Consider the following 56,527-nt stretch of genomic DNA (forward strand, 5'->3'; position numbering starts at 1 on the left):
CCGGGTAGGTCTTCCAGCCGCTCAGCGGGCTGACCAATGCGGGACGTTTCAGCAGCATCTGGGTGTGTATCCGCAGATAGGCACAGATTGATAAATCATCGTGACTGTCGAGAAATTGCTGCAAAACTTTTTTCAAAAGTAGCGGGTTCAGGTCCTGCGACTCGAGCATTTCGAGCGCTAGATAAAGTCGTGACATGTGAATGCCACGCGCCTCACCGTCGTCCAGGCTCACACCGGCGTCGGCTGTTGCGGTGTGCCGTTGACCTTGAATAACAATCGGTAGGGCAATGCCGCACATCCCGACCCAATCCAGTGGAACAATTTGTCGGGCGTTTTGTGAAGCAACGTCGGGAAGGGTTAAGGCATTCATAAAGGTCTTCCATCGGGAGGGTGTGTTGAATGTTACAAGATAACAATTACGATGTTTTGTATTGTTATAATGTATCATTATCAGCTGACCCAAATAGGGTCAGCCGGCAAGCGGGCGCTTTGACCTGCCAACCCTGATGAGGAACTCCCATGCGTAAACGTCTACCAGTGACCGTGTTGTCTGGTTTTCTCGGTGCAGGAAAAAGCACCCTGCTGAATTACATTTTGCGTAACCGCGACGATCTGCGTGTGGCGGTGATCGTCAATGACATGAGTGAAATCAACATTGATGGCGGCGAGGTTCAGCGCGACGTCAGCTTGAATCGTGCCGAAGAAAAACTGGTTGAAATGAGCAACGGTTGTATCTGCTGCACCTTGCGCGAAGACCTGTTGGAAGAGGTCAGCAAGCTGGCCAAGGATGGTCGCTTTGATTACTTATTGATCGAATCGACAGGTATTTCGGAGCCGTTGCCTGTGGCTGAAACTTTTACCTTTCGCGACGAATCCGGCCAAAGCCTGGCCGATATCGCACGTCTGGACACCATGGTGACAGTGGTGGATGGTCTGAACTTTCTGCAGGACTACCAGGCCGCTGAAAGCCTGGCGTCACGCGGTGAGACCTTGGGTGAAGACGATGAGCGTTCAATTACGGACCTGCTGATTGAGCAAATCGAGTTCGCTGACGTTATTTTGATCAGCAAAATCGACCTGATTAGCAGCGTCGAACGCCAGGAATTGATCGCCATCCTTGAGCGCTTGAATGCGCAGGCCGAAATCATCCCGATGGTAATGGGTGAAATCCCGCTGAAAAAGATCCTCGACACCGGTCGTTTTGACTTTGAACGCGCCGCTCAGGCGCCGGGCTGGTTGCAAGAATTACGCGGCGAGCACGTACCGGAAACCCAAGAGTACGGGATTGCTTCCACGGCCTACCGCGCGCGCCGCCCGTTTCATCCCGAACGCTTTTTCAACTTTATTGATCGCCCCTGGACCAACGGTAAATTGCTGCGTTCCAAGGGGTTTTTCTGGCTGGCCAGCAAGTACCAGGAAGCGGGCAGTTGGTCGCAGGCAGGCGGGCTGATGCGCTATGGATTTGCCGGTCGCTGGTGGCGTTTTGTCCCTCGTGATCAGTGGCCGCAAGACCCTGACACCAAAGCTGAAATCCTTAAAAAATGGCTGCCCGACACGGCAGATTGCCGTCAGGAACTGGTGTTTATCGGCCAGCACATCGACTTTGCCCAACTCTCTGCTGAGCTGGATGCCTGCCTGCTTACCGACCAGGAAATGGCCCTGGGTGTAGAAGGGTGGCAGCAATTGAATGACCCCTTTGGCGACTGGCATGAAGAGGTGGCGGCATGAGCAACGTTGCACGCCTTACCCGGCCACCGGTTGGACATGTCAGTGGGGCAGCGCCCGACATCATGGCTCGGATACTCGACGATGAGGTCAATCTGGCTATTTGGCAGCGCCAGCTACCGTTGCACATTCGCCAATTTGCAGATGTGTTGCTCGCGCTCGGTGAGCCTCTGGCGGATGCTTTAGTGCTTGAGATGGTCGATGAAAACGCCAAGCCCAACCTCGCTGGCTTGGCTTCTCGGTTTAACGACCTGCAAGGCTACGAGGGCTTCATTGCCGATATTTCCTGGTTGGTCAGTGCCTACGCCTGTTTATTAGGCGCAAAACGCGTAGGCCTGCGCCTCAGGGCCTTGGATAAGGCTATGTGCCCACGGTTTCACGTCGACCATGTACCTGTCAGGCTTATTACCACGTACGCAGGGTTTGGGAGCCAGTGGTTGCAGGAAGGTGTGATGGAGCGTCGTCATCTGGGTCAGGCCGATGCCGAGCCAACCGATGTTTCGTGCATTGAACAGGTCAAAGCCGGTGAGGTGGCGTTGCTCAAGGGAGAAAAATGGCAAGGCAACGAAGGCGCTGGGTTGATTCATCGTTCTCCGGCCTTGGCTGATGGTGAACGGAGACTGATTTTGACCCTGGATTGGTTGGCCTGAGGCATATTGCAGCTTTCGGTCAAAGCAGAAGCTGGCGATGATGTTGCAGAACATTCCTACTCATGTAATTGCCGGCCCATTGGGGGCCGGCAAAACCAGCCTTATTCAACACCTGATGACGCAAAAGCCCGATCACGAGCGATGGGCTGTACTGGTGAATGAGTTTGGCCAAATCGGGCTGGATGCGGCGCTGATGAGCACTGGCAGCGACGCAATTGCTATTGCTGAAGTGGCAGGCGGGTGCGTGTGTTGTGTCAACGGTGCGCCCTTCCAGATCGGCTTGAGCCGGCTTTTACGCAAGGCCCGACCTGATCGATTGTTTATCGAACCCTCGGGGTTGGGCCATCCCGCGCAAATTTTAAAACAGCTCAGTGAAGCGCCCTGGACAGGGGTGCTGGCGTTGCAGCCCTGCGTCATGGTGCTCGATGCGCAAGCGTTGGCCCAAGGAAAAAAGCTCCCCGAAACTCAGCAGGCGGCCCTCAAAAGCGTCGGCTTATTGGTTATGAATAAATCTCATAGTGTGCAAAATGAGCAACGTGAGCAGATTGCATACGGCCTGCCAAAGTGCCCGATTGTGTGGGTCGAACATGGACGAACCCCTTTAAATACACTGCCTTCAGCCGATATGAATGATATTCATACTGTGGATAACTCATTGATTTATAAGAAATTTATTCAAATCGGAAGTGTTTTTAACGACCCTTCTGTGCCGCTTCAGCTGGCCCAGTTACAGCCGCAAGGATGGAGTGCGGGTTGGCGCTGGCATACCTCGCGGCAATTTGATCTGAATCGCCTGCAGCAGTGGCTGAAAAGCCTTGATTGGTGTCGCGCCAAGCTGGTTGTCAGCGCTCCTGAGGGCTGGTTTTCGAGTAATTCTGTGGATAACTCGTTCGAACAGTGGAAACCCAGTGAGTGGCGCCAGGATTCTCGTATCGAATTGATCTTTGAGCATCCGCAAGACATGCATGCGCTCCGCTTAGGGCTGGAAAACTGCCTGATCAATAAGGGTTTGAGGGGGGGAGATTAGGAGGGAGTCGGCTGAAACCCTTTATTTTCGGGGATATTGTGCTGGTAAAATTGTCCTACAATTCAAACTGTTTGTAGGAAATTTAGCCAATAAAAAACCCTTGAGACGTGTCTATCTCAAGGGTTTCAGAGGATTTATCCACAGGCTGAAGGGGTGTCAGTGGCGGGTCTTGCTGTGTTCCTGCCGCCATTGGCTCAGCTCGATCACCTGAGCGCTGTGAACGATTGCCGGCTCCGGTTCTGCCTCGGACTTGACGGGGTAGGGTGGCAAGTCGATTTTGGCGCTGTGCGCGCCAAACTGGGTGATGGTCCCGGTATGGCGTTGATCGCCGGTGACCGTGAATTCGAAGTTATACACACGGGCCAAACGCTTTTGCCCATTGGCATCGGCGATAAAAGCGATTTTTTTCAACGCGACGTTATCATCCAGCAACTCGATATCGAGCTTTTGGCAGTGTTGCTTGACCCGTTCGAGTGCGCGCTCACGCAGGCCGTGGTTGTGCCACAGCCAGGCAGCGCCGGTCGCCAGCAGCATCAGCACAAACATATTTCCCAGGGTCAGCATTCAGTGCGCTCCAACAGATTAGGTTCAGCTTAACTGTGTCTTCAGCCTGTCGTACAGGTCATGTTTAGTCGCATACTGCGTGGCTTGAATCCATCCGCAGTCTGGAATCCGGCATGAAACGTACACCTCACTTACTCGCCATCCAATCCCACGTGGTTTTCGGCCATGCCGGCAACAGCGCAGCTGTGTTCCCCATTCAGCGTGTCGGCGTGAATGTCTGGCCTTTGAACACGGTGCAGTTCTCTAACCACACTCAGTATGGTCAGTGGGCGGGCGAAGTGTTGGCCCCAGAGCAAATTCCTGCACTGGTAGAAGGCATTGCCGCGATCGGCGAGCTGGGGAACTGTGATGCCGTACTTTCTGGCTACTTGGGCAGCGCGGCACAAGGGCGGGCGATTCTACGCGGCGTGGCCCGTATCAAGGCCACTAACCCGCATGCGCTCTACCTTTGCGACCCGGTGATGGGGCACCCGGAGAAGGGCTGCATCGTGCCCCAGGAGGTGAGTGATTTTCTGCTCGACGAAGCGGCCGCCGTCGCTGACTTCTTGTGCCCTAATCAACTGGAGCTGGACAGCTTTTGCGGCCGCCAGCCGCAATCATTGTTTGATTGCCTGGCGATGGCCCGTAGCCTGTTGGCCCGTGGTCCTAAAGCGGTGCTGGTGAAACATTTGTCGTATCCCGGCAAGCCAGCAGAAAGCTTTGAAATGCTACTGGTGACCGCTGAGGGCAGTTGGCACTTGCGACGCCCGCTGCTGGCCTTCCCGCGTCAGCCGGTGGGTGTGGGAGATCTGACATCTGGGTTGTTCCTGGCGCGCGTGTTGCTGGGTGACAGCTTGGTGGCGGCCTTTGAGTTCACGGCCGCAGCGGTGCACGAAGTGCTGCTCGAAACCCAGGCCTGCAGCAGCTACGAGTTGCAACTGGTGCGTGCGCAAGACCGCATTGCCCACCCGCGCGTGCGGTTCGAGGCGGTGCCGATCAGTTTGTAAGCTGCCACTTGCGGCAATGCGTGTAGGAGCGAGCTTGTCTCGCGATCTTTTTGAACGTTTAAAAGATCGCGAGACAAGCTCGCTCCTACAGGATGAACTGCCCCCAAAAAGTTGGACACCCATCCAACTTTTGGGGGGCAGTTCAGAGGTGTGGCGGTGACTTTTACAGTGTTTCGTCTTTCAATTCGCGGTAGCGTTTTTCCAGTTCCTGACGGATCTGGCGACGTTGCTTGCCCTGGATAAAGCGGCGCTTTTCTTCGCTGTTCAATGGCTGCAAAGGTGGCACAGCAGCCGGTTTACGGTCGTCGTCCACGGCCACCATGGTGAAGAAACAGCTGTTGGTGTGGCGCACTGAGCGTTCACGAATGTTTTCGGTGACCACTTTGATCCCGACTTCCATTGAGGTATTGCCGGTGTAGTTTACCGACGCCAGGAAGGTCACCAACTCGCCGACATGAATCGGCTCGCGAAAAATAACCTGGTCGACCGACAGGGTGACCACATAACGCCCCGCATAGCGGCTGGCGCAAGCATAAGCGACCTCGTCGAGGTACTTGAGCAAGGTTCCGCCGTGAACATTGCCAGAAAAGTTGGCCATGTCAGGGGTCATCAAGACCGTCATCGACAATTGAGAGTTTCCGGGTTCCATAGCAGCAGGCTCGCGGTAGTGTTGCAGCGGTGAAATGGGCATCTCTGCGGATACTTTGTGATTTTTTGAAACAGTTAATAACGGGACGCTGCCGCTTTGGCTGTCGTCACGCTCTGATGTATCTGTTTCCATATATTGCACCGCCTTTCAGCCAGAAGTCGCGGTGTAAACGTGCAAAAGTCCTTCGTTCGGACATTTCCTAAATCTAAAGCAACTGACAGGCACCGCTGACTCAGCCGGAGCTGTCGCTGTGTTGCTGGGCAAAAAATATAAAAGGAGCGTCACGCCATGCATGCCATCAGCTTTATCCAGGATTTGGCAGTCATCATGCTGGTCGCAGGCGTGGTGACTATTCTGTTCCACCGGTTCAAGCAACCGGTGGTGCTGGGTTACATCGTGGCCGGTTTCATTATCGGTCCGCACACCCCGCCTTTTGGTCTGATTCACGATGAAGAAACCATCAAAACCCTGGCCGAGCTCGGGGTGATTTTCTTGATGTTTTGCCTGGGGCTGGAATTCAGCCTGCGCAAACTTTTCAAGGTCGGGGCTACAGCGTTTATTGCCGCGTTCATGGAAATTACCCTGATGATCTGGATCGGCTACGAAATTGGCCGCTGGTTCGACTGGAACACCATGGACTCGCTGTTTCTGGGCGCGATCCTGGCGATCTCCTCGACCACGATCATTGTTAAAGCGCTCAACGATCTGAAGATGAAAAACGAGCGTTTCGCGCAGCTTATTTTTGGCGTGCTGATCGTTGAAGACATCCTGGGTATCGGGATTATTGCCTTGCTGTCGAGCCTTGCTGTGAGCGGCAGTGTGAGCCCTGAAGAAGTCTTTTCGACGGTCGGCAAATTGTCATTGTTCATGATCGTGGCTCTGGTCATTGGCATCTTGCTGGTGCCACGAGTGCTAGCGTATGTGGCGCGTTTCGAGAGCAATGAAATGCTGCTCATCACTGTGTTGGGGCTGTGTTTTGGCTTCTGCCTGCTGGTGGTCCGGTTGGAATACAGCATGGTGCTGGGCGCCTTCCTGATCGGTGCGATCATGGCCGAATCACGTCAGTTGCTTAAAATCGAACGCTTGATCGAGCCGGTGCGTGACCTGTTCAGTGCCATCTTTTTTGTCGCCATCGGACTGATGCTCGACCCCGCCATCCTGATGGAATATGCGCTACCGATCATAGTGATCACCGTCGCAGTAGTGCTAGGCAAGATGCTTTCCTGCGGGCTAGGTGCATTTATCGCCGGTAATGACGGACGTACCTCACTGCGTGTAGGGATGGGGCTTTCACAGATTGGAGAGTTTTCTTTCATCATTGCTGCGTTGGGCATGACCTTGCAGGTCACAAGCAGCTTCCTGTATCCCGTAGCGGTCGCTGTATCGGTGCTGACCACGTTGATGACGCCTTACCTGATTCGCGCCGCAGACCCGCTCTCGCTCAAGCTGGCGCAGGTGGTGCCGGATCGTGTTTCACGGGTATTTGGGCTGTATGGCGAATGGTTGCGCAGCATTCAGCCGCAAGGCGAGGGCGCATTGCTCGCGGCGATGATCCGTAAAATATTGCTGCAAGTGGGCGTTAACCTGGCGTTGGTCATCGCCATTTTCTTTGCTGGCGGCTTCTTCGCCCCCACGATCGGGCGTTATCTGCAGGGCTGGATTATGGAGCCGAGCTGGCAAAAGGGGATGATCTGGGGCTTGGCATTGCTGCTGTCGTTGCCGTTCTTGATCGCGGCGTATCGCAAGCTTAAAGCCCTGTCGATGTTGCTGGCCGAGATGGGCGTCAAACCTGAAATGGCGGGGCGCCACACACAGCGCGTGCGTCGGGTGATCGCTGAGGTGATCCCGATTTTGTCATTGCTGGTGATTTTTCTGTTGCTGTCGGCCTTGTCGGCGAGCATCTTGCCGACCAACGAACTGCTGATCGTGATTGGCGTGGTGGCAGCGGGCGTTGCAGCGTTGTTGTGGCGCTGGTTTGTGCGTATCCATACGCGCATGCAGGTGGCGCTGCTGGAGACGCTGGATAACCACAAGGAAAGCAGCCACTGAAAACTGTGTAGGAGCGAGCTTGCCTCGCGATCTTTTGATCTTTTAAAAGATCGCGAGACGAACTCGCTCCTGCAGGAGGGTGTTTATCAGCTCTCCAGCCAGACGTCCCGTGCCCAGTGCCAAACCGACTCCCAGGTTTCTTCGGTGAGCAGTTCTTCTTCACCCGACCACAGCACCACGGTGCCGTCTTCTTCGACGCAGTAGTAGTCGTCACCGTCCTGGCAGATAGGGATCAGGCTGCGATCAACGCCGGCATCCCAGGCGTTTGCCGCTACTTCCGGCAGGTAGGTGTGGGACTGAGGGTCGGTCACCGTGACCGGCTCCAGGCTGCCGTAGACCACATCGCTGACGGTCAGCAAAAACTCTCTGAAGACAAAAGGAATATCGATGAACAATTGTTCTTCGATTTCGACCAGCAGGTCCTCGTCAGGCAGCTCCAGAGGAACAGGTACCGGCTCGTTGGCTTCACGCAATTGTTCGATAATTTCTTCCACGACCTCAATCCTCATGCTCTGTATGGCGCGGTTTTAGTTGACGCGCTTTATACAGTAGCTCGTTACAAGTGCAATCGTGAAATGCAAAACCCCGGACAAGTCCGGGGTTTTGTTTACAGCATGTGATGCCTGAAGGATCAGCCGTTCTGGCGGATACCGGCAACCAGCCAAGGCTGGTTCTCACCTTGTGGGCGTTCCATGTTCCAGCTTTCGCTGAACGCTTCGCCTTGGTCGAAACGCGAGTTTTTCGATACGCCGCTGAAGGTCAGGGTCGCGATCGTCTTGTCGGCGCGATCATCCACACCTTCAAGTTGTACCTGCAGGTTGTCGATGTAGGTCGACTGGAAGCCGTCGCCCAGCTCAGCACGCTCGCGCTTGAGGAACTCGAGCATTTGCGGAGTCACGAACTCGGCGATTTTGTCCATTTCGTTGGCATCCCAGTGTTGTTGCAGGGATTGGAAATGGTTACGCGCAGCTTCAAGGAAGCTCTGTTCGTTGAACCAGGCCGGTGCGTTGATGACCGGACGGGCAGCGGCAGGAGCAGCCGAACCGCCGAAGATCGAGTTCAAGGCTGGCTTTTGCTCGAACACTTCGCGCTGCATCGGCGCGTGGCCAGCTGGCGCCATGTCAGCTTGTTGCTTGCGACGACGGGCGGCAATGAAGCGGAAGATCACAAAGGCGATGACCGCCATGATCAAGATGTCGAAGAATTGCATACCCTGGAAGCCGCCACCCATGAACATGGAGGCGAGTAGCCCGCCAGCCGCGAGGCCAGCCAGAGGGCCGAGCCAGCGAGAAGCACCGCCGGCTTTAGCAGCTGCGCCTGCAGCACCGGCGGCAGCAGGAGCAGCTGCGGCAGGAGCAGCCTGGCGAGTTTGGTGGCTTGGCGCTGAACCGGCGCTTTTGCCGCCGCCGAAGCGTTTGGCGTTCGCGTCGAGGCTCATCGTCAAACCGATGCACAACGCCATGGCGATGCTAAGAAAACGTTTCATAAAGGGAGTTCCCATTTGTGGATGACACGCGCGCCATGTTGCACAGGTGAGGTGTGACTGGCTAGCAGTGAAATGTTTCGGGCTTTTGCCTGATTTGGCGTAGGACAGATCCTGTAGTCACGTAATACATGTATGAGCGAGATTGCCTCGCGATCTTTTTGGCGCTCAAAAGATCGCGAGGCAAGCTCGCTCATACAGGCTCTTTAACATGTCAGACAGCCTCAAGCTTGGCGTAGCCCATCATCAGCCACTTGCTGCCTTCGGGGAAGTTCACCTGCACACGGGCCTGGGCTCCGGCGCCTTCAAAATTGAGGATCACGCCTTCACCAAACACGGCGTGCTTAACCAACTGGCCAAGCTTGAATTCGGTTTCCGGAATGTCCGAACCACCAAAGAGCGTACTGGGGCTTTGCTTCTGGCCGCCGAAAGGACGACTGACGCTGTTGGACAAGCGAACTTCCTGGATCAGCCCCTTTGGTACTTCACGCACGAAACGCGAAACCTTGTTGTAGGTTTCTGCGCCATAGAGGCGTCGGGTTTCTGCGTAGGTCATGACCAGGTTATGCATCGCCCGGGTGATGCCTACGTAGGCCAGGCGGCGTTCCTCTTCCAGGCGGCCGGGCTCTTCCAGGCTCATCTTGTGCGGGAACAAGCCTTCTTCCATGCCCACCAGGAACACGTAAGGGAACTCCAGGCCTTTGGCGCTGTGCAGCGTCATCAGCTGGATACCGTCTTCGTGCTCTTCGGCTTGGGTATCACCGGCTTCCAGTGAGGCATGACCCAGGAAGGCTGCCAGAGGCGATAGCTCTTCGTCTTCATCATTGCTTTCAAAGTTGCGCGCCGCGCTCACCAGTTCCTCAAGGTTTTCTACCCGGGCCTGGCCTTTCTCACCTTTTTCCGCTTCGTGGTAGGCAATCAGCCCACTTTGCTCGATCACGGTCTGGGTCATCAGGTGCAGCGGCATGTCCATGACTTTGGCAGCGAGGTTCTCGATCAACTCCATAAAGCCTGCAATGGCGCCAGAGGCCCGGCCCGGCAGAGCTTTATTGGCGAGCAGCTGGCGCATGGCCTCCCACATCGACACGTTGCTGTGACGAGCGTGTTCGCGGATGGCTTCGACTGTTTTTTCACCGATGCCACGTGCCGGAACGTTGATCACCCGCTCCAGGGCTGCATCGTTGCCGCGGCCTTCAAGCAAACGCAGGTAAGCCATGGCGTTTTTAATTTCGGCGCGTTCAAAGAAGCGCTGGCCGCCATAGATGCGGTACGGAATACGTTCGCGCAACAAGGCTTCTTCAAGCACCCGCGATTGGGCGTTGGAGCGATACAAAATGGCGATGTCGTTGCGCGCCAGACCGGTATTCAATGCGCTCTGGATGGTTTCGACCACATAGCGTGCTTCATCGTGTTCGTTGAAGGCCGCGTACAAATTGATCGCTTCGCCATCACCGCCATCGGTCCACAGCTCTTTGCCCATGCGCCCGCTGTTGTTGGCAATCAGGGCGTTGGCGGCCTTGAGGATGCCGGCCGTGGAGCGATAGTTTTGCTCCAGGCGGATGGTTTCGGCGTCCGGGAAGTCGGTCGAGTACTGGTAGATGTTTTCGATCTTGGCGCCGCGCCAGCCGTAAATCGACTGATCGTCATCGCCCACCACCATCAAGCTGTCGCCACCTTTGGCCAGCAAGCGCAGCCAGGCGTATTGCACGGCGTTGGTGTCTTGGAATTCGTCGACCAAAATGTGCCGGAAGCGTTTTTGATAATGCTCCAGCAAGCCCGGGTGATCGCGCCACAGGTCGAGGGCGCGCAACAGCAGCTCGGAGAAGTCGATGACGCCTGCGCGCTGGCAAGCGGCCTCGTAGGCTTCATAAATGCTGCGCATGGTGCCCAGGAACAAGTCGCCGCTGGTTTGTATGTGCTGCGGGCGCAGACCCTCGTCTTTCTGGCCGTTGATAAACCACTGTGCCTGACGTGCCGGCCAGCGCTGCTCATCCAGACCCAGATCGCGAATCACACGCTTGACCAGGCGTTGCTGGTCATCGCTGTCGAGAATCTGGAAGGTCTGGCTCAAGCCGGCTTCTTGCCAGTGAGCCCGCAGCAGGCGGTGCGCCAGCCCGTGGAAGGTACCAACCCACATGCCGGCCGGATTGATGCCCATGAGCTGCTCGATGCGATGACGCATCTCGGCAGCGGCCTTGTTGGTGAACGTCACCGACAGCACGGAATGCGGGGACGCGTTCTCGACCTGGATCAACCAGGCGATACGGTGCACCAGCACACGGGTTTTGCCGGAGCCAGCACCGGCCAGAACCAACTGACGACCAATGCTGGCCGTGACGGCCTGACGTTGGGCATCGTTGAGGGAATTTAACAAGAGAGAGAGATCTTCGCGCATCGGCGCATTCTAGGGTGCTGGGTCAAACCGGGCAAATACCAATCCAGTTCTGTTTGGCCGTCTGTCGCGGCTTTTGACAAAACGTCAAAAAAGAGTGTCTAGAGGCTGATCGCCCCATTGATTTGGTTAACTGCACTAATTTTGTCTATTTTTTGACGTCTCATCGTTTGGTCGTGGAGGCTGCTTGTGTATGCTCGGGCGACTTTTTGGCTCATCTCCCTTGAATAAGAACGTTGTCGATGAATCAGAGTTTTACCTCCTTGGGTATTTATTCCGGCTTAGGATTTGGGCTTTTTCTGGCCCTGCTGGGTGCATTTATCTGGCGAATCGATCTGATTAATCAGCGTCGCAAAGTACGTAATAAAAACTTCAAAAGCGTGTTCGAAGAACTACAGGACGCCAATTTTCGTAGTGAACAGCTCAACGCTGAGCTCGCTCGCGAGGTCGAGCAGCGTCGGCTGGCGTCGACGGTGTTCGAGGCCGCCAGCGAAGGCATCGTGATTCTTGATCCCACTTATAAAATGCTCACGGTCAACCAGGCGTTCAGCCGGATCAGTGGTTATCCCGTGGCTGAGTTGGTGGGCCACCGGGTTGATGAACTGGCCTGCAGCCGCGATGCGCGACGACATTTTCCGACTATCCAGGCTTCTCTGGCCGAGCACGACAGCTGGCTGGGGGAGCTGGTTGAAACCCGCAAGAACGGCGAGCTCTACCCGCAATGGCTGCAACTCAAAGTGGTGCGTGACAACGCCGAGCAAGTCAGCCATATCGTGGCCTTTATTACCGATCTTTCGGCGCGACGTATTGTTGAGGCGCGCGTACGTCATCTGACGCATTTTGATGAACTGACTGGCCTGGCGAATCGAATGCTCTTCAAGGAGCGTCTGGAGGAGGCCAATCAGCGCATTCGCCAAGGTACGTCGCGAAACCTGGCGTTGCTGCACATCGATCTGGATCGCTTCAAGCTGCTCAATGACAGCCTGGGTCCGGAACTGGCGGATCAGGTGCTGGAAAAAATCGCCGAGCGTCTGATCAAGGCAATGCCCGAAGCTGACACCATTGCGCGTCTCTCCAGCGATGAATTTGCCGTGCTATTCGATGCCTACGCCAGCCTGACAAGCCTGGCGCGGGTTGCCACACGGCTGTTGAGCAAACTGAGCCGACCGTTAGTGATCGACGGCCATGAGTTGGTGATCAGCGCCTCAATGGGGATCAGCCTGTTGCCAGACGGCGCCCGAGATATTGCCCAGTTAGTCAGCCAGGCCAACAAAGCCATGCAGCAGGCCAAACACATGGGTGGCGGGACGTTTCAGTTTTTCAGCCACAGCTTGCAACACAGCACCCTGGAGCGTTTGCAGCTCGAAAACCAACTGCGCAAAGCCATTACCGAGCGCCAGCTCAGCGTTTTTTATCAACCTAAGCTTTGCCTCAAAACCGGCCGTTTGCATGCCGCTGAAGCACTGGTGCGCTGGGACCATCCGCAGCTGGGTAGCGTGGCGCCGAGCGACTTTATTGCTCTGGCAGAAGAAACCGGCCTGATCGTGCTGATCGGTGAGTTTGTGTTGCGTGAGGCTTGCCGTCAGACCGCCGAATGGCAGTCTGCCGGGTTGGCGCCGATACGGGTGTCGGTGAACCTCTCGGGTCATCAACTGCGCCAGGGCAACCTGATTAGCCTGGTGCGCCAGGTACTCGAAGACACCGGGCTGGCACCGCATTGCCTAGAGCTTGAGATTACCGAAAGCCAGTTGCTGGACAATGTTGAATACGTGATTGCCACCTTCCAGCAATTGCATGCGCTGGGCGTAAAGCTGGCCATTGATGACTTTGGTACGGGTTACTCATCGCTCGGCTACCTCAAGCGCTTTGCCGTGGACTACGTCAAAATTGATCAGACGTTTATTCGAGGCGTTGGCGATTGTGCGGAAGACGATGCCATCACCAAGGCGATCATTTCGATGGCCCATAGTCTGGATCTGCAAGTGGTGGCCGAGGGCGTTGAAAACGAAGTGCAACTGGCGTTTCTCAAGGAGCAACGCTGCGACGAGGTGCAGGGTTTCTTAATCAGCAGCCCGACCAACGCTTTGGCCATGGCTGATTTATTGCGTGCAGATCAAGCCATGGCGGCGCGATGAAAATGGCTACATGGACTGAAAAACCTGCATTCTGCGCATAAGACCGATGAGACTACGACGTATTGGTTGGGCAAAAAACGAATTCTTGTAGTATAACTACAAGATTGCTACATCCCCGGCGCCCGCCGCTTCCAGACCGAGTCCTGCCTTTTGAATCTGCTGCAACATATCGCCCAGTCACGCCACTTGTTACGTAAATCGGAACTCAAGGTCGCCGATCACGTGCTGCTTGATCCTGCGGCTGTAATGCACAGTTCCATGGCCGACCTTGCTCACAGTGTCGGTATCAGTGAGCCCACCATCGTGCGTTTTTGCCGGGCAATTGGCTGTTCGGGGTTTCAGGATTTAAAACTCAAGCTGGCGCAAAGCCTGGCGGCCGGTGCCAGTTTTGGTCAATTTGCGATTCATGAAGACGATTCGGTTGCGGACTACAGCCTGAAAATCTTCGATACCACGCTACACACCTTGATGGATGTGCGTGAGAAGCTCGATCCTGTGGCGTTACAACAGGCCGTGACTGCCATGTCGCAGGCGCAGCGGGTTGAGTTCTATGGCTTTGGTGCATCGGGCGCTGTAGCGGCGGATGCCCAGCATAAGTTCTTCCGATTGTTGCTGACGGCGGCAGCGTATTCCGACCCGCATATGCAGGCGATGTCGGCGGTGACTTTAAAGCCGACAGACGTCGCCATTTGTATTTCGCAGTCCGGGCGTTCCAAAGACTTGCTGATCACCGCCAACCTGGTGCGTGAAAGTGGCGCGACGCTGATTACCTTGTGCCCAAGCCAGACACCTTTGGCTGAACTGGCGACGGTAAACCTGGCGATCGACGTGCATGAAGACACCGAAATCTATACCCCGTTGACCTCGCGTATCGCCCACCTGGTGGTGATTGACGTGTTGGCGATGGGCGTTGCCATGGCCCGCGGCCCGAGCTTGGTCAACCACCTCAAGAGTGTTAAGCGCAGCCTTCGCAGCTTGCGTCTGTCGCCCAAATCGCTGAAAAGCCACGAAGATTAAAAGCCCCTCACCCCAACCCTCTCCCGGAGGGAGAGGGGGCTTGACCGTACTGTGTTCAGAAGCACCGTCATTCTTTCAGACCGCCTCAAATCGATAGCATCTCCCAATCAGTTCCCTTTCCCTCAGGAGAGGGAGCTTGATCGTGCTGTGTTCATAAGCACCGCCATTCTTTCAGACCGCATCAAATCGATGGCATCTCCCAATCAGTTCCTTACCCCTTGGGAGGGAGCTTGATTGTGCTGTGTTCATAAGCACCGCCATTCTTTCAGACCGCCTCAAATCGATAGCATCCCCCAATCAGTTCCCTCTCCTTCTGGGAGAGGGAGCTTGATCGTGCTGTTTTCAGAAGCACCGTCATTCTTCCAGACCGCATCAAATCGATAGCATCCCCCAATTGGTTCCCTCTCCCTCCGGGAGAGGGTTAGGGTGAGGGCGTTTTTGGCTCCTCGTTACCGTTCATCGGTCAGTCATCGCACATTCGCCAAGTCGTAACAAAGCGAGTCCATCGTGAAACTCCCGTACACGCCTTGGGAGACTCGAAATGGCCCAGCCTTACGAAGAACGCAACAGCGCCGTCAAAACCCGCCGTCAACAAGAAGACCAGCGTCGCATGGCTTTTCGTCGCGCGATCGAAGACCTTACGGACCAGCGCCAACTGCGCCTGGAAACAGCCGATTACCCTGATCTCGCTGCGCTCAACTACTGGCAGTCCCCGTCGGCAAGTGGCCGTCGAAACGCTCAACCAGCGCGCTGATTTGCTGGCGTTCACTGCGTATGAATGCCAGGAACGCATGCGCCACCGGTGACAGGCGTTTGGCTTTAGCCTGCACCACGCACCAACTGCGATACAGCGGCAATTCTTCGACCGGCAGCTCATGCAGTAGGCCGGTCGCCAGTTCCAGGCTGACGGCGTGGCGCGTTAACAGCGCCACGCCCAACCCGGCCACAGCACACTCGCGTTGCGATTCGTTTGACGACACTTCCAGTGTTTGATTGAAGTGAACGCGCTTCTCTTTGAAATACTCTTCACACGCCAAACGCGTCCCCGAACCTTGCTCGCGCATCAGCAACGGATACGGTTCAAGGTCTTGCAAACGCAGCGGGCCTTGTTCGCACAGCGGGTGTCCGGCGGGGGCGACCGCAACGATGGGGTTATTCAAGAACGGTAAAAATTCCAGCCCCATGTCCAGCGGCACCATCGACATGATCACCAGGTCATCGCGGTTGTCTGAAAGCCGACGCACGGCCTGTGCCCGATTGACCACCGTGAGCTGCAAATTCACCTCTGGGTGCTGGCGCTTGAAGGCGGCAAATAAATGCGGCACGAAATATTTTGCGCTCGATTCAATGGCCAGTTTCAGTTGGCCTTGCAGTGAGCCGAGCATGTCCGAGAGCTGCATATCGAGGTTTTCGAGCCGTCCGAAAATGTCCCGGCTGGCTAGCTTAAGCGCTTCAGCCGCTTCGGTCAGATACAACTTTTTGCCCACATATTCGAACAATGGCTGGCCAATCAGCTCTTCCAACTGACGAATTTGTAGACTTACGGCGGGTTGCGTCAGCGACATTTCTTCTGCCGCACGGCTGTAAGAGCGCAAATCGCACACTTCATTGAACACCTGAAGTTGACGAAAAGTTATACGCATCAATGACTTACGCATTTTATTAATTTTTCTTAGGGCAAGTGACCTTATGACTATAAGTCTTTGCTAATGGTAGACCCAAGAATTATTGATTTTTGTTTATTCATGCGGAGGACTAGTGTGACAACGCAACTGTTCAGACACATTTGGACACGTGCGGACCTGGTCTAGCAGGTCGTTTGTTCCATGGGCTTTAGGGAAAAATCCAAGTGATAAAAAAGATCCTGATCGCCAACCGCGGAGAAATTGCCGTCCGTATCGTGCGCGCTTGCGCAGAGATGGGTATTCGCTCCGTAGCGGTTTATTCCGAGGCTGATCGCCACGCTTTACACGTCAAGCGTGCGGACGAAGCACACAGCATTGGCGAAGACCCGCTGGCCGGTTACTTGAACCCGCGCAAGCTGGTGAACCTGGCGGCTGAAACCGGCTGTGATGCCTTGCATCCCGGCTACGGCTTTTTGTCAGAGAACGCCGAGCTGGCGGACATTTGTGCCGAGCGCGGCATCAAGTTCATCGGCCCGGCCGCTGAGGTCATTCGCCGGATGGGTGACAAGACCGAAGCCCGCCGCAGCATGATCAAAGCCGGTGTACCGGTAACGCCGGGCACCGAAGGTAACGTGGCGGATATCCACGAAGCGCTGCTCGAAGGCGACCGCATTGGTTACCCGGTCATGCTCAAAGCCACTTCAGGCGGTGGCGGTCGTGGTATTCGTCGCTGCAACAGCCGCGAAGAACTGGAACAAGCTTTCCCGCGCGTTATTTCCGAAGCCACCAAAGCGTTTGGCTCGGCTGAAGTCTTCCTCGAAAAATGCATCGTGAACCCCAAGCACATCGAGGCGCAGATTCTGGGTGACAGCTTTGGCAACGTCGTGCACTTGTTTGAGCGCGACTGCTCGATCCAGCGTCGCAACCAAAAGCTCATCGAAATTGCCCCAAGCCCCCAACTGACCCCGGAACAGCGCGCCTACATCGGCGATCTGTCCGTGCGCGCAGCCAAGGCTGTGGGTTACGAAAACGCCGGTACTGTGGAGTTCCTGCTCGCCGAGGGCGAGGTGTACTTCATGGAGATGAACACCCGGGTGCAGGTGGAACACACCATCACCGAAGAAATCACCGGCATAGACATCGTGCGTGAACAGATCCGCATTGCCTCTGGCCTGCCGCTGTCGATCAAGCAAGAAGACATTCAGCACCGCGGCTATGCCCTGCAATTTCGGATCAACGCAGAAGACCCGAAAAATAACTTCCTGCCCAGCTTTGGCAAGATCACCCGCTACTACGCGCCCGGCGGGCCTGGCGTGCGTACCGACACGGCGATCTACACCGGCTACACCATTCCACCGTATTACGACTCCATGTGTCTGAAACTGGTGGTGTGGGCACTGACATGGGAAGAAGCGATGGATCGTGGTTTGCGCGCCCTCGACGACATGCGTCTGCAAGGGGTCAAAACCACCGCCGCGTATTACCAGGAAATCCTGCGTAACCCGGAATTCCGTAGCGGCCAGTTCAACACCAGCTTCGTAGAAAGCCATCCAGAACTGACCAACTACTCGATCAAGCGCAAACCCGAAGAGCTGGCCCTGGCCATCGCCGCCGCCATCGCCGCCCACGCGGGCCTGTGAGGAATAAAACAATGTCCAAGAAAATTTTCGTAACCGACACCATCCTGCGTGACGCCCACCAGTCCTTGCTGGCCACCCGCATGCGCACCGAAGACATGCTGCCGATCTGCGACAAGCTCGACAAAGTCGGCTACTGGTCGCTGGAAGTGTGGGGCGGGGCGACGTTTGACGCTTGTGTGCGCTTTCTGAAAGAGGACCCGTGGGAGCGACTGCGCCAACTGCGTGCGGCATTGCCTAACACCCGCCTGCAAATGCTTTTGCGTGGCCAGAACCTGCTCGGTTATCGCCACTACAGCGATGACGTGGTCAAAGCCTTCGTTGCCAAGGCGGCGGTTAATGGTATCGATGTGTTCCGCATCTTCGACGCCATGAACGACGTACGTAACCTGCGCGTGGCCATTGAAGCGGTCAAGGCCGCTGGCAAGCACGCACAGGGCACCATCGCCTACACCACCAGCCCGGTGCACACCATCGCAGCGTTCGTGGCGCAGGCCAAGCAAATGGAAGCCATGGGTTGCGACTCGATCGCGATCAAAGATATGGCGGGCTTGCTGACGCCGTTTGCCACGGGTGATCTGGTTAAAGCGCTGAAGGCTGAAATCGGCCTGCCGATCTTTATCCACTCCCACGACACCGCCGGCCTGGCTGCCATGTGCCAGCTCAAAGCGGTTGAAAACGGCGCCGAGCACATCGACACCGCGATCTCCAGCTTCGCGTGGGGTACTAGCCACCCGGGCACCGAGTCGATGGTCGCCGCCCTTAAAGGCAGCGAGTACGACACGGGCCTCGACCTGGCGCTGTTGCAGGAAATCGGTCTGTATTTCTACGCTGTGCGTAAAAAGTACCACCAGTTTGAAAGCGAATTCACTGCCGTCGACACCCGTGTACAGGTCAACCAAGTGCCCGGCGGGATGATTTCCAACCTCGCCAACCAGCTCAAAGAGCAGGGCGCTCTGAACCGCATGAGCGAAGTGCTGGCCGAGATCCCGCGTGTGCGTGAAGACCTGGGCTTCCCGCCGCTGGTGACCCCGACATCGCAAATCGTCGGTACCCAGGCGTTCTTCAACGTCCTGGCAGGCGAGCGCTACAAGACCATCACCAATGAAGTGAAGCTCTACCTGCAAGGCGGCTATGGCAAGGCGCCGGGCGTGGTCAATGAGAAACTGCGTCGTCAGGCCATCGGTAACGAAGAGCTGATCGACGTGCGCCCGGCTGACCTGCTCAAGCCAGAAATGGCCAAGTTGCGTGGCGAAATTGGCGCGCTGGCCAAGTCTGAAGAAGACGTTCTGACCTTCGCCATGTTCCCGGACATCGGTCGCAAATTCCTCGAAGAGCGTGCTGCGGGCACCTTGGCGCCAGAAGTGCTGCTGCCGATCCCTGAGGCGGGCGGCGTGAGCAAGGCGGGCGGTGAGGGCGTGCCGACTGAATTCGTAATCGACGTGCACGGCGAAAGCTACCGTGTCGACATCACCGGCGTGGGCGTTAAAGCCGAAGGCAAACGTCACTTCTACCTGTCCATTGACGGCATGCCGGAAGAAGTGGTGTTCGAGCCGCTCAACGAGTTCGTTGGCGGCGCCTCCAGCAAGCGCAAGCAAGCCAGCGAGCCGGGGCACGTGAGCACGGCCATGCCGGGCAACATTGTCGACGTACTGGTCAGCGTGGGCGACACCGTCAAGGCGGGCCAATCGGTGCTCATCACCGAAGCCATGAAAATGGAAACCGAAGTGCAGGCGTCCATTGCCGGCAAAATCGTCACCATCCACGTCGTCAAAGGCGACCGCGTCAACCCGGGCGAAATCTTGATCGAAATCGAAGCCTGATACGCCTTTGATCCAAACGCTTTAAACCTCGGGGGAGCATGTGCTCCCCTTTTTTTTGCCCGTGATTTGACCCGGCCCTGTAGAAGCGAGCTTGCCTCGCGACCTTTCTAAGATCAAAAGATCGCGAGGCAAGCTCGCTCCTACACGGTCTGCAATTTATTGCATTTTTAAACAGGAAATACCTGTGAAACTGCACTATATTGCAGTGAATAGGCTGTTCCTGTATTTAAAGTGCATTAAATTGCAGGTGGGTAAATGTTCCAGTTAACGCTTCAGCTCTACAGTGCTGGCCAGTGGCGGGATGCGATGACGCTGGCTTTTTCTGAGCCGGAAAAAGGTCTGAAAGGGCCTTGTCGCTTTGGGTACAAGCAGGATTATTTAGTAGAAAACCTGCACGCCATTGATAGCCCTTTCTCAGTCTCGGTGAGTGCATGTGTACCGCTTGATTGGGAGGCCCGGCACACCAAAGAGGCGCCGGCTTTTCTGCATGACATTGCCCCCGCCGGTGCTGCTAAAAAAATTCTGACTCGGCAAATAGGTCGTGAAAAGCCGGACGGTCTGGCAAATGATCTTTTTTTACTGGGCCGCAGCACGCCAGCACCTATTGGTCATCTTCGAATTAAAGAGTCGTATGAGGGGTTGGGTGTCAACGCGCCCATCGGCTTTTCCCGGCAGTCAGTGATTGACCGCGACAATGATTTTCTTGAGTACGCTCATGAGCAAGGCGCCGCTATTGGCGGGGCGACAGGGGCGGGCGGGGAGGCCCCCAAGCTCTTAATGGCCGAGGCGGCTGATGGATTGTTGTACCCAGATGCCACGCTTGCCGATGCTGATGTTAAGCAGCACTGGTTTATCAAGTTTTCCCGCAATCAAGCGCTCGAGCGTGATCAAGTCATTCTGCTCAGTGCGAGCGGTCTGCCCGATATCACCATGAATCACCCGCAAATTGCGCTCAAGCATCTGGATAAACGCTTACAAGAATGGGGGCTGAAATGACCCTGAGCATTGATGTGCGCCAACTGAAGATCGAGAGCATTGAGGCCGATCTGGCGCAGGGCAAAATTACGCTAGGCCAAGCGGTGAAGCGCTTGAGGGTGGATGTCACGACGTTACAGCAAACCCAGTTCGCCGGGATGTGCAGAATCTCGGTCCGTACGTTGATCCAGATCGAGCACGACGAGGGTAATCCCACGCTCAAATCCTTGAATGCAGTCTTCAAACCATTCGGTCTGCAAATGGGTGTGGTACGTCGGCCAAGAAAATTTTGAGTCCCTTCTGAACCCAAAAACGCCCAACAGTCCTTGTTGGGCGTATTGATCAAAATTTAATCAGTTAATGCCCTGCATTCTTCAAGCGTCTTGATTTGACCGCTTTTGGGTTGGTTATCCAGTGCCAGCCACTTTTCAAAGCCTGTCGCTATGGTGGGCCATTCCGTACTAATAATGCTGTACCACGTGGTATCACGATTTCTACCTTTGGCTACCATATGCTGGCGAAAAACGCCTTCGTATGTGTACCCTAATCGTACTGCAGTACGATTGGATCGGCCGTTTTCGCTGTTGCACTTCCATTCCAGGCGTCGGTTACCCAGGGCGAAGGATTCCTTGGCCAGCAGGTAGGCGGCTTCGGTACTTTTCGGCGAACGCTGCATCGGTGCGCCGAAGGTGACGTGGCCGATTTCGATACGCCCGTGCTCGGGCACGATGGACATGAGGCTGAGCATGCCTTGCGCCTGCCCCGAGGCCAGATCGACGACGGTGTAGTAATAAGGGTCTTGGCTGGAGGCGTTGTTGTTGAGCCATTCGTCAAAGGCCGCACGCTCCTTGAATGGGCCGTAAGCCAGGTAATCCCAGAGTTTGGGATCGCCTGCGGGCCCTTCCAAGGCTAGCCATAAATCATCGCCATGGCGCTGTGGATCGAGCTTTTCCAGACGAATGTAACGCCCCTGGATGACGGGGTTGTGTGGGCGTTTGGCGGTTTGCCAGTGTTCTAGAGATTGAGGCATCGCGGGTTCCTTATTTATGACAAGGCTTTGCGAAACTGGATAAAGCCAGGGCGCTCGGCAATCCGTTCGTAAAGTTGGATCGCCGTGGCGTTGGTTTCGTGGGTCAGCCAATGGACTTTGGCGCAATGGTTGGCGCGGGCGGTGGCGTAGACGTGTTCGATCAGCAGGCGACCGGCGCCGGTGCCACGGATGTCGGGGCTGACAAACAGGTCTTGCAGGTAGCAGGAGTTACCGATGCTCCAGTTGGAACGGTGGTAAATGAACTGCACGATGCCCACCGCTGTGTCGCCTTGCCAGGCAATGGCCAGTTGGGTCGGCTCGGCTGGGTCGAGAAAACGCTGCCAGGTCGACTCGCTGACTTCGGCAGGCAAATCGGTGTTGTAAAAGGTCAGGTACGCCTGCCAGAGCGGCAACCATTGATCGTGATCAGCGGCGGTGGCGGGTTTGATCTGCACAGGCTGAGTCATGCTGCTATTCCTTGGCCATTAATTGAGCGAGGGCGTGGTCGTGTGAGTTGGCGCTTGCCAATAATCCGTCGCGTACACCAAGTTGATCGGCGCTGCTGCGGTTTTGGCTGAGTTTGCGTTTACCGATCAGCCGAGAGATGGGCACGCTGAAACCGACAATGGCCTTGAGCATGCTGTCGATGTAATCGCTGGGGGCATCGCTGACCGACCACGGCTCGGGTCGGTGAGCTTCATGCTTGCTGCTCAGGCGACTGACCAGGGCCAGCAAGCGGTCGTGATCATCGAACACTTCGGGCTGGCCGTAGGCGTGCACGGCCAGGTAGTTCCAGGTAGGCACCGCTTTACCGTGTTCAGCTTTGCTGGGGTAGAAGGACGGGCTGATGTAGGCCTGTTCTCCGGCAAAAATCACCATTGCCTCGCAGCCTTCGGCCAGTGCCTGCCAGTGGGGATTGGCGCGGGCAAGGTGGCCGTACAATGTGCCGTACAGGCCTTCGTCGGGTGCGAGCAGAAGTGGAACATGGCTGGCAATCAGGCCCTGACTGCCATGGGTAATTAACACGGGCAGGGACGTGGCTTCCATCTGTAGATGCAAGGCGGTGGTGTCGTTTTCGGCGAAGGCGCGGGGTACGTACATAGAAATATTCCTTGGCGAATGACTGCATCCTAGGCAGGCTAATGGTTCGTTGTAAGAGCCATTAATGGTCATTTTTATAGGTCCAATCCATGTCTGATGCAGGGTTATCCATCGCTTTCAATGCGACCGGGATCGAGCTAGATCCCAAGAAGGGCTTGAGCGCCCAGCTGTATCAGGCATTGCGCCAGCGGGTACTGGATGGGCGGCTCGCCAGCGGCTCGCGGCTGCCGGCCAGTCGCGATCTGGCGACAGCGCTCGGGGTGTCGCGCAACAGCGTGGTGCGGGCCTACGATCAACTCTATGCCGAAGGATTTATCGAAGGGCGAGTGGGTGATGGCACTTATGTCGCTCAATTACCCGAAAAAGTCTTGCCGCTGAAAAAGTTGTCCACCAGGTTATCCACAGGCTTTTCAACAAGCTTACCCACAGGGTTATCCACAAAATCACCTGATTTACCTGTGATTACATCCAGTAAAGTTATCCACAACGCGGCCTTGGGAAGGGTTATCCAGCACCCGTTGCCAATGCCAGCGAAGGGAGCGCCACGGGCTTTCAGGGTGGGCGTGCCGGCCTATGATTTGTTCCCGTTCGAGGTCTGGAGCAAGCTCCAGGCGGCTTTTTGGCGCAAGCCGGATTTGCAGTATTTGTGTTACGGCGATCCAGCCGGTGAAGAGCGGCTGCGAGAGTTGATTGCGGTCTATTTGCGCACCTCGAGGGGTTTATCCTGCACGTCTGAGCAAATTTTGATCACCAGTGGCGCCCAGCAAGGAATTAGCCTTTGTGCACAGTTGCTGGTGGAGCCGGGGCGGGGGGTGGCTGTGGAAAACCCCGGGTACCGCGCTGCAGCCCACGCTTTTGCGATTGCGGGGGCCAAAGTGCACGGTGTGGCTGTTGATCAGGAAGGCATGGACTGTACGGCGCTGGCGGATCTGGACGATTGCACGCTGGCCTATGTCACCCCTTCGCATCAGTACCCTACCGGCGTCACCATGAGCTTGGCCCGGCGTTTGGCGTTGCTTGCGTGGGCCGAGCGTACGCAGGGCTGGATCATTGAAGATGACTACGACGGCGAGTACCGCTACAGCGGCGCGCCCCTGGCCCCGCTGGCGGCGTTGGATCGTCAGGGGCGGGTGATCTACGTGGGCACGTTCGGCAAGGTGGCGTTCCCGGCATTACGCCTGGGGTACGTGGTGTTGCCGCAAGCGCTGATAGAACCCTTTGCTCAGCGCCGAGCGCTGGACATGCGCCATTCGGAGGTCAGCACGCAACTGGTGATGGCCGAGTTCATGGCGGCGGGACATTTCCAGCGCCATATTCGCCGCATGCGCCGGGCTGCACTGGCGCGGCGCAATGCCTTGCTGGCGGATTGGCCCACCGATATCCCCGGGCTGGGCGCTGCCCCCAGTGTGGCGGCGGGTTTGCACATGAGCGTGCAGGTTTCAAGTTTTGAGCGTGAGCAAACCTTGCTGGCGCAGGCTGAACAGGTGGGGGTTGAGATCAATGGTTTGAGCCGTTATTGGCTGGACGATTCGGTGGAGCCTGTGGATAAACGAGCGGGGCTGGTGCTGGGGTTTGCAGCGGTACCGGAGGCGGATATCAAAGCGGCGTTGGGGCGGCTGAAGACGGCGTGGAAGAAAACCCTGTAGCTGCTGACGAGGTACGAGGTTGCAACGGGGCCCGCAGGACCACCGCAGCCTCGCGTCTCGGCAGCGACTACAGGCTGTTTTAGCCTTTAGATACCTTCAAAAACCCCTCCAGCACGTTGACCGCGTTTATGCCGATTTCTTCGACCGCGTAACCGCCTTCCATCACGAACAAGGTCGGTTTGCCCAGACGGGCAATGCGCTCGCCCATGAGCAGGTAGTCCGGGCTGTCGAGTTTGAACTGGGAAATCGGGTCGCTCTTGAAAGTGTCCACGCCCAGCGATACCACCACCACATCGGTTTGATAGTGCTCAATCTCGCTGCAGGCTTGTTCCAGTGCAGTGCTCCAGCGATCCCAGCCTGAGCCAGCGGCCAGCGGGTAATTGAAGTTGAAGCCTTCGCCCGCACCTTCGCCCAGTTCATCGGCATAACCCAGAAAGAACGGGAATTCGGCTTCAGGGTGCCCGTGAATCGAGGTGAACAGCACGTCATCGCGTTCATAAAAGATCGATTGGGTGCCGTTGCCGTGGTGGTAGTCCACGTCGAGGATCGCGACTTTGCTGCGGCCTTGGTCGAGAAAGGCCTGGGCAGCAATGGCGGCGTTGTTGAGGTAGCAATAACCCCCCATCAAGTCGCTAGCCGCGTGATGGCCTGGCGGGCGGCACAGGGCAAAGGCGCTGTGGGCGCCGTTCTGAATGGCCGCTTGCGCCGTCAATGCCACTTGCGCTGCGCTGTAGGCCGCCCGCCAGGTGCCCGCGGTAATCGGTGCGCCGCCGTCAAAGCTGTAATAGCCCAGTTGGCCATGCAGGCTGGTAGGGACAACGGCGCGCAGGGTGCGCGCTGGCCATGTGTACGGGAGCAGGTCGCCGTCTTTGCCATGTTCGAGCCAGCGGTCCCAGGCACCCTGGAAAAACTCCAGGTAGGCCTCGCTGTGGATTCGCTGGATTGGCTCGCGGCCAAAGTCGTGGGGGGCTTGCACCGGGCCCAGCTCACGGTTTTTGACCCGCTGCAGAATATGGTCTGCGCGCGACGGCATTTCGAAACAAGGCAGCAATTGCCCGTCTATCAACTCGCAGCGGCCATGGTGCAGATGGTGGTCGTCTGAATAGATAGTCAGCATTTTTCTTGTTCTCCGTAGGCTAGATCGGTGACCTACAGTTTTGCGGCGCGGGCGGTTTCAGAGAACGACAGGAGCGGCCAAAAGGAGATCAATGTGGCCGAAATAGCTGTCCGCAATTCGCCCCTTTTCAGGGCGCGCTGCTCCCTGTTGGCTCATGCCCGAAACTGGCTGGGCGACACGCCGCTCCACCTCACGAAGGCATGGCGAAAGCTCGCCGTTTCACTGAAGCCCAAGGTGTCGGCAATGCGGTAGATCGGCCACTCGGTCTCGTGGAGTAACAGCTTGGCGCGCTCAAAGCGCAGTTCGTCGAGCAACTCCTGATAGCTGCAGCCCGCGTCATGCAGGTGGCGGCGTAAAGTACGCGGCGAACAGTTCATTTGTTCGGCCAGCCCTTCCAGCCCCGGCGCGGCATTGAGTTGGGCGGCGAGCAGTTGGCGAATCCGTGACAACCAGGTTTGCCGACCGGTGAACTCCTGGTTCTGTTTGCGGCAACGCTCCGCCATGGCCTGATGGGTGATGGTGTTGGCCAGCGGCAGCGGGTAGTCCAGCCAGTGCTTGGCGAAGGCGAATGCGTTGTCCGGCGCATCAAACTGGCGCGGGCAATTGAAGGTGTGCTGGTAGCGGGTGTGATAATCCGGCTTGCTGTGGGCAAATCGCGCGGCGAGCAAAGGCAGTGGCAGGCTGATCAAGTCTTCGCAAATAACCTTGAGGGACACCAGGCACAGCTGCGCGTTGAACACCGCCAGGTGCGGGTCTTCGTGGTAGTTGTCGGCACAGAACCAGACCTGATCGCCTTCACTCTTGAGGCTTAGCTCAAAGAGTGTTCCCAGCAGTGCCGGGTAGCGTAGGGCGAGGCGTAGAGCGTCACCTAAGGTGGCACTGGTGAGTAGGGCGTAACCCAGCATGCCGTAGGACGACACATGCATACGCCGTCCCAATTCCAGGCCAATTTCGCGCCGCAGAGCCACCGCGTTGGCGCAGACACGTATCTCCTGACTGGTGGTGATGCGCAGATCGGCGCGGCTCAAGTCCGCGGCCCGTATGCCGCTGCCGGCTAACAAGGCCTCGCTGGGCAAGCCTTCGGCCTCGAAGGTGCTGAGCACCAGCGACACCGCATTCAGGGTGGTGAGATGTGAGTGCAGCATGTTCGCTTCCTGCGTGGGGGACACAGGAAGCGAGCAAGTACTGTGCCGGGCGCGTTATGCCAGTTCGCCACACAGGTCGAGTTCAACCAAGCGACGTACGTCAGCCACCGGCAGGCTCGCGCCCAACAGTGCATGCAGCTTGCCGAACGCGGCTTCGCGGGTCATGCCGCCACCTGACAGCACGCCCACCTCGCGCAAACGGCTGCCTGCTTCGTACACGTCCAGTTCCACACCGCCTTCATGGCATTGGGTAATTGCGACCACCACAATGCCGTTGTCATAGGCGTGCTGCAGGCTCGCGAGGAAGGCCGGGTTGTAACTGGGCCCAGTGCCGCTGCCGAAACATTCCAGCACCAACGCCTGGATCCCGCTGTTGAGCAGGGCATCGAGCTGTGCGGCGTTGATCCCGGGCACCAGCGGCAGGACACCGACACGGGCTTCTTGTTTGGGTTGTTGATACCTCAATGTAGGCGGCAAGGACGCAGCCTTGGCGCCCCCGCCGTTACGCGTGAGGGCCACAAACGGGTGGCGGCCAAAGCTGCGCACTTTGGCGCAGCGGGTCGGGTCCAGCAGTTCGCCGTGGAAGTACAACTGCACGCCGTAAGGTTGGCCTTGGGCCAGTGCGCTCAGGGCGCCGCTGACGTTTGGCCAGGCGTCGCTGTCGGGTACGCCCGCAGGCAGCATGGAGCCGGTAAACAGCACGGGTGCCTGTAAACCCAGCAGTTGAAAGCACATCGCCGCCGCGCTGTAGGCCAGCGTATCTGTGCCATGCAGGACCAATACCGAGTCGCAGCCATCCTGTTCGATGGCTTCAATGATTGCAGTGCGCAGGCGCAGCCAGTAGGCCGGGGTCATGTTGGCGCTGTCGATCAGCGGGCTCATTTCACGAAAGCGCCACTGCGGCACGTGCACGTGCGGTTGGCTGGCCAGAAAGTCGCGCATGCGGGTTTCAAAGCCGGAGGCGGGCGCCAGGCCGCTGGCGCTGGCTTGCATGCCGATGGTCCCGCCGGTGTAGAGCACCATGACGCGCTGGGCAAGGTGATGAGTGGCTGCAGTCATTCAAGAGTCCCCATAAGCAAAAACGCGGCGGTTCTGTCAGAACCGCCGCGTTGATATTAGCGTTTTGTGTCTTCGGTCTTGGCGGCCGGTGGCAGCGGTGGCCAAGCCTTCAAGTCCAGGTTCAAATCCGGAAATTTACTGGAGTCGAATACAGGAACTTTGATGCCCGCGCTGCGTTGGTCATCGTAATCCTTGAGCACACGCATGCAAATCTTGAACAGCATCGCCAGGGCGATCAAGTTCACGAAGGCCAGCAGGGTCATGGTGATGTCCGCGAAGGCGAAGACCGTTTGCAGGTTTTCAATCGAGCCCCAAACAATCAGTGCCAGCACCAGAGCGCGATAGCCCATCAGTGCCTTGCGGTTTTCACCGACCAGAAAGCGCAGGTTGTTTTCGCCCAGGTAGTAGTTGTAGAGCATCGAGGTGAACACGAACAACGCCAGTGCCACGCTGATGAATATACGACCCCATTCGCCCACTACTGCGGCCAGCGAGTTTTGCGTCAGGGCAATACCGTCGCCTTCAAAGCCTGGGGTGTAGAAGCCGGACAGCAAAATCAACAGCGCGGTGCAGGTGCAGATCACGAAGGTGTCGAGGAAGACGCTGAATGCCTGAACCACGCCTTGGGCGATCGGGTGTTCCACGTCCGCCACGGCGGCCACGTTCGGGGCACTGCCCAAGCCGGCTTCGTTGGCGAAAACGCCACGTTTGACGCCCATCACAATGGCGCTGCCGATCATGCCGCCAAACACTGGGTCCATGCCGAAGGCGCTTTTCACGATGTGGCCGAGCATGGCGGGTACTTGATCGAATTGCAGCACGATCACGTATACGGTGACGGCGATGTAGGCCAGGGTTTTGACCGGAACCAGCAGGTCGGCAACCGACGCGATACGCTTGATGCCACCGATAAACACCAGGCCCAGCAGCACGGCAATCGCTACGCCGGTGTAGTTGACGTCCAGACCGAAGGCGTTTTCCAGGGAATGGGTGACAGCGTGCGCTTGCAGGCCCATGAAGGCAAAACCGAAGGTGATCAGCAACAGGACAGCCATCAATTGGCCCATCCAGACTTTACCCAGGCCGTACTTCATATAGAAAGAAGGACCGCCACGCAGTTGGCCTTCGGCGTCGCGGCGCTTGTACAGCTGGCCCAGCGAGCATTCAATCAGGCTGCTGGACATGCCGACCAGTGCGGTCACCCACATCCAGAACACGGCACCGGGGCCACCCAGGGTCACGGCAATACCGACACCGGCAATATTGCCCGCGCCTACACGGCCTGCCAGGCTCAGCATCAATGCCTGGAACGAGCTGAGTTGGCCGGCGCTGCTGCGCAGACTGTCTTTGAATACTGCAAACATGTGCAGGAAGTAACGGAGCTGAACGAAACGCGAGCGGATCGTGAAGTAGCCACCGAGCCCAACCATGAGCACGATTAGTACTTTCCCTGAGAGGAAGTCATTGATGACTTCTAGCATGGATTATTCCTCGCTGTTTTTATCTGATGGCAAAACGGCCGGATCAGGGTTACCCATTACGCCCGTCAAGTCAGGGCATAAAGCGAGGTAATCGAGGGGATCCTGGCCGTGTTGCTGCTTGGTTTACGATGCTGTTTCCGCACTGCCGATGGCCGCTGTTGTAAGGCCCACGCACGGGAAGAGGGGCGGCACTATACCTAGGACTGTAGGAAGCGTCTCTATAAGTGGCTGATTTTTCATGTGTGTCTCGTCTGAAAAGCCCTCGTTTGTGGCCGAAACAGACTGTCAGTGTTATCAAAAGATCGCAGCCTTCGGCAGCGCTTACCGCATGGGGAAGGCTCAAATTGCAGGCAAAAAAAAGGGCCTGCAGACTTAACTGCAAGCCCTCAAAAGGTGAGAGGTGTCTAGTCCCTCGACCTGGTGAGCTTCAGCGTTTTAAAGCTAAGTGCCTGCGCTTCGGTTATGCAGGGATTTAGCACTTAGAACGGGTGTTACGGCGTTAGTCCTTCAAAGGCACCAAACGCGGGGCAATCATGTTTTCCGGGCGCAGGATGTCGTCGAGCATAGCGTCGTCGAGCAAGCCTTCTTCGCGCACCAGTTCCAGTACGCCGCGGCCGCTTTCGAGGGCGATACGGGCGATACGGGTGGCGTTTTTGTAGCCGATGTACGGGTTCAGTGCGGTCACCAGGCCGATCGAGTGTTCGACCAGTTCACGGCAGCGTGCTTCGTTGGCGGTGATGCCGACAATGCAGTGCTCGCGCAGCATGTCCATGGCGCGTTGCAGCAGACGGATCGAGTCGAGCACCTTGAAGGCGATCAGAGGCTCCATCACGTTCAGTTGCAGTTGGCCGCCTTCGGCTGCCATGGTCAGCGCCAAGTCGTTACCGATGACCTGGAACGCTACCTGGTTAACGGCTTCCGGAATAACCGGGTTGACCTTGCCTGGCATGATCGAGCTGCCTGGCTGACGCGCTGGCAGGTTGATTTCGTTGATGCCGGTGCGTGGGCCGCTGGACAGCAGACGCAGGTCGTTACAGATCTTCGACAGCTTGACCGCGGTGCGCTTGAGCATGCCGGAGAACAGTACGAAGGCGCCCATGTCGGAGGTGGCTTCGATCAGGTCGGCGGCCGGGACCACCGGCTGACCACTGATCAGCGCCAGGCGTTGTACAGCCAGTGCTTGATAGCGCGGGTCAGCGTTGATGCCGGTACCGATCGCGGTGCCGCCCAGGTTCACTTCTGTCAGCAGTTCCGGGGCCAGCGTCTTCAGACGGGCCAGGTCTTCGCCCATGGTGGTGGCGAACGCACGGAATTCTTGACCCAGGGTCATTGGTACGGCGTCTTGCAGTTGGGTACGACCCATCTTCAGGACGTGGTTGAACTCTTCACCCTTGGCCGCGAAGGCTTGAATCAGGCTGTCGAGGCTGGCCAGCAGCGCGTCGTGACCTAGCAGCAGACCCAGACGGATCGCAGTCGGGTAAGCGTCGTTGGTCGACTGGGCCATGTTGACGTCGTCGTTCGGGTGCAGGTACTGGTACTCGCCTTTTTGGTGACCCATTGCTTCGAGGGCAATGTTGGCGATCACTTCGTTGGCGTTCATGTTGGTGGAGGTACCGGCACCACCTTGAATCATGTCGACCACGAATTCTTCGTGGAAATCACCGCGGATCAATCGTGCACAGGCTTCGCTGATGGCAGCGTGCTTGGCAGCGCTCAGATGGCCCAGTTCACGGTTGGCGTCTGCAGCGGCCTGTTTGACCATTGCCAGACCGACAACCAGTTTTGGGTAGTGCGAAATCGGGACGCCGGAGAGGCGGAAGTTGTTCACCGCTCGCAGGGTCTGGATGCCGTAGTACGCTTGCGCCGGTACTTCGAGGGAGCCAAGCAGGTCGTTTTCTGTGCGGAAAGATGCAGCGGAGGACATGATAGAAATCATCTCGATATGGACCCGGTCTGGGCCGGAACGCTGCGAATCCTAGGCTTGCGGACTATTTTGGGCCAATGCCTTTAAACACTATCCTATGCAGAAACGGCATAATGGCGACGTGACGCGACCGCCGCGTCGAACGTGTGACCCAATTTGGTGCGCGTCCGGGAGGACTCGATGAATCTCGAAAGTAAATGGCTGGAGGACTTCAGTGCCTTGGCCGCCACTCGCAGTTTTTCTCAGGCGGCCGAGCGCCGCTTTGTGACTCAGCCTGCCTTCAGTCGGCGTATTCGCAGCCTTGAAGCGGCCTTGGGGTTGACCTTGGTGAATCGTTCCCGCACCCCGGTGGAATTGACTGCGGCCGGCCAACTGTTTTTGGTCACGGCGCGCACTGTGGTGGAGCAACTGGGCGAGGTCTTGCGCCACCTGCATCACCTCGAAGGCGGGCAGGGCGAGGTCATGCAAGTGGCTGCTGCGCACTCTCTGGCACTGGGATTTTTCCCGCGTTGGATAGCCCAGTTGCGCAACGAAGGGCTCAACATCGCCACGCGGCTGGTTGCGACTAACGTCGGAGACGCGGTGCATGCGTTACGCGAAGGTGGGTGCGATTTGATGCTGGCTTTTTACGATCCGGACGCGGCCTTGCAGATGGACCCGGAAATTTTTCCGTCGCTGCACTTGGGCAACACCGAAATGCTCCCCGTGTGCGCGGCCGATGCGGACGGCAAACCGCTGTTTGATCTGGAAGGCGAAGGCAGCGTGCCATTGCTGGCTTACAGCGCCGGTGCGTTTTTGGGGCGTTCGGTGAATTTGCTGTTGCGTCAGCGCGCCCTGCGCTTTACCACGGTGTATGAAACCGCGATGGCGGACAGCCTCAAGAGCATGGCGCTTGAAGGGCTGGGGATTGCCTGGGTGCCGCAATTGAGTGTGCGGGCCGAGTTGGCACGTGGCGAGTTGGTGGTGTGCGGCGGGCCGCAGTGGCATGTGCCGCTGGAAATTCGTCTGTATCGCTGTGCGTTGGTGCGCAAGGCCAACGTGCGATTGCTGTGGCGCAAGCTGGAGAACCCGCTCGCGCCGACTTCCGGGCCTGCTTGAATGCTGCGCGAGGTATTTCTCCGGGTTTGACCTGAAAGTCAGTAAAACCGGGCCTTGAGGCACTTTTTGCAGTAAAAGGCAGATGGTCGGGGAATGTGCGTTTTGTTGGCCATTTTGGGTATACTGCGCGGCCTTCGGCTGGCATGACCGGCCTGAATTTCTATAACAAGCCACGTCGGATCCTCCACGTGGCTTGTTGTTTTTTGACGCGCCTGCGGGCGCCCAAGAGAAGAGGCGCGACGATGAGTGCACTGGTAGGCGTGATCATGGGCTCCAAGTCCGATTGGTCCACCCTCAGCCACACCGCCGATATGCTGGAAAAACTCGGCATTCCTTACGAAGTCAAAGTGGTCTCTGCCCACCGGACTCCGGACTTGCTGTTCCAGTATGCCGAAGAGGCCGAAGGCCGCGGAATCGAGGTCATTATTGCCGGAGCCGGTGGCGCAGCCCACTTGCCAGGCATGTGTGCAGCTAAAACCCATTTGCCTGTGCTCGGTGTGCCTGTGCAGTCGTCGATGCTGTCGGGCGTCGACTCACTGCTGTCGATCGTGCAAATGCCGGCCGGCATTCCGGTGGCCACCTTGGCAATCGGCAAAGCGGGGGCAATCAACGCCGCGCTGTTGTCGGCGAGTATTCTGGGCGCCAAGCACCCGCAGTTCCATACCGTACTCAAAGCATTCCGCGCAGAGCAGACTGACAGCGTGCTGGACAATCCAGACCCGCGCCTGGCCTGAGGTTTTTGACGATGAAAATCGGTGTAATCGGTGGCGGCCAGCTCGGTCGCATGCTGGCTCTGGCGGGCACCCCGCTGGGCATGAACTTCGCTTTCCTGGACCCAGCCCCTGATGCGTGCGCTGCCGCATTGGGTGAGCACATCCGTGCCGACTACGGTGATCAGGATCACTTGCGCCAGTTGGCCGACGAAGTGGATCTGGTGACGTTTGAGTTTGAAAGTGTCCCGGCTGAAACCGTGGCTTTTCTGTCGCAATTCGTACCGGTTTACCCAAGTGCCGATGCGTTGCGCATTGCCCGTGATCGCTGGTTCGAGAAGAGCATGTTCAAGGACCTGGGCATTCCGACGCCTGCGTTCGCTGACATTCAGTCCCAGGCGGACCTGGACGCCGCGGTAGCCAGTATCGGTTTGCCAGCCGTTCTCAAAACCCGCACCTTGGGTTATGACGGCAAGGGCCAGAAAGTACTGCGCACGCCGGCTGATGTTGAGGGTACGTTTGCCGAACTGGGCAGCGTGGCCTGCCTGCTCGAAGGCTTTGTGCCGTTCACCGGCGAAGTGTCGCTGATCGCCGTACGCGGCCGTGATGGCGAAACGCAGTTTTACCCGTTGGTGCACAACACCCATGACAGCGGCATTCTCAAGCTGTCGGTAGCCAGCACCGATCATCCGTTGCAAGCCCTGGCTGAAGATTACTCCAGCCGTGTGCTCAAGCATCTGGATTACGTGGGCGTGATGGCTTTCGAGTTCTTTGAAGTCGACGGCGGCCTCAAGGCCAACGAAATTGCCCCGCGTGTGCACAACTCTGGTCACTGGACCACCGAAGGTGCTGAATGCAGCCAGTTCGAAAACCACTTGCGTGCCATCGCTGGCCTGCCGCTGGGTTCGACGGCCAAGCTAGGCGAAAGCGCCATGCTCAACTTCATCGGTCGCGTGCCGCCGGTTGAGAAGGTCATCGCGATTGCCGACTGCCATCTGCATCACTACGGCAAGGCCTTCAAGGCTGGCCGCAAGGTGGGCCATGCCAACCTGCGCTGTGCCGATATGGCTACGCTGCAAGCGCAGATCCTACGCGTTGAGGCGTTGATCGACGAAGCATAAGTCGGGTGTCGACGGGAACCATTCGGTTGTCGTTGCTCTCAGATGGCGTGATACCAAAGTGCTGACTAGGCTTTGGTTAACGCCATCTAATGAGAGGACGCGTGCATGGGCATCATCGGAACCATTTTTATCGGCTTGATCGTTGGCCTGCTGGCTCGTTTCCTGAAACCGGGCGACGACAGCATGGGCTGGATCATGACCATCATTCTGGGTATCGCGGGCTCTGTGGTCGCGACCTACGGCGGCCAGGCGCTGGGCATCTACAAGGCGGGCGAAGGCGCAGGCTTTATCGGTGCGGTGGTTGGCGCGGTAGTCCTGCTGGTGATTTTCGGCATGCTCAAGAAAAAGAGCTGATCGTGTGCGGCCCTCTCTGCGCCGACCGCAGAGAGGGCTAGAATGCGCGACGTATTCACTTCTCTTTGAATGAGTTCTTCATGCGCCGCCTTCTACTGACCTTTCTTTTGCTGGGCTGCGGCCTGGTACACGCGGCAGAACTGCCCGAAACCGACTGGCTCGAATTGATGCCCAAGTCGGACCAAAAAGCCCTCGAAGCCATGCCCGAAATCGATCATAACTCGCCTGAAGCGCAGGGGACGTTTACCGAGAAGGGTGGCTTGAAACAAAGCAAAGGCCTGCCGGCCGTGATGTATTCCACCAAAACCGTCGCCAGTATGAACGGCAAGAACATCCGCCTGGGCGGTTATCCCGTGCCGTTGGAAACGGACGCCAAGGGACGCAGCACGCTGTTTTTCCTGGTGCCTTACCCGGGCGCTTGCATCCACGTACCACCGCCACCGCCCAATCAATTGGTGCTGGTGCGTTATTCAAAAGGCTTGAAGCTGGACGACATCTACACGCCGCTGTGGGTGATGGGCACGCTGAAGGTCGAGAAGGTCAGCAACGACTTGGCGGATGCGGCGTATGCGCTGGATGCCAGCAAGGTGCGTGTGGTGGTTGAGTCGGATTTGTAAAAGCTGAGGTGTAGGCGCGAGCTTGCTTCGCGATCTTTTAAACGATCAAAAGATCGCGAGGCAAGCTCGCTCCTACGGTTCAGGCCAGTTTATGGCTGCTGATGCTCACGCCCATGGTGTGGCTCGCACCGGGTGCCAAGGTGATGATGTCGTCCATCACGTTGGCGGTTTCGATGCACAGCATGCGCTGCCAGCCGTCCAGTGCCATGTCGCCCAGTGCTGCGGCCTTGTCGATCCACGGGTTCCAGATTACGGCGGAGCGCGACCCCTGGCTGGTCAGCCGAATGCTGCGGTTCCAGTGCGCATCGACGATGCTCAACTCGGGCGGCACATCGAGGTAGATACGGTCGGTCTCAGCGCCGAAGGTCAAATCGCCGGCCTGCTGCACGCGTTTCCAGTCATCAAGGGTTTCGATGTAGGTCAGCCCGTCAACGCCTTCTACGTGAACTGAGCGCACATCACTGACCGCGAAATAACTGTGCAGCGCCTGGCTGATGCTCACCGCAATGTCGCTGCGATTGTGGCTGGTGAGGCTGACATGCAGTTGCGTGTCGAGGCGGATGTTCAGGGTCAATGCCACGTCGTGTGGCCAGCCCGGGAGGCCGCCTTCGATGTGGGGCAGGCCCAATTCAATGTGCAGTGCTTCGCCTGCGTCATCGACTTCCAGCAACTCCCATTCGCGGGTGCGCACCAGGCCATGGGCGCCGGCAGGCTCATCGCTGTGACGCATGGCTTGAATGCTATCGGGGTTGCGGGCGAAATTGCCAAACCACGGCCAGCACACCGGCATGCCGGCGCGGATGCCTTTGCCGTGTTTGAATTGCGCCTTGTCATTGAGCCAGACAATGGGCGGTTCATCGCCAACCTGGTAGCTGAGCACTTGTGCGCCTTGTTTGGCGACCAATAGCTGGGCCTGGCCATGCTGAAAGTGCCAGCACTCCAGTTCGTCCAGGGTGACAGACTCAATGTGGTACATGGCAGGCTCTCTATACAGGGGCAGATTAGCGGCGTGGCGGTACGGAACGTGTGCGGCCGCTGCCATCAATGGCAACGAAGACAAACACAGCTTCGGTGACTTTGCGCCATTCGCTGGACAGCGGATCGTCGCTCCAGACTTCAACCATCATCTGGATCGAGCTACGGCCGATTTCCAGCGCCTGGGTATAGAACGACAGTTGCGCGCCAACGGCCACAGGTACCAGAAACGCCATGCGATCAATTGCGACGGTGGCTACGCGGCCACCGGCCACCTTGCTGGCCATTGCGGTGCCGGCCAGGTCCATTTGCGAGACGAGCCAGCCACCAAAAATATCGCCGAAACCATTGGTTTCGCGTGGCAAAGCGGTGATTTGCAAGGCCAGGTCGCCTTGCGGAATTGGATCTTCTTGTTCGAGCTCTATCATGCCGAAGGGCCTCTGACCCGTGATTCATCATCTGTATTGCGGGTGAATAAGCGTCTAAAGAAAAACGATTCAGCCCGAACATACTACGTTCGTCACGTTCTTCATAAGCCGCGCCAAGGGAAACTCTGCGAAATCGGCTGGAGCGGGCCCAGCGGGCGCTTTCGCACAGCAACCCTGGTAGTTACCGAATGTTTCATTCGGGCACGAGTATATCGGGCCATCGCCCGCCCGACGACCTTCCGGTTCTGCTTTTTCAAGCCGCTGTGCGTCTAGCTCTATGCTTTTGCAAACAATTTGTTATCTTTCAAGGCCTGCGAGCCCCTTCCGGCGTAGTTGCAGCTTTCGCCGAACCTAATAAGAGAAGCCATACCTCATGATTCCTGAGCCTGCCAGTGCTGCACCGCCTTCGCGCCCGTTATCCCGTAATGACCTCAAAACCTTGTCGTTGTCCGCTTTAGGCGGGGCGCTGGAGTTTTACGATTTCATCATTTTTGTGTTCTTTGCCACGGTTGTCGGGAAGCTGTTTTTCCCGGCAGACATGCCCGAGTGGCTACGGCTGATGCAGACTTTCGGGATTTTTGCCGCGGGCTATCTGGCGCGGCCGTTGGGCGGCATCGTCATGGCGCACTTCGGTGACCTGCTGGGTCGCAAGAAGATGTTCACCCTGAGCATCTTTATGATGGCCGTTCCGACCCTGATCATGGGCTTGCTGCCCACGTATGAGCAGATTGGCATGCTGGCGCCGATCCTGTTGCTGCTGATGCGTGTGATCCAGGGCGCCGCCATTGGTGGTGAAGTGCCGGGCGCATGGGTCTTTGTGTCTGAGCACGTACCGCCACGGCACGTGGGTTATGCCTGCGGCACTCTGACCTGCGGCTTGACGGCCGGTATTCTGCTGGGCTCGCTGGTGGCAACCGCCATCAACTCGATTTACACCCCGGCCGAAGTGTCGGACTTCGCCTGGCGTATTCCATTCCTGTTGGGCGGTGTGTTCGGCTTGTTCGCGGTGTACCTGCGCCGCTGGCTGCACGAGACTCCGGTGTTCGCCGAGCTGCAACTGCGCAAGGCGTTGGCCGAAGAAGTGCCGCTTAAAACCGTCCTGCGTGATCACCGTGGTGCGATTGTGATCTCGATGCTGCTGACGTGGTTGCTGTCGGCCGGGATTATCGTGGTCATCCTGATGACCCCGACGGTGCTGCAAACCGTGTACGGCTTTTCGGCCACGACCTCATTGCAAGCCAACAGCCTGGCCATTGTTTTCCTGAGTTTGGGTTGTATCGCTTCGGGTGCCCTGGCTGACCGCTTTGGTGCGGGCAAAGTTTTTGTGGTGGGCTGCGCGGCGCTGTTGATCACGTCGTGGACCTTCTATCACAGCCTGTTGCAGCACCCGGATTGGCTGTTCCCGCTGTACGCCTTGAGTGGTTTGTTTGTAGGCACTATCGGCGCAGTGCCGTATGTGATGGTTAAAGCCTTCCCGCCTGTCATACGTTTCAGCGGTTTGTCGTTCTCGTACAACCTGGCCTACGCGATTTTCGGCGGTTTGACGCCCATGGCTGTGACTTTGCTGCTCAAAGAAAGCCAGATGGGCCCGGCTTATTACGTCGCCATCATTTCTCTGATGGGGCTGATTGTGGGCGCTTATCTGTGGAAGAAAGGCCGCTGATCGACGCTGTCAGGCATCACGCCTTTTAGCATTCTCCCAGGGTGCCATCATTTGTGGCTCAATGATGGCATTTCATCTAATTGTCACAATCGGTTCATAGAGTAGTCATCGGGTCTACTAATACTGGCCCCCGATTCATCTAACCCGGTTTGCTAGGAGTAAGGCATGAAACTGAAGCGTGTGATGGCGGCCCTGACTTTTGTCGCCGCGGGTGTTGCGGCTGCTAACGCAGTTGCGACGGGTGTAGATCCGAGTATTGCGGCTTACACCAAGACCACCGGTGTGTCTGGCAACCTGTCCAGCGTTGGTTCCGATACCCTGGCGAACCTGATGACATTGTGGGCTGAGGCTTACAAGAAAGAATATCCAAACGTCAACATCCAGATTCAGGCCGCTGGCTCTGCCACCGCGCCACCTGCGCTGACTGAAGGTACCTCTAACCTGGGCCCGATGAGCCGCAAAATGAAGGACACCGAACTGGCTGCTTTCGAGCAGAAGTACGGCTACAAGCCCACCGCAGTGCCGGTGGCTGTGGATGCCCTGGCGGTGTTCGTGCACAAGGACAACCCCATCCAGCACCTGACCATGGAACAAGTGGACGCGATTTTCTCGTCGACTCGTCTGTGCGGCGCTAAAGATGACGTGAAAACCTGGGGCGACCTGGGCGTCAAAGGCGACCTGGCCAACAAGCCAGTTCAGCTGTTTGGCCGTAACTCGGTGTCCGGCACGTATGGCTACTTCAAAGAAGAAGCCCTGTGCAAAGGTGACTACAAGCCTAACGTGAACGAGCAACCTGGCTCGGCGTCGGTTGTGCAGTCCATCAGCTCCTCGCTGAACGGCATCGGTTACTCAGGCATTGGTTACAAAACCGCCAGCGTGAAGACCGTGGCACTGGCCAAGAAAGGCAGCACTGACTTCATCGAAGACACCGAAGAGAACGCTCTGAACGGCAAATATCCGCTGTCGCGTTTCCTTTACGTGTACGTGAACAAGGCGCCTAACAAGCCGCTGAACCCGCTGGAAGCCGAGTTCATCAAGCTGGTGCTGTCCAAGCAAGGTCAGGAAGTGGTCGTGAAAGACGGCTACATCCCACTGCCCGCTAAAGTGGCTGCAAAAGCCTTGGCTGACCTGGGTCTCAAAGAAGGCAATTAAGCCTTCTGCTATGCAGCAGGCCGCGATGGGGGTACGGTGCAAGCCGTTGCCTTGAAGTCTTCAGAGACTCATCGTAGCCTGCGGTAGCGACTACAGGTTTCGCCGCATTTTGTTCCGCTGCCAGGTCCGCTGGTCAGCGGTTTTTTGCGTCACTGATTTGTCATCTTTTTGTCATACAGGCCCGCTAGGGTGTGCGCATGAATGATCTGGCCAATTCTCGAATGACTCCAACCTCCGATCCCAAGCGCATTGATTTCAATACGCCTGAACTCAAACGCAAGCGTCGTATCCGTGCGCTCAAAGATCATCTGACCCGTTGGTATGTCTTTATTGGCGGCCTTGCTGTGCTCGGCGCCATCACGCTGATTTTCTTCTTCCTGGCTTATGTGGTGTACCCGCTGTTTCAGGGGGCAGATCTCACGCCTAAACCCGCGATAACCCCGGTGTGGATGCAGGACGCCGGCAAGCCATTGATGATCTCGGTAGAAGAGCAGAATCAGGTTGGCATGCGCGTGTCCGATACGGGGCTGGTGCTGTTTTTCAGCGTCAAAGATGGCAGTGAACTGTCGCGAATTAACCTGCCCCTGCCGGCTGACACGCATGTGACCTCGCTCGGTGAAGATCAGCCGGGCAGCCCGGTGGTGGTGTTGGGATTGTCGAATGGGCAGGTGCTGGTGTTCCGCCACACTTATAAAGTCAGCTATCCGGATGGCAAAAAGACCATCAACCCGGCAATTGAATACCCGTATGGCAACACGCCTATCACGCTTGACCCGCAAGGTCGCGCGCTGGAGCACGTAAATCTCAACGTCAGTGATTCAACCCTCGTTCTGGCCGGTTCGACGGGTTCGCAATTGAACGTCATGTCGCTGACCAGCGAAGAGAACATGATGACTGGCGAGGTTACCCAGTCAGAGAGCCGCATCGACCTCCCGCAGATGACCGAGAAGGTCAAGGCGCTGTATGTCGACCCACGCCAGCAATGGCTGTATGTGGTCAACGGTCGCGCCCAGGCGGACGTGTTCAGCTTGCGCGACAAGAGCCTGAACGGTCGTTACAAATTGCTTGAAAATGCCAACACCGAAATCACCGCCAGCACGCAATTGGTGGGCGGGATCTCGCTGATTTTCGGTGATTCGAGCGGCGGTTTGAGCCAGTGGTTCATGGCGCGTGATCCGGACGGTGAACTGCGTTTCAAACACATCCGCAGCTTCCAGATGGGCAAGTCACCGATTGTTGAAATTACCGCCGAGCAGCGCCGCAAGGGCTTCCTCGCCCTGGATGCTGCCGGTGAGATTGGCGTATTCCACAGCACGGCGCACCGCACCCTGCTGGTGGAAAAGGTCGCTGAAGGCCCCGGCATCATGGCGCTGTCGCCACGGGCCAACCGCATCATCGTCGAGGAGGGCGGCAAGTTGTTCCCGCTGTTCCTGAAGAACCCGCACCCGGAAGTGTCCTGGAGCGCGCTGTGGAGCAAGGTCTGGTACGAAAACTACGACGCGCCTAAATACGTGTGGCAGTCGACAGCGGCCAACACCGACTTCGAGCCGAAGATGAGCCTCGCGCCATTGACCTTCGGTACGTTGAAGGCGGCCTTCTACGCGATGTTGCTGGCGGCGCCGCTGGCTGTAGCGGCGGCGATCTATACGGCCTATTTCATGGCCCCAAGCCTGCGCCGCAAGGTCAAGCCGGTGATTGAGTTGATGGAAGCCATGCCCACGGTAATTCTGGGCTTCTTCGCCGGTCTGTTTCTGGCGCCGTATGTCGAAGGTCATCTGCCGGGTATTTTCAGCCTGTTGGTGCTGATGCCGGTTGGCATTCTGCTGGCGGGCTTTACTTGGAGCCGCCTGCCGGAATCCATTCGCCTGCGTGTACCGGATGGCTGGGAAACGGTGATTCTGGTGCCTGTGGTGCTGCTGGTGTGCGGGATTTCGCTGTATATCAGCCCCTACATGGAAGCTTGGCTTTTCGGCGGCGACATGCGCTTGTGGATCTCCCATGACCTGGGTATCACCTACGACCAGCGCAACGCCTTGGTGGTGGGGTTGGCGATGGGCTTCGCGGTCATCCCGAACATCTACTCGATTGCCGAAGATGCGGTGTTCAGCGTGCCGCGAGGCCTGACTCTGGGTTCGCTGGCACTGGGTGCCACGCCGTGGCAAACCATGACCCGTGTGGTCATCCTGACCGCCAGCCCGGGCATCTTCTCGGCGCTGATGATCGGTATGGGCCGTGCGGTGGGCGAAACCATGATTGTGTTGATGGCCACGGGCAACACCCCGGTCATGGAATTGAACCTGTTCGAAGGCTTGCGCACCTTGGCGGCGAACGTGGCGGTGGAAATGCCGGAGTCGGAGGTGGGCGGTAGTCATTACCGCGTGTTGTTCCTCTCGGCATTGGTACTGCTGTTGTTCACTTTCATCATGAACACCCTCGCCGAGCTGATCCGTCAGCGTCTGCGCAAGAAATATTCGTCGCTTTAAGGAAGGCAGAAGTCTGTGAAACAGAACTCCCTCAAAAGCTGGTTCAAGAGCGGTGCTCCCGGCGTCTGGATCAGCGGTGGTGCCGTGACCATCGCGGTCATCATGACCATCGGTTTGTTGTCGGTGATCGCTGTGCGCGGCCTGGGCCACTTTTGGCCTGCGGACCTGATCCACGCGCAATACAACGTGCCAGGCAGCGCAGATCACCTGGTGATCGGCGAAGTGGTGCAAAAAGAAGAAGTCCCGCGTGAGCGCCTCAAAAGCGCTGGCTTACCGGTGCCCGATCAAGGGCCGGAGTTCATGACCCGCGAGCTGATCAAAGTGGGTAACCGTGACCTCAACGGCAATGACTTTACCTGGGTGGTGGGTGAGTGGTTGAACGGTGAGACCACGCCTGTAGAGCTGATGGCCATTGAGCGTCGCGAGTGGGGTAACTTCTACGGCTACCTGGTTAACGTCAAAGAAAACGGCCAAGTGGTGGCCGAAGGCGCGGCGGCCTGGCCCGAGTTGAAGGCTCGCGTTAAACGAGTTAACGACCTGGCGGCGCAACTCAGCCAGTTGGAAAAGAAGGACATTGGCGCCATCAACGCGGGCCTTGAGCGTATTCGTTTGCACGGTCGCAAGCTGGAGTTGGCGGGCAAGCTGGATGCCGCTGCACAAGCGGACATGGACGCCGGGCGCGCCGAGTTGAATGCGCGTTACAAAGCCATCGAGGAGCGTTTGGCTGACTTGCATACCCAGTTCAACCGCGACAGCCTCACGGCCCGTGATGCCAACGGCAAAGAGCTGGAAATCAACATCGGCAAAGTGGTCAAGGTGTATCAGCCCAACGCCATGAACAGCTGGCAGAAGCTGGCCATGTACTTCAGCAACATCTGGGAGTTCCTGAGCCAGGACCCGCGTGAAGCCAACACCGAAGGCGGAATCTTCCCGGCTATTTTCGGCACCGTGATGATGACCCTGATCATGGCCGTGATCGTGACCCCGTTTGGCGTACTTGCGGCGGTGTACCTGCGTGAATACGCCAAGCAAAACACCCTGACCCGTGTCATCCGTATCGCAGTGAACAACCTCGCGGGTGTACCGGCCATTGTGTACGGCGTGTTTGGCCTGGGCTTCTTTGTGTATGTGCTGGGCGGTTCGGTGGACCGCTTGTTCTTCGCCGAAGCCTTGCCGGCGCCGACGTTCGGTACGCCGGGCTTGCTGTGGGCCTCGTTGACCCTGGCACTGTTGGCGGTACCGGTGGTGATTGTGGCCACTGAAGAAGGGCTGGCACGTATCCCGCGTACCCTGCGTGAAGGTTCGCTGGCGTTGGGCGCGACCAAGGCCGAGACGCTGTGGAAGATCGTCTTGCCGATGGCCAGCCCAGCCATGATGACCGGCCTGATCCTGGCCGTGGCCCGCGCCGCGGGTGAGGTGGCGCCGCTGATGCTGGTGGGCGTGGTCAAGTTGGCGCCTTCGCTGCCGCTCGATGGCAACTATCCTTACCTGCACCTTGACCAGAAGATCATGCACCTGGGCTTCCACATCTATGACGTGGGCTTCCAGAGCCCCAACGTTGAAGCTGCCCGTCCGCTGGTCTACGCCACTGCGCTGCTGCTGGTACTGGTGATCGCGATCCTCAACCTGTCGGCGGTGTGGATCCGTAACCACCTGCGTGAGAAGTACAAGGCGCTGGATAGCTGATTGATTCACAACCTGTCGGGGCTTGCTCGCGATCATTTAAACGATCAAAAGATCGCGAGGCGAGCTCGCTCCTACAGGTGAAACCTCGGTCATCGTGATCGAACGAATATTTAGCGTATGGAGCAACCCATGCAGCATGATTCCTCAACCCACGGCATTAACATGTCGGCCTTGGGTCGCAGCAAACAGAGCCGAAGTCTGGCGAACGAAACCGTCGCCATTGAAGTGCCGGGCCTGAATCTGTATTACGGCGACAAACAAGCCCTGTACGACGTCAGTCTGAATATTCCGAAACAGCGCGTTACCGCGTTTATCGGTCCGTCTGGCTGCGGCAAATCGACGTTGCTGCGTACCTTCAACCGCATGAATGATCTGGTTGACGGTTGCCGCGTTGAAGGCGAGATCAACCTGTACGGCCACAATATCTATCGCAAGGGCGAAGACGTGGCCGAGCTGCGTCGTCGTGTGGGCATGGTGTTTCAGAAGCCCAACCCGTTCCCCAAGACCATCTACGAAAACGTGGTCTACGGTCTGCGCATTCAGGGCATCAACAAAAAGCGCGTGCTGGACGAAGCGGTTGAGTGGGCACTCAAAGGCGCGGCGTTGTGGGACGAGGTCAAAGACCGTCTGCACGACTCGGCCTTGGGCTTGTCCGGTGGTCAGCAACAGCGTTTGGTGATTGCCCGTACCATCGCCGTTGAACCGGAAGTCTTGCTGCTCGATGAGCCGTGCTCGGCACTCGATCCGATTTCGACGCTGAAAGTCGAAGAGCTGATCTACGAACTCAAGTCCAAGTTCACCATCGTCATCGTGACCCACAACATGCAACAGGCAGCCCGGGTTTCGGATTACACCGCGTTCATGTACATGGGCAAAATGGTGGAATACGGCGACACCGATACCCTGTTCACCAACCCGGCCAAAAAACAGACCGAAGACTACATTACCGGAAGGTATGGTTAGTAGCGGCGGCAAGCTTTTAGCTTCAAGCGGCAAGTTAAAGCAGCTTGGTGGAATGACATAGATAGCTTGCGGCTTATGGCTTGCAGCTCACAGCTTTTGCGGAGCAAACCCATGATTTCAAAAGATGGCCTCACCCATCATATTTCCGCGCAGTTCAACGCGGAACTCGAAGAAGTACGTAGCCATTTGCTGGCCATGGGGGGGCTGGTCGAGAAACAGGTCAATGACGCGGTCACGGCGTTGATCGAGGCTGATTCCGGGTTGGCTCAGCAGGTGCGTGAGATCGACGAACAGATCAATCAAATGGAACGCAACATCGACGAAGAGTGTTTGCGCATCCTGGCCCGTCGCCAACCCGCGGCCTCTGATTTGCGCTTGATTATCAGCATCTCCAAGTCGGTGATCGATCTGGAACGCATCGGTGACGAGGCGACCAAGATCGCGCGTCGGGCGATTCAGTTATGTGAAGAAGGCGAGGCGCCACGCGGCTACGTCGAGGTCCGCCACATCGGCGACCAGGTGCGCAACATGGTGCGTGATGCACTGGACGCTTTTGCGCGTTTCGATGCTGACCTGGCGTTGTCGGTGGCGCAGTACGACAAGACCATCGACCGCGAGTACAAAACCGCCTTGCGTGAACTGGCCACCTACATGATGGAAGACCCGCGCTCAATTACCCGCGTGCTCAGCATTATCTGGGTGTTGCGTTCGCTGGAGCGCATCGGCGACCACGCGCGCAATATCTCGGAGCTGGTGATTTACCTCGTACGAGGCACCGACGTGCGCCACATGGGGCTCAAGCGTATGCGTGAAGAAGTTGAAGGCACCAAGGCTAATGTTGAGTCGCAAGCAGACGATAACTAAGACTGCCCGAGACAAAAAACGCCCGGCTCATTGCCGGGCGTTTTTGTTTGTGGCGTTTATAGTTAAGGCGCTTGGTGAACTGTAAAAGGGGCGAGGCGCTGATCGGTCTTGGCAAATGGCCACTATTTGGCGCAGGGTTGTCAGGATTCTAAAGGAGCAGTCGATGAGCAAGGTCAGTGTGTTAGTGGTGGATGACGCGTCGTTTATCCGCGATCTGGTTAAAAACTGCCTGCGTAACTATTTCCCCGGTATCCGGATTGAAGACGCCGTCAACGGCCGTAAAGCCCAGGCGCTGCTGGCCCGTGAGGCGTTTGACCTGGTGCTGTGCGATTGGGAAATGCCGGAAATGTCCGGTCTTGAGCTGCTGACGTGGTGCCGTGAGCAGGACCGCTTGAAAACCCTCCCCTTCATCATGGTGACCAGCCGTGGTGATAAAGAGAACGTGGTGCAGGCGATTCAGGCCGGTGTGTCGGACTTTGTCAGCAAGCCGTTCACCAATGAGCAATTGCTGACCAAGGTGAAAAAGGCCTTCACCAAGGCCGGTTTGCTGAATGCGGTCATGGCCAGCGCCCCGGTGCGCGCCAGCACGGGCTTGGTCAATGATTCGCTCAACGCGTTGACCGGTGGCAAGGCGCAGGTGGTCACGCCGACTGCCGCGAGCCGACAGGCACCGGTGGCCCCGCAGGTTGGCCAGACACCGACGGGGCGCAGCCAAGGGCAACTGCGCTTGCCGACAGGTATTCAGCCCTGCGTGATCAAAGCGCTGAGCCTCAAGGAGGCGCTGGTGGTGGTGCGTCGTAGTGAAGAGCTGCCGCAGATCCTGGCCAGTGCGGTATTGGACCTTGAACAAGGCGAGCGGGCCGAAGTGGCGCGTTTGAATGGCTACTTGCACGCCATTGTCGCGTACGAACCCAAGCCGGACAGCGACTGGTTGCAGCTGACCTTCCGCTTTGTGGATCAGGATGCCGAGAAAATGAACTACCTGTCGCGGCTGATCGCCCACGGCACGGCGCAGAAGCAGTTTGTGCCGGGGGCATAGCGCTGGGGGACGGCGTGCTTAATGGTCCCGAGCTGCTCACGCTGGTTGATCACGGCAGGCTCACGGCGTAAGGCCGGAACCTTAAGTGGCGGTTGCCGCAGCAACGGATATGTACATAAAAGCTTCTCTAATCAAGAGCAACCCTCACCCTAGCCCTCTCACGAAGGAGAGGGAACCGATTGGGGGATACTGAGGATACTCGGTGGCCTGTTTGCTACGCGACAGCGCGGCGTCGTAGACGGGGCGGCTGCTCCTAGGGGAGTTGCAGGCCGCCTGACGCTTTGTGAATCGCGCGCAGGTGGTCGCCGATCTGTTTGACGTTGTCTTCAGTGGCGGCAATTTCTGCTGCGCGGGCGGGTTCGAGGAGGCTGCGGACTTCTTTGTCCAGGTCGCCGGTCAGGCGTAGCAGCTGTTGCTGGCGCTGGGTGCTTTCTGACTCGAGCATTTCCCATTCTTTTGCCTGGGGCAGGCCATAGCCGCTGCTGCCGAGCAGTTCGGCCGGACGGCTGAGGAAGCCGCTGCTGGCGAGAATCTCTTGCAGGGTTTTATTGGCTCTGTCCATGCCGCCATCTTTGAGCCCGCGTGCGCCCAGGTATTTTTGCTTGACCTCGTCCTGGGCCAGCAACAACTGGCGACGGAAGCTCGCCTGCTCAAGCAGCAACAATGCCGCACTGGCGCGCAGGTCGGCTTTCTCAAACCACGGCCGGCGTTCGTCGGCATTCAGGGCCATCCAGTCTTCCACGCTGGTCTGTTTGATCGGCAGGCGGGTTTTCAACACGTCGAACATCGCTTGGTAGCGATCGCGGTAGGAGTCGAATCGATAGCCCAGGCGCAATGCCTCCCGCGGGTCGTCCAGTACGCTGGTGTCTGCCAGGCCGCGGGCCTTGAGCACCTCCAGCAGGCCATTGGGCACGATGCTGTCCAGGCCTTTGAGTTGGGCGTTGTCGCTGCCGCTGCGCAGCAGTTTCAGGGTTTCGACGGCGCAGTTGTTGGATACAAAGTAATAGTTGCCGTCGTAGCTCCAATGCATCTCGGCGGCATGTTCAACCACTTCTTCGATTTCCGGGCGGGTCAGGTTGAGTGGCACGGAGGCGAGGCTGCGCAGTTCGGTCTTGGTGTATTCGTCGATCACTTGCGCCAAGGGCAGTACAAACAGGCGCGACGGGTAGGCGCCGGTCAGACCATCCCAGCTTGAAAGCTGTACGTCGTTAACAAAAGCCCGGTAAGACAGCACCAAATGTTCTTGCAGGTCGAGTCGGCAGTCCGGGCCGCGTGGTCGGCCGGGGGCACAAATCACCAGGCGCAGCATGCTGTGGCCCCAGCGGCTGGCCCACTCCTGGTTGGCTTCGGCCAGTAGGTAGTCGACGGCGTACACGCGTTCCGGGTCAACGGTGCCCAGCGGCTGTTTGGCAAAGTCGTTGCCAGCGTTCAAGAAGGGAAAGCTTTTGGGGCATTCGTCTTTGGCGGCGGGAGCCCAGCCGAAATGGTCTTTGTAGTAGCGGTAGAGTGCCGGGCGTCGACAGGCGTAGGCGGGGTCGAGGAGGAAGTACTCCATGTTGACCGCGACGAATTCTTTAGGGTTGGTGACTTCGTACAGATCGGGGCTGCGCACGATCTGGTGGTTGTCTTGTTCGCGTTCACCACGGCGGCCCACGTATTGCTGCCAACCGGCCAGGTCGAGCAGACGCGGATCATCGCTGAGAGTAAAGCGGCGTTCGGTCTGGCCACGGCATTGGTCAGGCAGGCCGATCAGCCCGGTGCTGTTGCTTTGCCGTGTGCAGCGCTGGATCAGCGTGCGCTCGGCGGCAGGCCACAGACGGGCGCGGTCATAGAGGTGCGTCAGCTCGTGCAGAACGGTGGCGAGCATTTCCTGGCGTACGGTGCCATGGGGGCGGTTGGTTGTTTGCGTCGCGGCCGAACCGTCGGTCAGGCTGGCCAGCAGGTTGCGATTCAAGTCCAGCTCAGAGACCAGTGAGGCTTGCCCGTAAGCGTTGCTGGGCATGTCATCGCTCCAGCCGACAACGATCTGGCGGTCCAGTTGCTCGATGAAGCGCGGAGGCAGCTTTTGCATGGCTTCATCGAGCAGTGCCTGGCTGGCGTGCTGCTCGGCTGGGGACAGCCCTTCTGTCTTGAGTTGCAGATGCAGGGCGGCATGCGCGTTATTGGCAAGTAGCAGAAGGGCGCATGCCGAGAGCCAGCCAGACAGTTGTTTCACAGCGCGAGGATAGCTTCGGCGAGGTCGTGGTCGCTGGCGTTACGCGCTTCAGGTAGGCGATCACGCAGGGTGTTGAAGGCGGATTCCAATTGCACACCGCGAATAGAGCCTTCGCTGGCAACGAATGTGGCGGCGTCATCGTGGGCTGCCCGCACGACTTTAGCGTCGCGAATGGAGGTGGTGGTGTCAGAGGTGAAATCGATGGAACGCCCAAACGCGCGCACGATGATGTTACTGGTCTGCACAACGGTCTGTGCCTGCGCCACATCGGCAAGCAACAACAGGCCAAGGGTGGCGACAATTAAGGGGCTACGCATGAAACATCTCCAGAAAACGCGGGTATTTATTGGACGAGAATTGCTTGTGCCAGTTCAAGGTCGGAGGCATTCAATTTTGGCTCGGTCTGGCGCAGATAACGCAAGGCAGATTCCAGCTGCGCGCCTCGTAGTTGACCGTTGCTGGCTATAAAGACGGCAGCATCATCCTGGGCGGCACTTATCAGTTTGTGATCGAAGGGCGCGGACGTCACTTTACTGGTGACGTACCCAGTGAGCACGGTATTTTGCGTGGTTGTGTCGAAGGCGAGGGCTGATTGAGTCCAGCAGAGGGCAAGCACGACTAATAAAGGAAAGCGCATGGGTCTCGTTCTGTGTGATCGAGGCCCAAGGCTAGCGTAATGGTCAGGTCAGAACCAGTACGTGGCGGGATCTTCATCTTTGACGCTATCCCTGTAGGAGCGGGCTTGCTCCCACAGGTCATCAAACATCAGATCGCCAGGATTGCCTGCGCCAGTTGGGCATCGCTGGCTTGCAGTTGAGGGGCTTGCTGGCGAATGGCGTCGAAGGCGCTTTCCAGTTTCACACCGCGGATCACGCCTTCGCTGGCGACAAAGCTGGCAGCGTCGTCGCGGGCTTCGCGCACGATTTTGTTGTTGCGCAGCGAGCCGGTCGCATCGGAGGTCAGGTCGGAGGTCGCTTTCAGTGCGCCCACGATGGCATCTGTTGTCACGAGAAAGCTGGAGGCGTTGGCGCTGGCAGCGAGTGTCAGCAAGGCGGCAGCGCTGAGCAGGCGGAGAGTGGGCATGGTGATACTCCAGAAGAGGTTCGTATAAAAATAGTCGGTTATGGGGCGAATAGTAGGCGCAGGACGGCGTGTCGCATAGGTTGTTTTGCCCTGCGGTGCAGACATGATGCTCTGGATCAGGCTTTTCGATAATTGTACTGGTGATTTTTGGTTTTGTTAAAACTGTACTTGTCGCACGTCTGGCGTGCTAAATCAGCTGTTCAAAACGACAAAACCCGTCGGCGGTTATCCGCGACGGGTTTTGTTTTTTCAATTCTGGGTGCTGGCGGTGGACCGATGGTCAGGGCCAGCGAGCGCTCGTTAGCGCCAGAACGGCTTGCTCAGCTCTTCGTAGCGCTGTGCTTCGCTAATACCGGCATCAGCGAGAAGGCGCGAGTCCAGGCGAGCCAATTGATGGCGGCTGGAGATACGGCGCTGCCACAACATCAGGTTGGCAAGTACGCGCAGAGGCAGGGAAGCCTGGGTGTTTACAGCGTTGCTTTCGGTGAACAGATCGGAACTGAGTGTACGTTCCATGATGGCATCCTTCCGCTTGTGGCGGCATTGGCTAGTGGTTTAACTGATGCCAATGATCCTCCTCTGAGTCCAGAGTCTGTAGATACAGTTCATCTGTATTGCGATGGGCCAGTTAACTGTTTATAGAGGCTGTACGGCCAAAAACGTGCACAACTGTACCTGTCGGCACTGAGTTGGTGCATTTTTGATCATTTTGATGAGGCTAACCCCGGGTTATGGGGTAAAAACACCAGTACAGCAGTACAGTTTTTGTTGGATGAGCACAAAAAAGCCGCCGCAAAAAACTGTGTTTTCTGCGGCGGCTGTCTAGACCGCCTGTTACGGCAGCATTTTCCCGGTTTCTTCCAGGTTTACATGCCAGCTCAATGCTTCGCGCAGGATGTGCGGGGTGTGACCGCCAATGGCGCAGGCTTTGGTGAAGTAGTCATTCAGCGCTTCACGGAAGTCTGGGTGCACACAGTTATCGATGATCACGCGGGCACGCTCACGCGGTGCGAGGCCACGCAAGTCTGCCAGGCCTTGCTCGGTGACCAGGATGTCGACATCGTGCTCGGTGTGGTCAACGTGGCTGACCATCGGCACAACGCTGGAGATAGCACCGTCTTTGGCGATCGACTTGGTCACGAAAATGGCCAGGTGTGCGTTACGTGCGAAGTCGCCCGAGCCACCGATGCCGTTCATCATGCGTGTACCGCAGACGTGGGTGGAGTTGACGTTGCCGTAGATGTCGAACTCCAGCGCGGTATTGATCCCGATGATACCCAGGCGGCGTACCACTTCCGGGTGGTTGGAGATCTCTTGCGGGCGCAACACGAGCTTGTCTTTGTAGCGCTCAAGGTTGCCGAAGACGTCGGAGTTGCGACGTTCAGACAGCGTGATCGAGCTGCCCGAGGCGAAGCGCATTTTGCCTGCGTCGATCAGGTCGAAGGTCGAGTCCTGCAGTACTTCGGAGTACATGGTCAGGTCTTCGAACGGCGAGTCGATCAGGCCGCACATCACCGCGTTGGCGATGTTGCCAATACCGGCTTGCAACGGACCAAGTTTGTTGGTCATGCGGCCTTCATCGACTTCTTTCTTGAGGAAGTTGATCAGGTGGTAAGCGATGCCAGCTGTTTCGCTGTCGGGCTCGGAAACGGTCGAAGGTGAGTCAGCCTTGTTGGTGATTACGATGGCGACAATTTTCTCGGCCGGGATCGGGATGGCAGTGCTTCCGATACGGTCATCGACTTTCACCAACGGGATTGGCGTACGGGTCGGACGGTAGGTCGGGATATAAATGTCGTGCAGACCTTCCAGGTTCGGGTTATGCGCCAGGTTGATCTCAACGATCACTTGTTTGGCGAAAATCGCGAAGCTGGCAGAGTTGCCCACCGACGTGGTGGGTACGATGTGGCCTTGCTCGGTGATCGCAACGGCTTCAATGACGGCGATGTCCGGCAGCGTGAGCTGCTTGTTGCGCAGTTGCTCCACGGTTTCGGACAAATGCTGATCGATGAACATGACTTTGCCGGCGTTGATCGCCTTGCGCAGTGTGTTGTCGACCTGGAACGGCATACGACGTGCGAGTACGCCGGCTTCGGTCAATTGCTTGTCGAGGTCGTTGCCCAGGCTGGCGCCGGTCATCAGGGTGATTTTCAGCGGCGATTGCTTGGCGCGCTCGGCCAACGCTTGTGGCACGGCTTTGGCTTCACCGGCACGGGTGAAACCGCTCATGCCAACGGTCATGCCGTCTTTAATAAGGGCGGCGGCTTCTTCGGCGCTCATAACCTTATCGTGCAGGGAGTTCAGACGAATACGTTCACGGTACATGGATTGTTATCTCGGGCAACGGAAGCAAGATGCGCAGTCTATTCATTTTCAAAGCGCGGCGTCCCGCTACCATGGTCGAATGCCGCAGGCCGATTTAGAGCCTTTGGTCGGGTTCATTCAGGGAATAAAAAACCCCGGCTGATCAAGTGCCGGGGTTCTGGGTGTTACAAGGCTGCGATGTTACTCGACGGCTTTGACCATATCTTCAATAACTTTCTTGGCGTCACCGAAGACCATCATGGTTTTATCCAGATAAAACAGTTCGTTATCCAGGCCTGCATAGCCGCTGGCCATAGAGCGTTTGTTAACGATAACGGTCTTGGCTTTATAAGCTTCGAGGATCGGCATGCCCGCGATCGGCGATTTCGGATCGTTCTTGGCCGCCGGATTGACCACGTCGTTGGCGCCGAGCACCAACACGACGTCGGCCTGGCCGAACTCGGAGTTGATGTCTTCCATTTCGAACACTTGGTCGTAAGGCACTTCTGCCTCGGCGAGCAGTACGTTCATATGGCCGGGCATACGACCCGCCACCGGGTGAATCGCATATTTGACGGTCACGCCGCGGTGGGTCAGTTTTTCGGTCAGCTCTTTAAGTGCGTGCTGCGCCCGCGCTACGGCCAGGCCGTAACCCGGAACGATGATCACGGTGTCGGCGTTGGTCAGCAAGAAGGTGGCATCGTCAGCCGAGCCGGATTTGACCGGACGTGCTTCTTGTTTGCCGGCAGGGCCTGCATCTGCTGCGCCGCCAAAGCCGCCCAGGATCACGTTGAAGAACGAGCGGTTCATTGCCTTACACATGATGTACGACAGAATGGCGCCCGACGAACCGACCAGCGAACCGGCGATGATCAGCATCGAGTTGTTCAGCGAGAAGCCGATACCGGCCGCCGCCCAGCCGGAGTAGCTGTTGAGCATCGAAACCACGACCGGCATGTCGGCGCCGCCAATCGGGATGATGATCAGCACGCCCAGTACGAACGCCAGGGCCAGCATCAGTGCGAAGGCATTGAGGTTGCCGGTGAGCATGAAGGTCACGCCCAGACCCAGTGTCGCCAGGCCCAGGACCAGGTTCAGCTTATGTTGGCCGCTGAACTGTACCGGTGCACCCTGGAACAGGCGGAACTTGTATTTACCCGACAGTTTGCCGAAGGCGATCACAGAGCCCGAGAAGGTGATGGCACCAATTGCGGCGCCCAGGAACAGTTCGAGGCGGTTGCCGGCCGGAATGGCGTCACCCAGGTGTTTGACGATCCCCAGCGATTGCGGCTCTACCACGGCTGCAATGGCGATAAACACGGCTGCCAGGCCGATCATGCTGTGCATGAAGGCGACAAGCTCTGGCATTTTGGTCATTTCGACGCGCTTGGCCATGATTGAGCCAGCGGTGCCGCCGATGAGCAGGCCTACTATCACGTAGCCGATGCCGGTGGTCGCAATTTCGGCGCCCAGTTTGTAGACCAGCCCGATGGTAGTCAGCACGGCCAGGGCCATGCCTAGCATGCCAAACAGGTTGCCGCGCCGCGAAGTAGTGGGGTGCGACAGGCCTTTTAGGGCCTGAATGAAACAGATCGATGCAACCAGGTAGAGAACAGTGACCAGGTTCATGCTCATGGCTTGCGCACCTCTTCTTTAGCTTTGGGTGCTTTTTTCTTGAACATTTCCAGCATGCGCCTGGTGACCAAAAATCCACCGAATACGTTAACAGCAGCCAAGGCGACGGCCAGGGTGCCCATGGTTTTGCCCAGCGGCGTGACCGTGAGCGCGGCAGCGAGCATGGCGCCAACGATCACAATCGCGGAAATGGCGTTGGTCACGGCCATGAGCGGGGTGTGCAGTGCGGGGGTGACGTTCCAGACCACGTGGTAGCCGACATAAATAGCCAGCACAAAAATGATCAGGTTGTAGATACCGGGGGAGATGAGCTCTTCCATTATTTTTATCCTCAGCCGTTTTTGCGCAAAACTTGACCGTCGCGGCACATCAGGCACGCGGCGACGATGTCGTCTTCAAGGTTGATCTGGAACTGCCCTTCAGGGGTGAAGACCAGCTTGAGGAAGTCCAGCAGGTTGCGGGCGTACAGTGCTGACGCATCTGCCGCCACCAGCGCCGCTAAGTTGGTGTGGCCAACAATGGTCACGCCATGCTCGACCACGACCTGATCGGCCACGGTCAACGGGCAGTTGCCCCCTTGAGCGGCGGCCAGGTCGATGACGACGGAGCCAGGCTTCATTTGCGCGACAGTGTCGGCGCTCAGCAGCACAGGTGCCTTGCGGCCGGGGATCAGTGCGGTGGTGATGACGATATCGGCTTGCTTGGCGCGCTCGTGCACGGCCTGGGCCTGGCGCTGCATCCAACTGGCAGGCATCGGGCGTGCATAGCCGCCAACGCCGACCGCGCATTCACGCTCTTCGTCGGTCTCGTAAGGGACGTCGACGAACTTGGCGCCCAGCGATTCGATCTGCTCTTTTACCGCAGGCCGCACATCCGATGCCTCAATGACCGCGCCCAATCGCTTGGCTGTCGCAATGGCCTGCAGGCCAGCAACGCCTGCGCCGAGAATCAGCACGCGGGCAGCTTTTACTGTGCCAGCGGCGGTCATCAGCATGGGCATGAAGCGCGGATAGTGATGAGCGGCCAACAGCACGGCTTTGTAACCGGCGATGTTGGCTTGGGATGACAGCACATCAAGACTTTGCGCACGCGAGGTGCGCGGGGCGGCTTCCAGCGAGAAAGCGGTGATCCCACGCTCGGCCAGTTTGGCAATGGTTTCATTGTTGAACGGGTTGAGCATGCCGATCAGCACGGCGGCGCTGTTGATCAGGGCCAGTTCGCTGTCGTTGGGGGCAACTACTTTGAGGATCAGCTCGGCGCCAAAGGCGTCTGTGGCGCTGCCAATGGTTGCGCCTGCGGCTTCATAGGCGCTGTCAGTCACGCTGGCATTTATGCCTGCGCCGCTTTGAACAGTCACCTTATGGCCTTGGCCGATCAGCTTCTTGATGGTTTCCGGGGTTGCAGCAACCCGCGTTTCACCCGTTTGGGTTTCGAGAGGAACACCAATGTGCACGTCATATCTCCTGCGTGATCTTTTATAAGAAAGCCAGCGCACTACGGATGGTGCGGCTGGGGCGGCCGATCAGCACGATCCCACCAAATATTGGGTGGGGCGCGGCATTCTGCTGGCGATTTTTGGGGCTTTCAAGAACTTATGGAGGGTGACGTATTTTTTACTACAAGTCATGCAGTGACCGAATGTCGCAATGATCGGCTGTAGGCCTTTATTTACAAGGCCTCTATGATTTTTAGGCTGTTTTGGAGTTTTTTTCACATTTCTTTTGGTTATCGCTGCATAACTTTGAGAAATACCCTGCAGGCCACGTGGTTACTGGCTTTCAGGTTTGTCCAGTTAGACTTAAGTCAAGCGTGCAAAATAGCGACATTTGCGTATATCTGTAGTTGTTTTTTGGGTGTTGCTACATGGAATTAAAGGGGGGAGGTTTTTCACTCAAATCAGGCTGTAAGCCTCGGCCTGCTTGATCAGCCAGTCGCGGAAGGCTTTTAGTGATGCGGACTCAATTTTGCGTTCCGGGATCATTAGGTAGTAAGCCTTGTTGCTGGGCAGTGTGTGCGGGTTGGCGATGACCAGGCGTTTTTCGGCTAATTCGCGTTGAATCAGGAAGGGAGGGATCAAAGCGACCCCCATTTCGTGTAGGGCGGCTTGGGCCAGCATCGAAAACAGTTCGTAGCGCGGTCCGGTCATGTCGCGCGGCACGTTCATGTCTTGTGCGTTAAACCATTGGCGCCAGGCGTAGGGGCGGGTGGTTTGTTGGAGCAGCGGGAGTTCGGCCAATGCCTGGGCACTGAGGCTTTGCTGTGTGCCCAGGAGTGATGGGCTGCAGACGGGGAGTGGGTTTTCACCCATCAGGCGGTAGGACGATGTGCCGGACCAGTCGGCATCACCAAAGTAGATGGCCGCGTCGAAGTCGGTGTCGGCAAAAAGAAACGGGCGCGTACGGTTGGTCAGGTTGACGGTGACGTCGGGATGCTTTTGCTGGAAATCCTTGAGGCGAGGTAATAGCCATTGCGTGCCGAAGGTGGGTACGACGGCCAGCTCAATGGTATTGGCGCCTTGCTGCCCCATCACGGACAGCGTGTCGCGTTCTACAGCATCCAGTTGTGTCGCAACTCGGCGGCTGTAGGAAAGGCCTGCTTCTGTCAGTTTCACGCCGCGTTTTGAGCGTCTGAAGAGTTCTACGCTGAGGAATGCTTCAAGGCTGGCGATCTGTCGGCATATAGCTCCTTGGGTGAGGGATAGTTCGTGTGCGGCCTTGGTGAAGCTTTCATGGCGTGCTGCCGCTTCAAAACTGATCAGGGCTGCTGTGCTGGGGATTTTGCGACGCATGTACGGCTTCCTCACTAAAGGGGGGCATAAGTAGCGTTTTTAATCGTCACGAAGTGAGAAATTATCACAACGGCGTGCTGAATCCTCGTTTGTGCTTCTGATAGGAGGC

52 protein-coding genes (1 of these 52 running past the window's edge) are annotated in these 56,527 nt (G+C 57.5%); 25 read left to right on the top strand and 27 right to left on the bottom strand.

The window, feature by feature from the left end; translation table 11 throughout:
* Positions 1 to 370, bottom strand: partial view of a GTP cyclohydrolase FolE2 gene (gene folE2, locus NTD86_RS14405; RefSeq protein WP_262203180.1) — the 5' end (the start) only. Its footprint begins 527 nt before the window's first position; only the first 370 of its 897 coding nucleotides appear in the window; its start codon is at positions 368 to 370; its stop codon lies beyond the left edge, outside the window.
* Positions 371 to 519: 149 nt separating this feature from the next.
* Between folE2 and zigA the strand changes: the two genes are divergently transcribed.
* The 3 genes from zigA to NTD86_RS14420 are packed head-to-tail and all read left to right on the top strand — an operon-like array spanning position 520 to position 3,402.
* Positions 520 to 1,728: a zinc metallochaperone GTPase ZigA gene (zigA, locus tag NTD86_RS14410; protein WP_262203181.1), complete on the top strand. Its 1,209-nt coding sequence runs from the start codon at positions 520 to 522 to the stop codon at positions 1,726 to 1,728.
* Positions 1,725 to 2,375, top strand: a complete 651-nt coding sequence (locus tag NTD86_RS14415) for a DUF1826 domain-containing protein (RefSeq protein ID WP_262203182.1) — start codon at positions 1,725 to 1,727, stop codon at positions 2,373 to 2,375. Before zigA ends, NTD86_RS14415 begins: the two co-directional genes overlap by 4 nt.
* A 40-nt stretch (positions 2,376 to 2,415) precedes the next feature.
* Complete coding sequence (locus NTD86_RS14420; RefSeq protein ID WP_262203242.1) at positions 2,416 to 3,402, top strand: CobW family GTP-binding protein; 987 nt, start codon at positions 2,416 to 2,418, stop codon at positions 3,400 to 3,402.
* Between the two features lie 156 nt (positions 3,403 to 3,558).
* Here NTD86_RS14420 and NTD86_RS14425 read toward each other — a convergent pair whose 3' ends face one another.
* The gene (locus NTD86_RS14425) at positions 3,559 to 3,966 is read right to left on the bottom strand and encodes a DUF3301 domain-containing protein (protein ID WP_262203184.1); all 408 of its coding nucleotides are present in this window, start codon (positions 3,964 to 3,966) and stop codon (positions 3,559 to 3,561) included.
* 113 nt (positions 3,967 to 4,079) lie between these two features.
* Here NTD86_RS14425 and pdxY point away from each other — a divergent pair, with 113 nt between their 5' ends.
* Positions 4,080 to 4,952 (top strand): pyridoxal kinase PdxY, encoded by an 873-nt coding sequence (pdxY, locus tag NTD86_RS14430; protein WP_262203186.1) that lies wholly within the window; start codon positions 4,080 to 4,082, stop codon positions 4,950 to 4,952.
* 163 nt (positions 4,953 to 5,115) lie between these two features.
* Here the strand turns inward: pdxY and NTD86_RS14435 are convergent, their stop codons facing one another.
* Positions 5,116 to 5,601, bottom strand: a complete 486-nt coding sequence (locus NTD86_RS14435) for an acyl-CoA thioesterase (protein ID WP_262203244.1) — start codon at positions 5,599 to 5,601, stop codon at positions 5,116 to 5,118.
* Between the two features lie 288 nt (positions 5,602 to 5,889).
* On the opposite strand from NTD86_RS14435, the gene NTD86_RS14440 reads away from it, so the two are divergent.
* Positions 5,890 to 7,650 (top strand): cation:proton antiporter, encoded by a 1,761-nt coding sequence (locus NTD86_RS14440; protein ID WP_262203187.1) that lies wholly within the window; start codon positions 5,890 to 5,892, stop codon positions 7,648 to 7,650.
* Between the two features lie 86 nt (positions 7,651 to 7,736).
* On the opposite strand, the gene NTD86_RS14445 is transcribed toward NTD86_RS14440, so the two are convergent.
* The 3 genes from NTD86_RS14445 to uvrD form a co-directional block, all read right to left on the bottom strand.
* Positions 7,737 to 8,144, bottom strand: coding sequence for an SMI1/KNR4 family protein (locus NTD86_RS14445; protein ID WP_262203188.1), 408 nt, complete (start codon positions 8,142 to 8,144; stop codon positions 7,737 to 7,739).
* Positions 8,145 to 8,281: 137 nt separating this feature from the next.
* Positions 8,282 to 9,136, bottom strand: a complete 855-nt coding sequence (locus NTD86_RS14450; RefSeq protein WP_262203190.1) for a Tim44 domain-containing protein — start codon at positions 9,134 to 9,136, stop codon at positions 8,282 to 8,284.
* A gap of 211 nt (positions 9,137 to 9,347) precedes the next feature.
* Positions 9,348 to 11,528 (bottom strand): DNA helicase II, encoded by a 2,181-nt coding sequence (gene uvrD, locus NTD86_RS14455; protein WP_262203192.1) that lies wholly within the window; start codon positions 11,526 to 11,528, stop codon positions 9,348 to 9,350.
* Between the two features lie 239 nt (positions 11,529 to 11,767).
* On the opposite strand from uvrD, the gene NTD86_RS14460 reads away from it, so the two are divergent.
* The 3 genes from NTD86_RS14460 to NTD86_RS14470 all read left to right on the top strand — a co-directional run bounded on the left by NTD86_RS14460 (position 11,768) and on the right by NTD86_RS14470 (position 15,431).
* Positions 11,768 to 13,660, top strand: coding sequence for a putative bifunctional diguanylate cyclase/phosphodiesterase (locus tag NTD86_RS14460; protein ID WP_315974750.1), 1,893 nt, complete (start codon positions 11,768 to 11,770; stop codon positions 13,658 to 13,660).
* Positions 13,661 to 13,810: 150 nt separating this feature from the next.
* Complete coding sequence (gene hexR, locus NTD86_RS14465; protein WP_048373728.1) at positions 13,811 to 14,677, top strand: transcriptional regulator HexR; 867 nt, start codon at positions 13,811 to 13,813, stop codon at positions 14,675 to 14,677.
* A gap of 541 nt (positions 14,678 to 15,218) precedes the next feature.
* Entirely contained in the window at positions 15,219 to 15,431 is a 213-nt protein-coding gene (locus NTD86_RS14470; RefSeq protein WP_262203193.1) for a PA3496 family putative envelope integrity protein, read from the top strand.
* Here the strand turns inward: NTD86_RS14470 and NTD86_RS14475 are convergent.
* Positions 15,373 to 16,335 (bottom strand): LysR family transcriptional regulator, encoded by a 963-nt coding sequence (locus tag NTD86_RS14475; RefSeq protein WP_262203194.1) that lies wholly within the window; start codon positions 16,333 to 16,335, stop codon positions 15,373 to 15,375. The two genes, NTD86_RS14470 and NTD86_RS14475, sit on opposite strands and share 59 nt — an antisense overlap.
* 191 nt (positions 16,336 to 16,526) lie before the next feature.
* Here NTD86_RS14475 and NTD86_RS14480 point away from each other — a divergent pair, with 191 nt between their 5' ends.
* From NTD86_RS14480 to NTD86_RS14495, 4 genes are all read left to right on the top strand, one after another.
* Positions 16,527 to 17,942 carry an acetyl-CoA carboxylase biotin carboxylase subunit gene (locus NTD86_RS14480; RefSeq protein ID WP_262203196.1) on the top strand — a complete coding sequence of 472 codons (1,416 nt, stop codon included), beginning with the start codon at positions 16,527 to 16,529 and terminating at the stop codon, positions 17,940 to 17,942.
* Between the two features lie 11 nt (positions 17,943 to 17,953).
* Entirely contained in the window at positions 17,954 to 19,762 is a 1,809-nt protein-coding gene (gene oadA, locus NTD86_RS14485; protein ID WP_262203197.1) for a sodium-extruding oxaloacetate decarboxylase subunit alpha, read from the top strand.
* 255 nt (positions 19,763 to 20,017) lie between these two features.
* Positions 20,018 to 20,758 (top strand): hypothetical protein, encoded by a 741-nt coding sequence (locus NTD86_RS14490; RefSeq protein WP_410016983.1) that lies wholly within the window; start codon positions 20,018 to 20,020, stop codon positions 20,756 to 20,758.
* Positions 20,755 to 21,030 (top strand): transcriptional regulator, encoded by a 276-nt coding sequence (locus tag NTD86_RS14495; protein WP_048390810.1) that lies wholly within the window; start codon positions 20,755 to 20,757, stop codon positions 21,028 to 21,030. The genes NTD86_RS14490 and NTD86_RS14495 overlap by 4 nt, the downstream gene beginning before the upstream one ends.
* A 56-nt stretch (positions 21,031 to 21,086) precedes the next feature.
* On the opposite strand, the gene NTD86_RS14500 is transcribed toward NTD86_RS14495, so the two are convergent.
* From NTD86_RS14500 to NTD86_RS14510, 3 genes are read right to left on the bottom strand one after another with little or no spacing between them, the layout of a single operon-like run.
* Positions 21,087 to 21,767 carry a GNAT family N-acetyltransferase gene (locus NTD86_RS14500; protein ID WP_262203199.1) on the bottom strand — a complete coding sequence of 227 codons (681 nt, stop codon included), beginning with the start codon at positions 21,765 to 21,767 and terminating at the stop codon, positions 21,087 to 21,089.
* 14 nt (positions 21,768 to 21,781) lie between these two features.
* Complete coding sequence (locus NTD86_RS14505) at positions 21,782 to 22,234, bottom strand: GNAT family N-acetyltransferase (protein WP_262203201.1); 453 nt, start codon at positions 22,232 to 22,234, stop codon at positions 21,782 to 21,784.
* Positions 22,235 to 22,238: 4 nt separating this feature from the next.
* Entirely contained in the window at positions 22,239 to 22,868 is a 630-nt protein-coding gene (locus NTD86_RS14510) for an FMN-binding negative transcriptional regulator (protein ID WP_262203202.1), read from the bottom strand.
* A gap of 89 nt (positions 22,869 to 22,957) precedes the next feature.
* Between NTD86_RS14510 and NTD86_RS14515 the strand changes: the two genes are divergently transcribed.
* The gene (locus tag NTD86_RS14515; RefSeq protein WP_262203203.1) at positions 22,958 to 24,514 is read left to right on the top strand and encodes a PLP-dependent aminotransferase family protein; all 1,557 of its coding nucleotides are present in this window, start codon (positions 22,958 to 22,960) and stop codon (positions 24,512 to 24,514) included.
* 79 nt (positions 24,515 to 24,593) lie between these two features.
* Here the strand turns inward: NTD86_RS14515 and NTD86_RS14520 are convergent, their stop codons facing one another.
* The 5 genes from NTD86_RS14520 to aspA form a co-directional block, all read right to left on the bottom strand.
* Complete coding sequence (locus NTD86_RS14520; RefSeq protein ID WP_262203204.1) at positions 24,594 to 25,631, bottom strand: histone deacetylase family protein; 1,038 nt, start codon at positions 25,629 to 25,631, stop codon at positions 24,594 to 24,596.
* A gap of 152 nt (positions 25,632 to 25,783) precedes the next feature.
* Positions 25,784 to 26,776 carry an AraC family transcriptional regulator gene (locus NTD86_RS14525; protein WP_262203206.1) on the bottom strand — a complete coding sequence of 331 codons (993 nt, stop codon included), beginning with the start codon at positions 26,774 to 26,776 and terminating at the stop codon, positions 25,784 to 25,786.
* A gap of 54 nt (positions 26,777 to 26,830) precedes the next feature.
* The gene (locus NTD86_RS14530) at positions 26,831 to 27,835 is read right to left on the bottom strand and encodes an asparaginase (RefSeq protein WP_262203208.1); all 1,005 of its coding nucleotides are present in this window, start codon (positions 27,833 to 27,835) and stop codon (positions 26,831 to 26,833) included.
* 56 nt (positions 27,836 to 27,891) lie between these two features.
* On the bottom strand, positions 27,892 to 29,316 hold the full coding sequence (locus NTD86_RS14535) for an alanine/glycine:cation symporter family protein (protein WP_262203209.1): 1,425 nt from the start codon (positions 29,314 to 29,316) through the stop codon (positions 27,892 to 27,894).
* A gap of 499 nt (positions 29,317 to 29,815) precedes the next feature.
* A complete protein-coding gene (gene aspA, locus NTD86_RS14540) occupies positions 29,816 to 31,240 on the bottom strand; it encodes an aspartate ammonia-lyase (protein WP_262203211.1) in 1,425 nt (474 codons plus the stop codon).
* A 180-nt stretch (positions 31,241 to 31,420) separates the two neighbouring features.
* On the opposite strand from aspA, the gene NTD86_RS14545 reads away from it, so the two are divergent.
* The 5 genes from NTD86_RS14545 (at position 31,421) to NTD86_RS14565 (ending at position 35,140) form a co-directional block, all read left to right on the top strand.
* Complete coding sequence (locus NTD86_RS14545) at positions 31,421 to 32,338, top strand: LysR substrate-binding domain-containing protein (RefSeq protein ID WP_262203212.1); 918 nt, start codon at positions 31,421 to 31,423, stop codon at positions 32,336 to 32,338.
* Between the two features lie 242 nt (positions 32,339 to 32,580).
* Positions 32,581 to 33,072 carry a 5-(carboxyamino)imidazole ribonucleotide mutase gene (purE, locus tag NTD86_RS14550; protein ID WP_047279087.1) on the top strand — a complete coding sequence of 164 codons (492 nt, stop codon included), beginning with the start codon at positions 32,581 to 32,583 and terminating at the stop codon, positions 33,070 to 33,072.
* Positions 33,073 to 33,083: 11 nt separating this feature from the next.
* Positions 33,084 to 34,169 (top strand): 5-(carboxyamino)imidazole ribonucleotide synthase, encoded by a 1,086-nt coding sequence (locus NTD86_RS14555; protein ID WP_262203213.1) that lies wholly within the window; start codon positions 33,084 to 33,086, stop codon positions 34,167 to 34,169.
* A gap of 105 nt (positions 34,170 to 34,274) precedes the next feature.
* Positions 34,275 to 34,523 carry a GlsB/YeaQ/YmgE family stress response membrane protein gene (locus tag NTD86_RS14560; protein ID WP_262203214.1) on the top strand — a complete coding sequence of 83 codons (249 nt, stop codon included), beginning with the start codon at positions 34,275 to 34,277 and terminating at the stop codon, positions 34,521 to 34,523.
* A gap of 80 nt (positions 34,524 to 34,603) precedes the next feature.
* Positions 34,604 to 35,140, top strand: a complete 537-nt coding sequence (locus tag NTD86_RS14565) for a DUF3299 domain-containing protein (protein ID WP_262203215.1) — start codon at positions 34,604 to 34,606, stop codon at positions 35,138 to 35,140.
* Between the two features lie 79 nt (positions 35,141 to 35,219).
* Here NTD86_RS14565 and NTD86_RS14570 read toward each other — a convergent pair whose 3' ends face one another.
* A complete protein-coding gene (locus NTD86_RS14570) occupies positions 35,220 to 36,116 on the bottom strand; it encodes a D-hexose-6-phosphate mutarotase (protein WP_262203216.1) in 897 nt (298 codons plus the stop codon).
* 25 nt (positions 36,117 to 36,141) lie between these two features.
* Positions 36,142 to 36,543 carry an acyl-CoA thioesterase gene (locus NTD86_RS14575; protein WP_048373769.1) on the bottom strand — a complete coding sequence of 134 codons (402 nt, stop codon included), beginning with the start codon at positions 36,541 to 36,543 and terminating at the stop codon, positions 36,142 to 36,144.
* A gap of 373 nt (positions 36,544 to 36,916) precedes the next feature.
* On the opposite strand from NTD86_RS14575, the gene NTD86_RS14580 reads away from it, so the two are divergent.
* The 7 genes from NTD86_RS14580 (at position 36,917) to NTD86_RS14610 (ending at position 46,393) form a co-directional block, all read left to right on the top strand.
* Positions 36,917 to 38,206 carry an MFS transporter gene (locus tag NTD86_RS14580; RefSeq protein WP_262203218.1) on the top strand — a complete coding sequence of 430 codons (1,290 nt, stop codon included), beginning with the start codon at positions 36,917 to 36,919 and terminating at the stop codon, positions 38,204 to 38,206.
* A gap of 165 nt (positions 38,207 to 38,371) precedes the next feature.
* Positions 38,372 to 39,358, top strand: a complete 987-nt coding sequence (locus NTD86_RS14585; protein ID WP_262203219.1) for a phosphate ABC transporter substrate-binding protein PstS family protein — start codon at positions 38,372 to 38,374, stop codon at positions 39,356 to 39,358.
* Positions 39,359 to 39,555: 197 nt separating this feature from the next.
* Positions 39,556 to 41,841, top strand: coding sequence for an ABC transporter permease subunit (locus NTD86_RS14590; RefSeq protein WP_262203220.1), 2,286 nt, complete (start codon positions 39,556 to 39,558; stop codon positions 41,839 to 41,841).
* 15 nt (positions 41,842 to 41,856) lie between these two features.
* Positions 41,857 to 43,527, top strand: a complete 1,671-nt coding sequence (gene pstA / locus NTD86_RS14595) for a phosphate ABC transporter permease PstA (protein ID WP_262203221.1) — start codon at positions 41,857 to 41,859, stop codon at positions 43,525 to 43,527.
* Between the two features lie 129 nt (positions 43,528 to 43,656).
* Entirely contained in the window at positions 43,657 to 44,490 is an 834-nt protein-coding gene (pstB, locus tag NTD86_RS14600) for a phosphate ABC transporter ATP-binding protein PstB (RefSeq protein WP_262203222.1), read from the top strand.
* 111 nt (positions 44,491 to 44,601) lie between these two features.
* Entirely contained in the window at positions 44,602 to 45,354 is a 753-nt protein-coding gene (gene phoU / locus NTD86_RS14605; protein ID WP_262203223.1) for a phosphate signaling complex protein PhoU, read from the top strand.
* A gap of 163 nt (positions 45,355 to 45,517) precedes the next feature.
* Positions 45,518 to 46,393 carry a response regulator gene (locus NTD86_RS14610; RefSeq protein WP_262203224.1) on the top strand — a complete coding sequence of 292 codons (876 nt, stop codon included), beginning with the start codon at positions 45,518 to 45,520 and terminating at the stop codon, positions 46,391 to 46,393.
* 253 nt (positions 46,394 to 46,646) lie between these two features.
* Here NTD86_RS14610 and NTD86_RS14615 read toward each other — a convergent pair whose 3' ends face one another.
* From NTD86_RS14615 to NTD86_RS14660, 10 genes are all read right to left on the bottom strand, one after another.
* Positions 46,647 to 48,608 (bottom strand): DUF4105 domain-containing protein, encoded by a 1,962-nt coding sequence (locus NTD86_RS14615; RefSeq protein WP_262203225.1) that lies wholly within the window; start codon positions 48,606 to 48,608, stop codon positions 46,647 to 46,649.
* Positions 48,605 to 48,925 (bottom strand): DUF2388 domain-containing protein, encoded by a 321-nt coding sequence (locus NTD86_RS14620; protein WP_262203226.1) that lies wholly within the window; start codon positions 48,923 to 48,925, stop codon positions 48,605 to 48,607. The genes NTD86_RS14615 and NTD86_RS14620 overlap by 4 nt, the downstream gene beginning before the upstream one ends.
* 26 nt (positions 48,926 to 48,951) lie before the next feature.
* Positions 48,952 to 49,245: a DUF2388 domain-containing protein gene (locus NTD86_RS14625; RefSeq protein ID WP_262203228.1), complete on the bottom strand. Its 294-nt coding sequence runs from the start codon at positions 49,243 to 49,245 to the stop codon at positions 48,952 to 48,954.
* 128 nt (positions 49,246 to 49,373) lie between these two features.
* Positions 49,374 to 49,691: a DUF2388 domain-containing protein gene (locus NTD86_RS14630; protein ID WP_262203230.1), complete on the bottom strand. Its 318-nt coding sequence runs from the start codon at positions 49,689 to 49,691 to the stop codon at positions 49,374 to 49,376.
* Between the two features lie 300 nt (positions 49,692 to 49,991).
* Positions 49,992 to 50,207: a DUF1127 domain-containing protein gene (locus NTD86_RS14635; RefSeq protein ID WP_262203231.1), complete on the bottom strand. Its 216-nt coding sequence runs from the start codon at positions 50,205 to 50,207 to the stop codon at positions 49,992 to 49,994.
* 318 nt (positions 50,208 to 50,525) lie between these two features.
* Entirely contained in the window at positions 50,526 to 52,016 is a 1,491-nt protein-coding gene (locus NTD86_RS14640; protein WP_262203232.1) for an acetyl-CoA hydrolase/transferase family protein, read from the bottom strand.
* 180 nt (positions 52,017 to 52,196) lie between these two features.
* Complete coding sequence (locus NTD86_RS14645; protein WP_262203233.1) at positions 52,197 to 53,630, bottom strand: NAD(P)(+) transhydrogenase (Re/Si-specific) subunit beta; 1,434 nt, start codon at positions 53,628 to 53,630, stop codon at positions 52,197 to 52,199.
* Positions 53,627 to 53,950, bottom strand: coding sequence for an NAD(P) transhydrogenase subunit alpha (locus NTD86_RS14650; RefSeq protein WP_003438157.1), 324 nt, complete (start codon positions 53,948 to 53,950; stop codon positions 53,627 to 53,629). The genes NTD86_RS14645 and NTD86_RS14650 overlap by 4 nt, the downstream gene beginning before the upstream one ends.
* 11 nt (positions 53,951 to 53,961) lie before the next feature.
* Positions 53,962 to 55,083 (bottom strand): Re/Si-specific NAD(P)(+) transhydrogenase subunit alpha, encoded by a 1,122-nt coding sequence (locus NTD86_RS14655; RefSeq protein WP_262203235.1) that lies wholly within the window; start codon positions 55,081 to 55,083, stop codon positions 53,962 to 53,964.
* 438 nt (positions 55,084 to 55,521) lie between these two features.
* Positions 55,522 to 56,418, bottom strand: a complete 897-nt coding sequence (locus tag NTD86_RS14660) for a LysR family transcriptional regulator (protein ID WP_262203236.1) — start codon at positions 56,416 to 56,418, stop codon at positions 55,522 to 55,524.
* Positions 56,419 to 56,527 lie beyond the last annotated feature (109 nt).

Source organism: Pseudomonas sp. 7P_10.2_Bac1 (assembly GCF_025465935.1).
Classification (GTDB): Bacteria; Pseudomonadota; Gammaproteobacteria; order Pseudomonadales; family Pseudomonadaceae; genus Aquipseudomonas.

What these genes read in the sequence shown, in the direction of transcription:
- NTD86_RS14620 (WP_262203226.1), bottom strand. Translation starts at nt 48,925, where the DNA reads ATGCGTAGCCCCTTAATTGTCGCCACCCTTGGCCTGTTGTTGCTTGCC.
- NTD86_RS14640 (WP_262203232.1), bottom strand. Translation starts at nt 52,016, where the DNA reads ATGTACCGTGAACGTATTCGTCTGAACTCCCTGCACGATAAGGTTATG.
- aspA (WP_262203211.1), bottom strand. Translation starts at nt 31,240, where the DNA reads ATGTCCTCCGCTGCATCTTTCCGCACAGAAAACGACCTGCTTGGCTCC.
- NTD86_RS14660 (WP_262203236.1), bottom strand. Translation starts at nt 56,418, where the DNA reads ATGCGTCGCAAAATCCCCAGCACAGCAGCCCTGATCAGTTTTGAAGCG.
- oadA (WP_262203197.1), top strand. Translation starts at nt 17,954, where the DNA reads ATGTCCAAGAAAATTTTCGTAACCGACACCATCCTGCGTGACGCCCAC.
- purE (WP_047279087.1), top strand. Translation starts at nt 32,581, where the DNA reads ATGAGTGCACTGGTAGGCGTGATCATGGGCTCCAAGTCCGATTGGTCC.
- phoU (WP_262203223.1), top strand. Translation starts at nt 44,602, where the DNA reads ATGATTTCAAAAGATGGCCTCACCCATCATATTTCCGCGCAGTTCAAC.
- NTD86_RS14510 (WP_262203202.1), bottom strand. Translation starts at nt 22,868, where the DNA reads ATGTACGTACCCCGCGCCTTCGCCGAAAACGACACCACCGCCTTGCAT.
- NTD86_RS14425 (WP_262203184.1), bottom strand. Translation starts at nt 3,966, where the DNA reads ATGCTGACCCTGGGAAATATGTTTGTGCTGATGCTGCTGGCGACCGGC.
- zigA (WP_262203181.1), top strand. Translation starts at nt 520, where the DNA reads ATGCGTAAACGTCTACCAGTGACCGTGTTGTCTGGTTTTCTCGGTGCA.
- NTD86_RS14565 (WP_262203215.1), top strand. Translation starts at nt 34,604, where the DNA reads ATGCGCCGCCTTCTACTGACCTTTCTTTTGCTGGGCTGCGGCCTGGTA.
- NTD86_RS14450 (WP_262203190.1), bottom strand. Translation starts at nt 9,136, where the DNA reads ATGAAACGTTTTCTTAGCATCGCCATGGCGTTGTGCATCGGTTTGACG.
- NTD86_RS14520 (WP_262203204.1), bottom strand. Translation starts at nt 25,631, where the DNA reads ATGCTGACTATCTATTCAGACGACCACCATCTGCACCATGGCCGCTGC.
- pdxY (WP_262203186.1), top strand. Translation starts at nt 4,080, where the DNA reads ATGAAACGTACACCTCACTTACTCGCCATCCAATCCCACGTGGTTTTC.
- NTD86_RS14625 (WP_262203228.1), bottom strand. Translation starts at nt 49,245, where the DNA reads ATGCGCTTTCCTTTATTAGTCGTGCTTGCCCTCTGCTGGACTCAATCA.
- pstB (WP_262203222.1), top strand. Translation starts at nt 43,657, where the DNA reads ATGCAGCATGATTCCTCAACCCACGGCATTAACATGTCGGCCTTGGGT.
- NTD86_RS14650 (WP_003438157.1), bottom strand. Translation starts at nt 53,950, where the DNA reads ATGGAAGAGCTCATCTCCCCCGGTATCTACAACCTGATCATTTTTGTG.
- NTD86_RS14415 (WP_262203182.1), top strand. Translation starts at nt 1,725, where the DNA reads ATGAGCAACGTTGCACGCCTTACCCGGCCACCGGTTGGACATGTCAGT.
- NTD86_RS14530 (WP_262203208.1), bottom strand. Translation starts at nt 27,835, where the DNA reads ATGACTGCAGCCACTCATCACCTTGCCCAGCGCGTCATGGTGCTCTAC.
- NTD86_RS14535 (WP_262203209.1), bottom strand. Translation starts at nt 29,316, where the DNA reads ATGCTAGAAGTCATCAATGACTTCCTCTCAGGGAAAGTACTAATCGTG.
- NTD86_RS14505 (WP_262203201.1), bottom strand. Translation starts at nt 22,234, where the DNA reads ATGACTCAGCCTGTGCAGATCAAACCCGCCACCGCCGCTGATCACGAT.
- NTD86_RS14460 (WP_315974750.1), top strand. Translation starts at nt 11,768, where the DNA reads ATGAATCAGAGTTTTACCTCCTTGGGTATTTATTCCGGCTTAGGATTT.
- NTD86_RS14570 (WP_262203216.1), bottom strand. Translation starts at nt 36,116, where the DNA reads ATGTACCACATTGAGTCTGTCACCCTGGACGAACTGGAGTGCTGGCAC.
- NTD86_RS14555 (WP_262203213.1), top strand. Translation starts at nt 33,084, where the DNA reads ATGAAAATCGGTGTAATCGGTGGCGGCCAGCTCGGTCGCATGCTGGCT.
- NTD86_RS14435 (WP_262203244.1), bottom strand. Translation starts at nt 5,601, where the DNA reads ATGGAACCCGGAAACTCTCAATTGTCGATGACGGTCTTGATGACCCCT.
- NTD86_RS14495 (WP_048390810.1), top strand. Translation starts at nt 20,755, where the DNA reads ATGACCCTGAGCATTGATGTGCGCCAACTGAAGATCGAGAGCATTGAG.
- NTD86_RS14635 (WP_262203231.1), bottom strand. Translation starts at nt 50,207, where the DNA reads ATGGAACGTACACTCAGTTCCGATCTGTTCACCGAAAGCAACGCTGTA.
- NTD86_RS14590 (WP_262203220.1), top strand. Translation starts at nt 39,556, where the DNA reads ATGAATGATCTGGCCAATTCTCGAATGACTCCAACCTCCGATCCCAAG.
- NTD86_RS14525 (WP_262203206.1), bottom strand. Translation starts at nt 26,776, where the DNA reads ATGCTGCACTCACATCTCACCACCCTGAATGCGGTGTCGCTGGTGCTC.
- NTD86_RS14500 (WP_262203199.1), bottom strand. Translation starts at nt 21,767, where the DNA reads ATGCCTCAATCTCTAGAACACTGGCAAACCGCCAAACGCCCACACAAC.
- NTD86_RS14490 (WP_410016983.1), top strand. Translation starts at nt 20,018, where the DNA reads ATGTTCCAGTTAACGCTTCAGCTCTACAGTGCTGGCCAGTGGCGGGAT.
- NTD86_RS14585 (WP_262203219.1), top strand. Translation starts at nt 38,372, where the DNA reads ATGAAACTGAAGCGTGTGATGGCGGCCCTGACTTTTGTCGCCGCGGGT.
- NTD86_RS14545 (WP_262203212.1), top strand. Translation starts at nt 31,421, where the DNA reads ATGAATCTCGAAAGTAAATGGCTGGAGGACTTCAGTGCCTTGGCCGCC.
- NTD86_RS14645 (WP_262203233.1), bottom strand. Translation starts at nt 53,630, where the DNA reads ATGAGCATGAACCTGGTCACTGTTCTCTACCTGGTTGCATCGATCTGT.
- NTD86_RS14515 (WP_262203203.1), top strand. Translation starts at nt 22,958, where the DNA reads ATGTCTGATGCAGGGTTATCCATCGCTTTCAATGCGACCGGGATCGAG.
- NTD86_RS14440 (WP_262203187.1), top strand. Translation starts at nt 5,890, where the DNA reads ATGCATGCCATCAGCTTTATCCAGGATTTGGCAGTCATCATGCTGGTC.
- NTD86_RS14420 (WP_262203242.1), top strand. Translation starts at nt 2,416, where the DNA reads ATGTTGCAGAACATTCCTACTCATGTAATTGCCGGCCCATTGGGGGCC.
- uvrD (WP_262203192.1), bottom strand. Translation starts at nt 11,528, where the DNA reads ATGCGCGAAGATCTCTCTCTCTTGTTAAATTCCCTCAACGATGCCCAA.
- NTD86_RS14575 (WP_048373769.1), bottom strand. Translation starts at nt 36,543, where the DNA reads ATGATAGAGCTCGAACAAGAAGATCCAATTCCGCAAGGCGACCTGGCC.
- NTD86_RS14630 (WP_262203230.1), bottom strand. Translation starts at nt 49,691, where the DNA reads ATGCCCACTCTCCGCCTGCTCAGCGCTGCCGCCTTGCTGACACTCGCT.
- NTD86_RS14475 (WP_262203194.1), bottom strand. Translation starts at nt 16,335, where the DNA reads ATGCGTAAGTCATTGATGCGTATAACTTTTCGTCAACTTCAGGTGTTC.
- NTD86_RS14560 (WP_262203214.1), top strand. Translation starts at nt 34,275, where the DNA reads ATGGGCATCATCGGAACCATTTTTATCGGCTTGATCGTTGGCCTGCTG.
- NTD86_RS14470 (WP_262203193.1), top strand. Translation starts at nt 15,219, where the DNA reads ATGGCCCAGCCTTACGAAGAACGCAACAGCGCCGTCAAAACCCGCCGT.
- NTD86_RS14610 (WP_262203224.1), top strand. Translation starts at nt 45,518, where the DNA reads ATGAGCAAGGTCAGTGTGTTAGTGGTGGATGACGCGTCGTTTATCCGC.
- NTD86_RS14580 (WP_262203218.1), top strand. Translation starts at nt 36,917, where the DNA reads ATGATTCCTGAGCCTGCCAGTGCTGCACCGCCTTCGCGCCCGTTATCC.